The sequence below is a fragment of the Novosphingobium sp. UBA1939 genome (assembly GCF_002336885.1).
Taxonomy (GTDB): domain Bacteria; phylum Pseudomonadota; class Alphaproteobacteria; order Sphingomonadales; family Sphingomonadaceae; genus Novosphingobium.
The window spans coordinates 57,672-113,556 of record NZ_DDFB01000063.1 but is presented as its reverse complement, the minus strand read 5'-3'; the positions used below and the strand labels follow the sequence as shown (position 1 = coordinate 113,556).

At 64.5% G+C, this 55,885-nt stretch carries 51 protein-coding genes, 1 tRNA gene and 2 pseudogenes (2 of these 54 only partly in view); 31 read left to right on the top strand and 23 right to left on the bottom strand.

Annotated features, from left to right (window positions below; all coding sequences use genetic code 11):
- Together B3547_RS09635 and B3547_RS09630 are read right to left on the bottom strand one after the other, a co-directional pair.
- Positions 1-334, bottom strand: the 5' portion of a protein-coding gene (locus B3547_RS09635; protein ID WP_292962504.1) for an acetyltransferase. 104 nt of this gene lie to the left of the window's left edge; 334 of the gene's 438 nt are visible here — the first part of the coding sequence; the start codon lies at positions 332-334; its stop codon lies beyond the left edge, outside the window.
- 104 nt (positions 335-438) lie between these two features.
- Positions 439-1,104, bottom strand: a complete 666-nt coding sequence (locus B3547_RS09630) for an O-methyltransferase (protein WP_292962501.1) — start codon at positions 1,102-1,104, stop codon at positions 439-441.
- A gap of 88 nt (positions 1,105-1,192) precedes the next feature.
- Here B3547_RS09630 and B3547_RS09625 point away from each other — a divergent pair, with 88 nt between their 5' ends.
- Entirely contained in the window at positions 1,193-1,822 is a 630-nt protein-coding gene (locus B3547_RS09625; RefSeq protein ID WP_292962498.1) for a TetR family transcriptional regulator, read from the top strand.
- A gap of 169 nt (positions 1,823-1,991) precedes the next feature.
- Here B3547_RS09625 and B3547_RS09620 read toward each other — a convergent pair whose 3' ends face one another.
- Positions 1,992-2,291, bottom strand: a complete 300-nt coding sequence (locus B3547_RS09620) for a LysR substrate-binding domain-containing protein (RefSeq protein WP_292962495.1) — start codon at positions 2,289-2,291, stop codon at positions 1,992-1,994.
- Between the two features lie 25 nt (positions 2,292-2,316).
- A pseudogene (locus B3547_RS09615) lies at positions 2,317-2,481 on the bottom strand (transposase); the annotation flags it as partial.
- A gap of 104 nt (positions 2,482-2,585) precedes the next feature.
- On the opposite strand from B3547_RS09615, the gene B3547_RS09610 reads away from it, so the two are divergent.
- Entirely contained in the window at positions 2,586-3,512 is a 927-nt protein-coding gene (locus tag B3547_RS09610) for a TonB-dependent receptor domain-containing protein (RefSeq protein WP_292962493.1), read from the top strand.
- A gap of 100 nt (positions 3,513-3,612) precedes the next feature.
- On the opposite strand, the gene B3547_RS09605 is transcribed toward B3547_RS09610, so the two are convergent.
- Positions 3,613-4,083: an Lrp/AsnC family transcriptional regulator gene (locus tag B3547_RS09605; protein WP_292962491.1), complete on the bottom strand. Its 471-nt coding sequence runs from the start codon at positions 4,081-4,083 to the stop codon at positions 3,613-3,615.
- A 448-nt stretch (positions 4,084-4,531) separates the two neighbouring features.
- Here B3547_RS09605 and phhA point away from each other — a divergent pair, with 448 nt between their 5' ends.
- From phhA to B3547_RS09580, 5 genes and pseudogenes are all read left to right on the top strand, one after another.
- On the top strand, positions 4,532-5,392 hold the full coding sequence (gene phhA, locus B3547_RS09600) for a phenylalanine 4-monooxygenase (protein WP_292962515.1): 861 nt from the start codon (positions 4,532-4,534) through the stop codon (positions 5,390-5,392).
- Entirely contained in the window at positions 5,389-6,627 is a 1,239-nt protein-coding gene (locus B3547_RS09595; RefSeq protein ID WP_292962489.1) for an amino acid aminotransferase, read from the top strand. Before phhA ends, B3547_RS09595 begins: the two co-directional genes overlap by 4 nt.
- A complete protein-coding gene (locus B3547_RS09590) occupies positions 6,624-7,286 on the top strand; it encodes an SDR family oxidoreductase (protein ID WP_292962487.1) in 663 nt (220 codons plus the stop codon). Before B3547_RS09595 ends, B3547_RS09590 begins: the two co-directional genes overlap by 4 nt.
- 43 nt (positions 7,287-7,329) lie before the next feature.
- Positions 7,330-7,467, top strand: a pseudogene (locus B3547_RS09585) (4-hydroxyphenylpyruvate dioxygenase); the annotation flags it as partial.
- Between the two features lie 144 nt (positions 7,468-7,611).
- On the top strand, positions 7,612-7,911 hold the full coding sequence (locus B3547_RS09580; RefSeq protein WP_292962485.1) for a 4a-hydroxytetrahydrobiopterin dehydratase: 300 nt from the start codon (positions 7,612-7,614) through the stop codon (positions 7,909-7,911).
- Between the two features lie 3 nt (positions 7,912-7,914).
- Here B3547_RS09580 and B3547_RS09575 read toward each other — a convergent pair whose 3' ends face one another.
- The 6 genes from B3547_RS09575 to B3547_RS09550 all read right to left on the bottom strand — a co-directional run bounded on the left by B3547_RS09575 (position 7,915) and on the right by B3547_RS09550 (position 12,031).
- On the bottom strand, positions 7,915-8,409 hold the full coding sequence (locus tag B3547_RS09575; RefSeq protein ID WP_292962483.1) for a hypothetical protein: 495 nt from the start codon (positions 8,407-8,409) through the stop codon (positions 7,915-7,917).
- A gap of 23 nt (positions 8,410-8,432) precedes the next feature.
- Positions 8,433-8,867 carry a c-type cytochrome gene (locus B3547_RS09570; protein ID WP_292962481.1) on the bottom strand — a complete coding sequence of 145 codons (435 nt, stop codon included), beginning with the start codon at positions 8,865-8,867 and terminating at the stop codon, positions 8,433-8,435.
- Positions 8,867-10,420, bottom strand: coding sequence for an FAD-binding oxidoreductase (locus tag B3547_RS09565; RefSeq protein WP_292962479.1), 1,554 nt, complete (start codon positions 10,418-10,420; stop codon positions 8,867-8,869). The genes B3547_RS09570 and B3547_RS09565 overlap by 1 nt, the downstream gene beginning before the upstream one ends.
- Positions 10,421-10,585: 165 nt before the next feature.
- Positions 10,586-11,095, bottom strand: coding sequence for a nuclear transport factor 2 family protein (locus tag B3547_RS09560; protein ID WP_292962477.1), 510 nt, complete (start codon positions 11,093-11,095; stop codon positions 10,586-10,588).
- A complete protein-coding gene (locus B3547_RS09555) occupies positions 11,092-11,508 on the bottom strand; it encodes a nuclear transport factor 2 family protein (RefSeq protein WP_124810249.1) in 417 nt (138 codons plus the stop codon). Before B3547_RS09555 ends, B3547_RS09560 begins: the two co-directional genes overlap by 4 nt.
- 7 nt (positions 11,509-11,515) lie before the next feature.
- A complete protein-coding gene (locus B3547_RS09550; RefSeq protein WP_124810250.1) occupies positions 11,516-12,031 on the bottom strand; it encodes a DUF3237 domain-containing protein in 516 nt (171 codons plus the stop codon).
- 457 nt (positions 12,032-12,488) lie between these two features.
- On the opposite strand from B3547_RS09550, the gene B3547_RS09545 reads away from it, so the two are divergent.
- The gene (locus tag B3547_RS09545) at positions 12,489-12,923 is read left to right on the top strand and encodes a MarR family winged helix-turn-helix transcriptional regulator (protein ID WP_292962473.1); all 435 of its coding nucleotides are present in this window, start codon (positions 12,489-12,491) and stop codon (positions 12,921-12,923) included.
- Between the two features lie 102 nt (positions 12,924-13,025).
- On the opposite strand, the gene B3547_RS09540 is transcribed toward B3547_RS09545, so the two are convergent.
- Positions 13,026-13,454: a nuclear transport factor 2 family protein gene (locus B3547_RS09540; protein ID WP_124810252.1), complete on the bottom strand. Its 429-nt coding sequence runs from the start codon at positions 13,452-13,454 to the stop codon at positions 13,026-13,028.
- A 376-nt stretch (positions 13,455-13,830) separates the two neighbouring features.
- Between B3547_RS09540 and B3547_RS09535 the strand changes: the two genes are divergently transcribed.
- From B3547_RS09535 to B3547_RS09525, 3 genes are all read left to right on the top strand, one after another.
- Positions 13,831-16,194 carry a TonB-dependent receptor gene (locus B3547_RS09535; RefSeq protein WP_194918185.1) on the top strand — a complete coding sequence of 788 codons (2,364 nt, stop codon included), beginning with the start codon at positions 13,831-13,833 and terminating at the stop codon, positions 16,192-16,194.
- A gap of 31 nt (positions 16,195-16,225) precedes the next feature.
- The gene (locus B3547_RS09530; protein WP_292962469.1) at positions 16,226-16,831 is read left to right on the top strand and encodes a nuclear transport factor 2 family protein; all 606 of its coding nucleotides are present in this window, start codon (positions 16,226-16,228) and stop codon (positions 16,829-16,831) included.
- Between the two features lie 81 nt (positions 16,832-16,912).
- The gene (locus tag B3547_RS09525; RefSeq protein ID WP_292962466.1) at positions 16,913-18,328 is read left to right on the top strand and encodes an aldehyde dehydrogenase family protein; all 1,416 of its coding nucleotides are present in this window, start codon (positions 16,913-16,915) and stop codon (positions 18,326-18,328) included.
- Between the two features lie 100 nt (positions 18,329-18,428).
- Here B3547_RS09525 and B3547_RS09520 read toward each other — a convergent pair whose 3' ends face one another.
- Positions 18,429-19,898: an aldehyde dehydrogenase gene (locus tag B3547_RS09520; protein WP_292962464.1), complete on the bottom strand. Its 1,470-nt coding sequence runs from the start codon at positions 19,896-19,898 to the stop codon at positions 18,429-18,431.
- Positions 19,899-20,013: 115 nt separating this feature from the next.
- Between B3547_RS09520 and B3547_RS09515 the strand changes: the two genes are divergently transcribed.
- From B3547_RS09515 to B3547_RS09500, 4 genes are read left to right on the top strand one after another with little or no spacing between them, the layout of a single operon-like run.
- Complete coding sequence (locus B3547_RS09515) at positions 20,014-20,652, top strand: nuclear transport factor 2 family protein (RefSeq protein WP_124810256.1); 639 nt, start codon at positions 20,014-20,016, stop codon at positions 20,650-20,652.
- A 5-nt stretch (positions 20,653-20,657) separates the two neighbouring features.
- Positions 20,658-21,527 carry a hypothetical protein gene (locus B3547_RS09510; protein ID WP_233497883.1) on the top strand — a complete coding sequence of 290 codons (870 nt, stop codon included), beginning with the start codon at positions 20,658-20,660 and terminating at the stop codon, positions 21,525-21,527.
- Positions 21,524-22,315 (top strand): SDR family NAD(P)-dependent oxidoreductase, encoded by a 792-nt coding sequence (locus tag B3547_RS09505; protein WP_158454030.1) that lies wholly within the window; start codon positions 21,524-21,526, stop codon positions 22,313-22,315. The genes B3547_RS09510 and B3547_RS09505 overlap by 4 nt, the downstream gene beginning before the upstream one ends.
- Positions 22,315-23,565 carry an MFS transporter gene (locus B3547_RS09500; RefSeq protein ID WP_292962456.1) on the top strand — a complete coding sequence of 417 codons (1,251 nt, stop codon included), beginning with the start codon at positions 22,315-22,317 and terminating at the stop codon, positions 23,563-23,565. Before B3547_RS09505 ends, B3547_RS09500 begins: the two co-directional genes overlap by 1 nt.
- A 109-nt stretch (positions 23,566-23,674) precedes the next feature.
- Here B3547_RS09500 and B3547_RS09495 read toward each other — a convergent pair whose 3' ends face one another.
- Positions 23,675-25,153, bottom strand: a complete 1,479-nt coding sequence (locus tag B3547_RS09495; protein ID WP_292962454.1) for a carotenoid oxygenase family protein — start codon at positions 25,151-25,153, stop codon at positions 23,675-23,677.
- A 33-nt stretch (positions 25,154-25,186) separates the two neighbouring features.
- Entirely contained in the window at positions 25,187-26,902 is a 1,716-nt protein-coding gene (locus tag B3547_RS09490) for a GMC family oxidoreductase (RefSeq protein ID WP_292962452.1), read from the bottom strand.
- A 105-nt stretch (positions 26,903-27,007) separates the two neighbouring features.
- Here B3547_RS09490 and B3547_RS09485 point away from each other — a divergent pair, with 105 nt between their 5' ends.
- Positions 27,008-27,502, top strand: a complete 495-nt coding sequence (locus tag B3547_RS09485) for a nuclear transport factor 2 family protein (RefSeq protein ID WP_292962449.1) — start codon at positions 27,008-27,010, stop codon at positions 27,500-27,502.
- A 149-nt stretch (positions 27,503-27,651) separates the two neighbouring features.
- Here the strand turns inward: B3547_RS09485 and B3547_RS09480 are convergent, their stop codons facing one another.
- Positions 27,652-28,452, bottom strand: a complete 801-nt coding sequence (locus B3547_RS09480; RefSeq protein WP_292962447.1) for a mechanosensitive ion channel family protein — start codon at positions 28,450-28,452, stop codon at positions 27,652-27,654.
- Positions 28,453-28,628: 176 nt separating this feature from the next.
- On the opposite strand from B3547_RS09480, the gene B3547_RS09475 reads away from it, so the two are divergent.
- Positions 28,629-29,501 (top strand): Ku protein, encoded by an 873-nt coding sequence (locus B3547_RS09475; protein ID WP_292962445.1) that lies wholly within the window; start codon positions 28,629-28,631, stop codon positions 29,499-29,501.
- A 4-nt stretch (positions 29,502-29,505) separates the two neighbouring features.
- A complete protein-coding gene (gene ligD, locus B3547_RS09470; RefSeq protein ID WP_292962443.1) occupies positions 29,506-32,046 on the top strand; it encodes a DNA ligase D in 2,541 nt (846 codons plus the stop codon).
- Positions 32,047-32,050: 4 nt separating this feature from the next.
- Here the strand turns inward: ligD and B3547_RS09465 are convergent, their stop codons facing one another.
- Complete coding sequence (locus B3547_RS09465; protein ID WP_292962441.1) at positions 32,051-33,091, bottom strand: DNA topoisomerase IB; 1,041 nt, start codon at positions 33,089-33,091, stop codon at positions 32,051-32,053.
- A 207-nt stretch (positions 33,092-33,298) separates the two neighbouring features.
- Between B3547_RS09465 and B3547_RS09460 the strand changes: the two genes are divergently transcribed.
- Positions 33,299-33,586, top strand: coding sequence for a hypothetical protein (locus B3547_RS09460; RefSeq protein ID WP_292962439.1), 288 nt, complete (start codon positions 33,299-33,301; stop codon positions 33,584-33,586).
- Positions 33,587-33,720: 134 nt separating this feature from the next.
- Here the strand turns inward: B3547_RS09460 and B3547_RS09455 are convergent, their stop codons facing one another.
- Complete coding sequence (locus B3547_RS09455; protein WP_125956935.1) at positions 33,721-34,092, bottom strand: response regulator; 372 nt, start codon at positions 34,090-34,092, stop codon at positions 33,721-33,723.
- 423 nt (positions 34,093-34,515) lie between these two features.
- Here B3547_RS09455 and B3547_RS09450 point away from each other — a divergent pair, with 423 nt between their 5' ends.
- A complete protein-coding gene (locus B3547_RS09450; protein ID WP_292962437.1) occupies positions 34,516-35,646 on the top strand; it encodes a pyridoxal phosphate-dependent aminotransferase in 1,131 nt (376 codons plus the stop codon).
- Here the strand turns inward: B3547_RS09450 and B3547_RS09445 are convergent.
- The 4 genes from B3547_RS09445 to B3547_RS09430 form a co-directional block, all read right to left on the bottom strand.
- Positions 35,636-36,883 carry an MFS transporter gene (locus tag B3547_RS09445; RefSeq protein WP_292962435.1) on the bottom strand — a complete coding sequence of 416 codons (1,248 nt, stop codon included), beginning with the start codon at positions 36,881-36,883 and terminating at the stop codon, positions 35,636-35,638. The two genes, B3547_RS09450 and B3547_RS09445, sit on opposite strands and share 11 nt — an antisense overlap.
- Positions 36,880-38,145, bottom strand: coding sequence for an ergothioneine biosynthesis protein EgtB (egtB, locus tag B3547_RS09440; protein ID WP_292962433.1), 1,266 nt, complete (start codon positions 38,143-38,145; stop codon positions 36,880-36,882). The genes B3547_RS09445 and egtB overlap by 4 nt, the downstream gene beginning before the upstream one ends.
- A gap of 140 nt (positions 38,146-38,285) precedes the next feature.
- On the bottom strand, positions 38,286-39,287 hold the full coding sequence (egtD, locus tag B3547_RS09435) for an L-histidine N(alpha)-methyltransferase (RefSeq protein WP_292962430.1): 1,002 nt from the start codon (positions 39,285-39,287) through the stop codon (positions 38,286-38,288).
- A 230-nt stretch (positions 39,288-39,517) separates the two neighbouring features.
- A complete protein-coding gene (locus tag B3547_RS09430; protein WP_292962428.1) occupies positions 39,518-41,884 on the bottom strand; it encodes a membrane-bound PQQ-dependent dehydrogenase, glucose/quinate/shikimate family in 2,367 nt (788 codons plus the stop codon).
- Positions 41,885-42,391: 507 nt separating this feature from the next.
- Here B3547_RS09430 and B3547_RS09425 point away from each other — a divergent pair.
- From B3547_RS09425 to B3547_RS09415, 3 genes are read left to right on the top strand one after another with little or no spacing between them, the layout of a single operon-like run.
- Positions 42,392-43,093: a response regulator transcription factor gene (locus B3547_RS09425; protein ID WP_223806718.1), complete on the top strand. Its 702-nt coding sequence runs from the start codon at positions 42,392-42,394 to the stop codon at positions 43,091-43,093.
- A gap of 46 nt (positions 43,094-43,139) precedes the next feature.
- On the top strand, positions 43,140-44,432 hold the full coding sequence (locus B3547_RS09420) for a FecR domain-containing protein (RefSeq protein WP_292962424.1): 1,293 nt from the start codon (positions 43,140-43,142) through the stop codon (positions 44,430-44,432).
- 12 nt (positions 44,433-44,444) lie between these two features.
- On the top strand, positions 44,445-46,616 hold the full coding sequence (locus B3547_RS09415; RefSeq protein ID WP_292962421.1) for a CHASE2 domain-containing protein: 2,172 nt from the start codon (positions 44,445-44,447) through the stop codon (positions 46,614-46,616).
- Between the two features lie 7 nt (positions 46,617-46,623).
- Here B3547_RS09415 and B3547_RS09410 read toward each other — a convergent pair whose 3' ends face one another.
- Positions 46,624-47,187: a hypothetical protein gene (locus B3547_RS09410; RefSeq protein WP_124810272.1), complete on the bottom strand. Its 564-nt coding sequence runs from the start codon at positions 47,185-47,187 to the stop codon at positions 46,624-46,626.
- 314 nt (positions 47,188-47,501) lie between these two features.
- Here B3547_RS09410 and B3547_RS09405 point away from each other — a divergent pair, with 314 nt between their 5' ends.
- The 8 genes from B3547_RS09405 to B3547_RS09370 form a co-directional block, all read left to right on the top strand.
- Complete coding sequence (locus B3547_RS09405; protein WP_233497871.1) at positions 47,502-48,002, top strand: helix-turn-helix domain-containing protein; 501 nt, start codon at positions 47,502-47,504, stop codon at positions 48,000-48,002.
- Between the two features lie 120 nt (positions 48,003-48,122).
- Complete coding sequence (locus tag B3547_RS09400) at positions 48,123-50,903, top strand: bifunctional diguanylate cyclase/phosphodiesterase (RefSeq protein WP_292962417.1); 2,781 nt, start codon at positions 48,123-48,125, stop codon at positions 50,901-50,903.
- A 182-nt stretch (positions 50,904-51,085) separates the two neighbouring features.
- Positions 51,086-51,159 (top strand) — tRNA-Gly (locus B3547_RS09395).
- Between the two features lie 247 nt (positions 51,160-51,406).
- Positions 51,407-52,906, top strand: coding sequence for a CoA-acylating methylmalonate-semialdehyde dehydrogenase (locus B3547_RS09390; protein WP_292962415.1), 1,500 nt, complete (start codon positions 51,407-51,409; stop codon positions 52,904-52,906).
- Positions 52,907-53,036: 130 nt separating this feature from the next.
- Positions 53,037-53,993, top strand: a complete 957-nt coding sequence (locus tag B3547_RS09385; protein WP_292962413.1) for a LysR substrate-binding domain-containing protein — start codon at positions 53,037-53,039, stop codon at positions 53,991-53,993.
- A gap of 180 nt (positions 53,994-54,173) precedes the next feature.
- On the top strand, positions 54,174-54,917 hold the full coding sequence (locus B3547_RS09380) for a substrate-binding periplasmic protein (protein ID WP_292962411.1): 744 nt from the start codon (positions 54,174-54,176) through the stop codon (positions 54,915-54,917).
- On the top strand, positions 54,914-55,567 hold the full coding sequence (locus B3547_RS09375; protein WP_292962409.1) for an amino acid ABC transporter permease: 654 nt from the start codon (positions 54,914-54,916) through the stop codon (positions 55,565-55,567). Before B3547_RS09380 ends, B3547_RS09375 begins: the two co-directional genes overlap by 4 nt.
- Positions 55,564-55,885, top strand: the start of a protein-coding gene (locus B3547_RS09370) for an amino acid ABC transporter ATP-binding protein (protein ID WP_292962407.1). It continues 404 nt past the right edge of the window; 322 of the gene's 726 nt are visible here — the first part of the coding sequence; its start codon is at positions 55,564-55,566; the stop codon falls past the right edge of the window. Before B3547_RS09375 ends, B3547_RS09370 begins: the two co-directional genes overlap by 4 nt.

The window sequence follows — 55,885 nt, the reverse complement described above, 5'->3', positions numbered from 1 at the left end:
CCTGACCGTTCTGTTCGTTGACGTCGGTCGTCATAGTTGATTGAAGCGACAGCCCATGGCGCACCAAGGCTGCGCCAACGCCCTGTCCTCGAACCTCGGGATCGACGAAAAGGGCTTCCATATGCCCTTCGTCTATCAACATGAATGCAATAGGCCGATCGTTGGCATCGACAGCTAGCCACAATGGAGCTGCCGGTAAAAACCCGCATACCATCTCGTCGATGGCCATTCGATCGTTCGGTGCAAGGAAGTCATGCGTCGCATCGACCGCGTCCCGCCAGATTTCGACAACGCGCTCACCGTCATCAGGCTTGGAAGATCGGATCACTATCATGGGGCGGCTTTTGGCACGAAGTGCCAAGGTCCGCTATGGTGCCACAGCTGACTTCGGGTTCCGCCACGCCGCACCTGCGAAAAGACATGATTCCTTCCCCCTTCTCAATTCAGACGTATCGTGAGTTCGACGTCCTCCGTGAACGGCAGGGTGAGATAGCCGTTGGCGGGATCGCGGACGTATTCGAGATACTCGGGGCAGTGATCGGCGTTGTCGGCGATGATCACGGCACCGCGCCGCAAGCGGCTTTCCACGGTGGCCAGGACATCCCGGTACAGCGCCTTGGCGCCATCGAGCAGCAACAGATCGATCGCCTCGGGAAGATCGGATGCCAGCGTCTCCAGCGCATCGCCCTCGCGAATCTCGACAAGGTCGGAAAGCGTTCCGGCCGCCAGATTCGCGCGTGCCCGCGCGATCTTGGAAGGTTCGAACTCGGTAGTGATCAGCCGGCCGCCGCCGTTGTCCCTTAGCGCCGCCGCAAGGTGCAGGGTCGAGAGTCCGAACGACAAGCCGAACTCTACGATCGACCGCGCCCCAACGGCGCGCGCCAGCATGTAGAGCAGCCGGCCGGTATCTCGCGAAACCGGCAGCGCATAGTTTTTCAGCGCCGCATAGAAATCGTGATAGCCGGCCTTGTCGCGCATCATGTGCGCACGCTCCTCGTCCGAGATGGACGCGAAGGCCGGATCGTTCATGGGGTGGGCCGCTTCGGCCTCTGCAAAGAGGCGGGCGAGCAGCGGGCCGACGGGGGCAGTGGTGAGCGTGTTCATCAAGGTTCTCCTCGGCGTTTGCCTGTCGGGATAAATACGACTATTTCGTCAGGTTGGCCTATTCGCATTGGCGGGAAAGGAAGCGGGCATGGCGCGAAACGTCGGAGTTTCTTCGCGAAAGCACCCCAAGCAGGGCCGGTCGAACGACCTCGTTGCGGCGGTGCTCGATGCGGCTGTTCAGGTTTTGACGACCGAGGGCGAGCGGCGATTCACCACGGCGCGGGTGGCAGAGCGGGCGGGTGTCAGCGTCGGTTCGCTCTACCAGTACTTCCCCAACAAGGCGGCGATCCTTTTCCGTCTTCAGGCCGACGAATGGCGGCGCACCGTGACGCTGTTGACCAGCATCATGAAAGACGAGGCACAGCCACCGCTCGTCCGGCTGCGCAGGCTGGTCCACGCCTTCATCCTTTCGGAGTGCGAAGAGGCGGCGGTTCGCCGCGCGCTCGCCGATGCGGCCCCGCTCTACCGGGATGCGCCCGAAGCGATCGAGGCCAAGGCGGGGAGCGAGCGCCTGTTCCGGGATTTCCTGGCGGAGGCCCTTCCTCACGCCAGCGAGGAGCAGCGGCATCTATCCGGTGATCTGATCAAACGCACACTCAGCGACGTCGGCGCCAGCTTTTCGGAAACGCCGCGCGAACCGGCCGAGATCAATGCCTATGCCGAAGCCATGGCGGACATGCTGTGCGGCTATCTCGAAAGATTGCATGGCGCGCTGTAATAGAACCGCCTCTACACCGGACGTTTGGGCCCCTTGGTCAGGGCATCGGAACCGGCCATACATTGATCTGGCCGCTGTACTGCTGAAAGACCAGGGCTGGGACATGGTTGCCTTTGCTGCGCGCCGACCGCAACGGCAACTCGTACGCCAAATGTGTACGTTCGCGACATCATCGCATCGCCGCGCTTTCCACAATCAGGTCGACCAGGGCGCGCAGCCTCGGCAAGCGCTTCATGTCACGGTGGTAGCCCAGCCAGGTCTCTCGGCTTGGCGGCTCACTACCAATGTTGACCTCCACCAACCCCGGCGTCACGGCACCCAGCGGCTTGGGCAGGACCGCGAGCCCTGTCCCGAGGGCACACAACCGCGCCTGCATCTCGCGGCTGTTGCTTCGCGCCACAATGCGTGCACCGGGCAAACCCTGCATCAGCCAGCCCACGTCGGGCATGCCGCCAAAGCCGGTGTCCATCACCACCACCGGCACGTCTTCACGCAGCGGGCCGAACGCCCGCGACCAGCGCCTTCTCGACGGTTTTCTGCGGTTCCAGAAAGCCGGGAAAGTACGCGCCCATCCGCAGCTTGGGGATATTGAGGTTAAGCGTGCTGAGCCGGGTATCGAGGCTGCGGTCGCGGTAGCCATTGCGCCAGGTCGTGCGGTCGGCTGCTACCGGTGCGTTGTGACATAAATCGCCGCCATTGCGGACGTTCAGAGGCCCCCGCTACGGCGTCATAACCAGTTATTCGTTCACAGCCATCGCGGCGCATGGGAATACCGGGGACTGCGACAAATCTGCCTTCCCCTGCGGCACCTCTATATGGCGGCTTCCGGGGCAATTTCCGCCGTGCCTCCTACAAGGTCGGCATCGAATACGACCTAGGGCCGCAGAACATGGTCTACGTGACCTACGCGACAGGTCACAAGTCCGGCGGGTTCAATCCCTTCTCGCTGCCCGGCACCGTGAATACCGCGTCGTTCTACAACCCCGAGCAGGTCGGCGCGCTTGAGGTAGGCTCGCGCAACCGCTTCGCGGGCGGGCGCATCCAGCTGAATCTCGAAGGCTTCTACTGGAAGTACAAGGACGCGCAGGAGTTCATCACCACGCTCAACCGGGTGGGTGGTGCCGCCAATGCGCTGACCAATGCGGGCCGGGCGACCGTGTATGGGCTTGACGCGCAACTGGCCCTGAGGCCCACCAGCAACGACAGCCTGCAGACCGGCGGCGAATACCTCCACACCAAGTTCGACTCGTTCGTGTACCCGGCGGGCGGTGCGGTCGCCGGCCTGACCACCGCCTGCGGCGTGACGCCGGCAACGCCGTTCCCGATCATCGACTGCAGCGGCCGTCCCTTGCCGCGGGCGCCCAAATTCTCGGGCACTGCCAGCTACACTCACACCTTCCAGCTTGCCGGCGCAGGCCGGATCGATGCGACCGTAGCAACCCAGTTCTCGTCGTCGCGCTACCTCACCATCGATTTCACCGATGCCTCCCGGGCCAGGGGCTTCGCCACGCTCGACGCCAATCTGACCTGGGCCCCCAACGATACGTTCAAGGTCTATGCGTTCGGACGCAACATCACGAACCGCCTGGTCTATACGGGGGCCTTCACCCAGCCCCTGCTGCCCAGCCTGACGCTTGCCACGCTGGGCGCACCCCGCACCTATGGACTGGGCCTGTCCGCCAAGTTCTAGCACCGCCTGCAATACCCGCCCGTGGGTGGCCGGCGGGCGGTCCTGGCCGGACGCCTGACGAGCCCGACCACCGCCCGGCAAATCGCACCACGGCCGCTTCCTACAGGGGGACGGCCGTGGTGTACTTCACCTGGGCAAGGGCGAAGTGCGACGATCCCGTGGCGACCGAGGCATGTCTCAGCACCGTGCGCATGAGGAACCGGTTATAGTCCTCGACATCGGCGACGAGGATGCGAAGCATGTAGTCCCAATCGCCCGACATCGAATAGCACTCGATGATCTCGTCGCGCGATGCGATGAAGCTTTCGAAAGCCTCGGTAGTCTCGGCCGAGTGGTTCTTGATCTTGATGTGGCAGATGACGTTGACCCCGCGGCCTATGCGCGCGGCATCCACCAGGCGGACATGACGGCCGAGGATACCGTCTGCTTCCAGCGCACGCATCCTTCGCCAGCAGGACGCCGTAGAGGCACCAACCCGCTCCGCAAGCTCGGCGTGGCTGATCGACGCGTCGCGCTGAAGCTCGTGAAGCAACTTGCGGTCGATCGGATCGAGCGGCCGGCTGCTGGTCAAGCCACATCCCCATCGGCATCGGGCCGGTGCTCGGGCAAGGCCCGATCCAAGGCGTCCAGGTCCCTGCCGAGGCATCGGGCATTGGAGTTCTGCGGCACAAGACCACGCGAGGCGATCGTGCGGTGCCGTGGGCCGGACTGCTCGCCCTGACGCAGGTGCCATGCCCGCTGAACGAAATCCAAGCCTTTGAAATTAGGCACGATTCGTGCCCGGTATGAAGCGGGCGAGCGCCCGCTGCCGTGGAGCGCCGCGCTCATGACAGACGGCCCGCGCGGGCGGCGAATCGCGGTGGTGCGGAACCACCATCATCGTGGCCCGAGCCTCCCACGGAAGGGTTGTGATGGAGCGTCATCTGTATTCCTGCAAATATGATATAATTACATCAATATTGCTGACGTACTCGCAATATTTGAAACGTTTTTTCATGCGCGTACGCTACATTCTCATCATGGCAAATGCAAGTGAACTGCCGCCCGGCGCGGCTCCGGATTGGACCATCCCGCAGGGCTGGGAGACTTACACTCCGGCCGAGCACGCGATGTGGGATCGGCTTTTCGAGCGTCAGTCCGAAATGCTCCGGCCGCGCGTGGTACCGGCGTTCATGGAGGGGCTCGATGTGCTCAGGATGACGAAGCCGGGAATTCCGGACTTCGACGAGTTGAACGAGCGCCTTACCCGCGCGACCGGATGGCAGGTGGTGGCGGTGCCGGGCCTGGTGCCGGACGAGGTGTTCTTCGAGCATCTGGCCAACCGTCGCTTCGTTGCCGGACGCTTCATCCGCAAGCCTGACCAGTTCGACTACCTGCAGGAACCGGACATCTTTCACGACGTGTTCGGTCACGTCCCGCTGCTCGTCCATCCCGTGTTCGCCGATTACATGCAGGCCTACGGCGAAGGTGGGCTGCGGGCCGCCCGGCTGGGCATGATAGAGGCCCTGGCGCGGCTTTACTGGTACACGGTCGAATTCGGGCTGATCCGCGACGGCAGCGATCTCAAGCTCTACGGCGCGGGCATCGTCTCGTCTTACGGCGAAAGCGTGTTTGTTCTCGACGATCCGTCTCCCCACCGCATCGCCTTCGATCTCGAACGGGTCATGCGCTCGCAGTACCGGATCGATGATTACCAGCAGAACTACTTCGTCATCGAGAGCTTCGAAGACCTGCTGCAGCAAACGCGCGACGCCGATCTGGGGCCGATCTACGAGCGCTTGCGCGGGCATGAGCCAATCGCGGTCGGGACCCTGCTTCCGGCCGACCGGGTTTTCCACGCGGGCACGCAGGACTACGCACGCACCAGGGCCGGCGTATGACGCTTCGGAATCAGGCATTTGCGGGCCTTGAGCCGCAACAGCCGGACGGGCTGCTGGCCCTGATCGCGCAATGCCGCGCCGATCCACGGCCCGACAAGGTCGATGTGGGTGTGGGCGTCTACCGGGGCGAGGCTGGCGGCACGCCCGTGATGCGCGCGGTCAAGGCCGCGGAGGCGGCCCTTGTCGCCGGGCAGGCCAGCAAGTCTTACCTCGGGGCCGAAGGCGACGAGCGCTTCGCCCGGCTCGTGTGGCAATTGGTGTCCGGCGAGGAGTGGTCTGGCGAACGTCGCTTCGGCCTCCAGACCCCCGGCGGGACGGGTGCATTGCGCGTCGGGGCCGAACTGATGGCTTGCGCGCGCCCCGGCGCGCGCATCTGGCTCGGCGAGCCAACCTGGCCCAACCATGAACCGATCTTCAGCGGCGCCGGTCTGGAGGTGCGAACTCATCCTTACTTCGACGCCACCACCGGGGGCATCGCTTTCGACGCGATGATTTCCGCGCTGTCGGACGCGCGGCAGGATGACGTGCTGTTGCTTCACGGTTGTTGCCACAATCCAACCGGAACGCAGTTTTCGCGCGAGCAATGGCGGGCTCTTTCAGCGCTGTGCAATGAGCGCGGTATGGTCCCCTTCATTGACCTGGCCTATCAAGGGCTGGGTGACGGGATGGAGGAGGACGCTTGGGGCACCAGGCTGATCCTGGACACCGTGCCCGATGTCCTCCTGGCCTACAGCTGCGACAAAAACTTCGCGATGTATCGCGATCGGGTTGGCGCGTTGTTTGTACAGGCCGGGAGTGCGGCGATGCTGAACCTCGCGAAAGCCAACGCGCTGACCATTGCCCGAAGGCTGTGGTCAATGCCGCCTGACCATGGGGCAGCGGTGGTCGGAACGATCCTCGACGATCCGGATCTGCGGGCAGCCTGGCAAGACGAACTTACCGGGATGCGCCAGCGGCTTCAGACGGTGCGGGAGAAGCTGGCGGCGGCCCACCCCGTTCTGGCTCTTGTGGCCCAGCAGCGCGGCCTGTTTTCTCGACTTCCCATCGCCCCCGATGCGGTCGCCGCCGTGAGGCGCACGCACGGCATCTACATGCCGGATGACGGCCGGATCAACATCGCCGGGCTCAACCAGGCCAACCTCGATCATTTCGTGGAAGGGGTGCTTCCCCATCTGATCGCTGGCCGGGATTCCAGCAACCACAATTCGCGAAGATCACAGGAAATTCCCGCATGAAGCTCGTTGTAACCGGCGCTAACGGCTCCCTGGGATTGGCGGTGATTGCGCTGCTGGAGCGGCAGGGGCACGAGGTTGCGCGAATTGTCAGAGGGACAAGTGCCGATGAACCGCTCACGATCATCTGTGAGGACCTGGCGGACGCGACCGCTGCGGAACGCTCGATAGGCAAAGCGGTAGAAGCACTCGGCAGCCTTGATGGCGTCGTCCATCTTGCAGGGGCGTTCGAATGGCAGCCGGTCGTGGCAAGCGACGCGGCCTTGTGGCGGAAATTGTACCGCGCGAACCTCGAGACGACCCTTAATGTCGTTAATGCAACACTCCCACACCTGAAAGCCGGAGGGGCCATGGTCACGCTCGGCGCCGCTGCGGCGGAGCCGAGCGGGGCTGGTATGGCACCCTATGCTGCTTCGAAATCCGCGGTGGCGCGGCTGACACAGAGCCTTTCTGCCGAACTGGCCGGGAGTGGCATTCGCATCAACACTTTGCTGCCGTCCATCATCGACACGCCGGCCAACCGCGCCGCGATGCCCGATGCCGACCGATCGAGCTGGACGCATCCCGATGCCATAGCCGAGGTTGTTTCGTTCCTGGTGTCGCCTGCTGCCCGCGCAATTCACGGTGCTCTGATTCCGGTGACCAATCGCGTTGCCCACTAACGCAATTTGAGAGGAAGAAGACGTGAGCCTGTTCGAGAACCTCATCGGCCTTGACGGCTTCGAGTTCATCCAGCGCAAGATGGGCAAAGGCTTCGGCGAGGGCAATTTCACGGCCCTGTTTGAAAGCATCGAACGCGATCAGTTGCGGCGCGGGGCCTTGAACGTGGCGGAGCTGGCGTGACAACGTCAACCCCCGCACTCAAGCGCATCCATCCTGCGGCTATCGTTGCAATGAGCCGAAGCTGTGCGACACCATCCGCAGCGGGATGGAAGACGAAGCCGGACGTCACATTTTCGGTGCCATCAATCAGAAAGTCGGGATAGCATGATCAAGCGGCTTGCGGATCAGGAGCGCGTGGAAGCCTTGGCCGCGCTCCGTGGCTGGGCCCATGAGCCGGGGCGTGATGCGCTGGTCCAGACATTCGACTTCCCGGATTTCGTGACTGCCTTTGCGTTCATGACGGCCGTCGCGCTCGAAGCTGAAAAGGCAGACCACCATCCAGAATGGTCCAATGTTTATGGACGCGTTTCGATATTGCTCACAACGCACGATGCGAATGGGTTGTCTGAGCGGGACACGAAACTGGCAGCCAAGATTTCGGTTCTCGCAGCCGCCCTCACGTGAGGGTCAAGCGCCCCCAGCAAGCGTGAACGACCAACAGATCGTCGCGCGGTCCATTTCCTCGCGCTGGCTTGCCTCGCACAAGGAAGAGCGTCCCGCCGCCATCTCCGCAAAAGCGGTCGGCCATTGATCCGAAGCGACGCGGCTCATTGCCGCCGCCATCCGGCTCGCCTGACCGCATCCGGGCGTGATCGGCTGATAGCCCTGATGGCGCAGGGCCAACTGCGCACGATAGCCGTGTTCGCGCATGATCCCGTTCGCGAGCAACTGATCCGCATGACGCGAGACGCCCCATAGCGAGACCGGCCTGCCGGCCAAAATCCTCCGGAGCAGCCTGACCCGGTCCTGCTCCAGCGGGATCGCCACCAAGCCCAGTTCGCGCGCGCGGATGGCAAACTGGCTGCCTGCGGCAAGCGTCGGGTCGTAAAGCGCGATCCTGGCGGCGGTCGCCGCATGGACGCGGCAGGCGCCCAGAAGCGGGACTGCGGCCGCGGCGGCCATGAACGTGCGTCGGCTAAGGTCGATCATCGCCCACCCCGCGCCTTCGGAGTGGTGAGGTAAGCCGCGATCTGCTTGATATCCGCGTCGCTGACTTCGCCTCTGGGGATGGGGGGCATGTTGCCGATGCCCGTCCGCGCCGCCTGGATCACGTAGTCGACCGTCAGGTCGTTCCGCTCTTCAAGCAGCGGGCGATCGGTGCGGCGCGCAAGCAGGCCGGTGCCCATCCCGCCCTTGCCATGGCACATCCCGCAGTATTGCACATAGAGCCGCTCACCGCCTTTCGCGTTTGGCCGGGCGGAAAGCGTCAGCGGCGGTGGCGGTGAGGGCGGGCCCGGGCGCGCTGCGGGAGCCGCGGCCGCAACCGGATCCTTTTGCTCTGCCGGCTGCGCAGGCGCGGCGGACAGCACGGCGAGAAGGGCGAGGAAGCCGCCGCGCGTAACAGTGGCGAGGCCGTTCATCAGCGATCCCCCGATTGGCCTGCGGCAGTTCCTATCCCGCTCTTGCCCGGCGCGATGATGCCGAAGGGGTCCAGAGCGGCCTTGACCTTGGCGTTCAGCTTGCCAAGGGCGCCACCGTTGAAATCATAGGTCGATGCGACAAGGTCCATATAGTCAAGGTGCGTGCGGTATTCCCCGTAACCATGCGCCTTCGCATCCGCCACCAGCGTGCGGATGAAAGGATCGACGCGGCGCATCATGTCCGGATCGTCCTTGTCCAGCAGGATGGCGTTGACGTTGATCAGGTGGCGTTCGCCGAACGCAAAGCTTGCCTGATAATCCATGCCGAATTCCTGGTAGCGCTGGTAGGTCCTGCGGAATTGCTCCATCGCCGCGCTGCCCGATTGCGGTAGCACCGGCGAGAAGCCGATATGCCCGCCCAGGCCACCGTGCCAGTTCGCGTTCTGCATCGGGAAGGTGAGCGGCGTACCGGTCCAGCCGGTCATTTCCAGCGGATCGCCACGTTTCCAGCTCGTGCGCTTCATGCTGAGCGGCTTGAGCTTGTTCATCTCGCTTTCGAGGATGGAATAGGCTTCGCGGTTGATCGTCTCGCGTCCGTAGAGGCGCAGGCTGACGCCCCACCAGCCCATCTGGAATTTCTTGCGGATCGCGGCGATCACCGTGTCGGAGAGTGCGCCTTTCTGGTCCGTCCATTCCGCGCGCGTGGTCAGGATGGCGGCGGCCCTCAACCAGTTGCCGATCGTGGGCGATTGCTGCAGCACGCCCTCCCGCCGGAGCGGCGCGATGGCATCGATCAGCGGCCCCAGATCTTCCGGCCGGTCGAACTCGAGGTCCATGCCCATGAGCGATTCGGGTTCCGGCATGAGCCACAGGCCGGCCTTGGTGACGATGCCCAGGTTGGACTGGACGAACATCTGGTCCCACGCCGGACCGAAACCGAAGCGATAGAGCTGCCAGGTGGGCGAGCCGGTGAGCGCGCCCATGCCGGTGCGCACCAGCGTGCCGTCGGCAAGCACCACTTCCATCCCGCACAGCTTGGTCGTGTGTTCGCCATAGGGCGTGTAGCCGACCCCGCGATCCAGCGCGTTGCCGATGACCGAGCCCCAGCTGTTTCCGGGCGTCGAAAGCCAGTGCTTGAGCCCGCGCGCCTTCAGGAAATCATACAGATCGTAGAAGCCGACACCCGGCTCCAGCAGCACGGTGCCGTTTTCCTCGTCGTATTCGATCTTCTTCATGCGGGACAGATCGAGGATGACCGAACCTTCCAGCACCGGTGCGGAGCCGCCGTAGCCGAGGTTCTTGCCCCGGCTGATCGGCCAGAGCGGAATCCTGTGCTCGGCCGCGACGCGGACGATCGCTTGGATCTGCTCCACAGTGTCCGGGGCGATCGCGCCTGCGGGGCGGTGCCGGCTGTCATCGACCGCGAACGCGTCGGAATAGGAATCCTGGTCTTCGGCATCGAAGAACAGGTTTTGCGCGCCGACGATGGCGGCGAAGCTGCGGCGCGCGGCGGCCAGTCGTTCCGGCGGAATGCTGTAGGACGAAAGTGGCATGGTTTGATCCGGTCTTTGCTCCGCTTTCCGACGCATGGGCCGGGCGCCCATCCTTCATGGCGGCGTGGTCGGGAAGAAGAGGGAAAGGTTCTGGCGGTTGTCTCTTTATGCTTTGTCTCGGGATAATGCTGCGCCAGGATTTGCGCAGCATCGCTAGCTTTGTCGCTACGTCGCGAGCCGGCGCTGATTGGGATCGAGCTTGAGCATCTCGGCGCTTTTCAATGCTGGATCCCAGTGCTCCACAATCTTGCCGTCCTCGATGCGGAAAAGATCGAACCAGCTGGTGTGGTAAGGAGCGTCGTCGGCATCCCGTTCCGGACGGACGAATGTGAACTGGACCATGTCGCGTTCGGCCACGATCGCGATCAGGGGCAGACGGATCGCCGGCTCGATCTCGCGCTCCGGCCGGGACGAACGGATGAAGGCTGCGAGCGCGTCGCGGCCGCTGACGACGTTGGGATTATGCTGGATATAGTCCGGCCCGATAAAATCGCTGACGCGGTCCGCGCGGCCAGCCTGCAGCACGATGCGGTACATGTCATAGCACAGCCGCTTGTTGCGCTCGATATCGGGATCGGTGCTGCGCAGCATCGCTTCGTGGTCCGCCGCGATGACCGGCGTGGTCTGCCCCGCAACCGGCTCTCCCGCCGCGATCAGTTCCGTCCTGCCGCTCAAGATGGCTGCTCCTCGTTCCAGGGGCGCGGCCATTTGCGGGTATCGTCCCAATGTTCGACGATCAGACCGTCCTCCAGACGGAACATGTCGAAGGCGTGGCCCAGATAGGTTTCGCCGGGGCGCGTGGGGTCTGGCTGCTCCTGCTCCCAGATGGCGACCACATAGTCGCCCTGCGCCACCGTCCGCAGCAGTTCCTTGCGTGCGGGCGGCGTGAACCCTTCGGGCAGATTCCGGATGATCTTGACCAGGTGCAGAATGTGCTCGCGGCCGGACGGCATGTTCACATTGTGCTGGATGTAGTCCGGGTGGATATATTTGAAGACGGCCTCGTCCTGGCCTTCATAGATCACGCCCTTCCACATCGCGATCACGATTTCGGCGTTGCGCTCTTCCAGCGTGCGTTGGTCGGTCATGCCAGCCTCACGTCAGCGCGTAGTAACGCAGGACGTTGCCCGAGACGAGGCGTTCGCCCACGCCCACGAACACGTGCTTGGTCAGCCAGTCGTGCTTGCCGACCGGAGTCTCGAAACTCGGCTGCCCGCGCAGGTAATATTCCTCGTGTTCCACGGGTTGGCCGCCACGGAAGGCCCAGTCGCGGATGCGTTCCATCGTGTCGGGCTTGCGGCCCCACAAAAAGCCCTTGTTGTTGAGGAGAATGAGCGTTCCGTCCTCTTCTTCGAGCATGTACCGCGCATCGAACACGGCGACATCGTCCGGCCGGAAATAGGCATAGTCGCCTCCCGAACCCGGCACGGCCTTGCCGCGAAGCCGCGGTCCCTCGAACGTTCCGCTTTCCACGTAAACGGCCCCCCGGTTGCCACCCCAGGGCGTGTTGTTGATCATCTGCACGCGCGGAAAGGAAAGGCGCACTTCCATCACGAATTCCAGCCGGGGGTTTTCCAGCGTGGAGAAGGGCGGGGAGAAGGCGTCAGTCATGAACCTTTCCTCCGGCCGGAACGGCAAGGCCGGTGGCGGCGTTGCCTGGGTGGAGCGCCGGTTTTGTATTTGCGAACAGGGATTTACCCGGGCACGGTGACGGGAAAACCATAGGTGGGGCGCTCCTCTCTTCCTTTAATCGTTCGACGGTAATCGTAACGATCGTTAGATATTCTTGCAAGTGTGGATATGGCGGGCGCCGGCCGATTGCATTCGCCGACCACAGTCTGGAATGCGCGCGACAGATGGCTTTGCGCGCGCTGCCTGCAGTATTCCTGGCGTTGTGCCGATGCCGGTTTCCCTTCGATCATGGGTCTTGACGAAGACGGGCGCAGCGCCACAGTGAGCCGCTATGTCAAATCCATCCGATCCGTCTGAACCGCCACAGGCGTTACAATCCGACTTGAGCCCGGAAGCGGAAATGCTTCACAACATTCTCAAGCTCGCGAACCGTCTCATGGCTCCGTTTTCGACTTTCCTTGCTCACGAGCATCGGATCAGCCTGAACGAATTCCGGGTGCTGATGCAGATCGGCTTCTATCGATCCGCCGCGAGCCACGAGCTTGTCGAACTGACCGGCGTCAATCCCATGAGCATTTCGCGGGCTGTCGCCACGCTCGAAAAGAACGGTCGCGTCGTGACGGTGACCGATCCGGCGAATCGGCGGCGAAAGCGGCTGACGCTGACGGCGGAGGGCGAGCGGCTGTTCCGTGCGATGCGCCCGGCGACAAACCTTGTCGCGGAGTTCCTGCTTTCCCGGTTGAAGCCCCACGAACGGGCGACGCTGGATCATATTCTGCGCACGCTGATCGCCACGCTGGAAGCGAAGGATGAGCAGGGCCGGTCCCTGTTTCTGGAGAATACCCGGCTGGACCATCAGCCCGAGGAGTGAACCCGGCCAATGGCGATGGCTTGCCGCATCGCCATTGAGGGAAGGGGGTGGTGTGGCCGGGTGGGCACTCCAGCGCGTGAGTCCCGGTAGGGCGTTCGCCGCTTAACCCATGCCGCGGCCGCTGGCCGTGGTGGCGGGAACGGGCTGCGCCACATCCCAGTGCTCTACGATGAGCCCGTCCGCGAATCGGAAGATGTTCATCAGCGCATGCCCGGGATCTTCCGGCCCCTGGCGGCCAATCAAATGGACGAATCCATAATCGCCATCCACCAGGATGCGGCGGACGTCCATGCTGACCGTCGGCCGTGCGAGCAGTCCTTCCAGGTGCGCGATCGCGGCTTCCCGCCCGTCGGTGACGGCGGGGTTGTGCTGCATATAGTCAGGATGAACGTAACGTTCGAAGGCTTCGCGCACCTTCATTTCATCGTAGTAAAGCCGTACGAAATCCAGAAGGAGCGCGCGATTCCGCGCGGTGCGGGCGGCGTATTCCGGGCTTTGGGATTCAGTAATTCCGGCGGTTCTCGGCGGCATGGCGTGTTCTCTCCCTAGGGTTCCGGCACTTGGCGTGATTCACAAGTGCCAAGGATGCGATCAGAAATCTGGCACGTGCTCGATTGACCAATCGTAACGATCGTTATATCAATCTCGAACTGGCTTCAAACCACTTTCAAAGTGGAGGGCAAGGAGAGGGTGTGATGAGAGCGACACAGGTTCCTATCGGGCGCTTTTCTGAACGGTGCCGTTCGTTTCGCGCAAAATGCAGGGCGGCCGATGGCCGCGTGTCGCGTGATTTCGCAGGCGCCGGGGGCGCCTGACGGCCAGCGCGTTTCGGATTGACCGGGGCTTGCGGCCGCACCGCCGCCAGCCATCCGGCGAACAATCATCATGTGATATATGGGGAGGTAACATGAAAACTGAACTTTTGCGGGCGTGCGCCAGTGCCATGGTCATCGCCGCTGCTATTTCTGTTTCAAGTCAGGCATTTGCCGCAGCGGACGAAGCTTCTTCGCCGCAGGCTGACGAAGCAGAAGCAACGTCCGGCGACATCGTCGTCACCGCCCAGCGGCGCACGGAGCGCCTGCGGGACGTGCCGATTTCCGTGTCTGTGGTGGGTGGCGAGCAGCTGGCGCGGGATAACCTGACCAACCTGTCCGCGGTCGCCGATCGTCTGGCCAACGTCCGGATCACGCCCGGGCCGTTCGACCAGCTCAACATTCGCGGTATCGGCTCGTCCAACAATACCGGGTTCGAACAATCGGTGGCGACCTTCGTCGACGGCGTTTACCGCTCGCGTCCCCGCGCCATCCGTGCCGCGCTGTTCGATGTCGAGCGGGTGGAAGTGCTCAAGGGGCCGCAGACGACCTTCTTCGGCAACAACGCGATCGCCGGCGCGCTCAACATCACGACCCGCAAGCCGGGGAGGGAACTGGCCGCCAACGGATCGGCGCTGTATGGCAGCTATGGCGAATACAACGTCGAAGCCGGTGTGACGGTGCCGGTGGGCGACATGTTCAGCGTGCGTGCTGCCGGCCGCCTGTCCGGCATGGACGGTTATGTGAAGAATGCCTTCACGCGCAAAGACGCTCCGCACGAACGCAACCGTGTCGGCCGCATTTCGCTGGCCTTCACGCCTTCGTCCAACTTCCGGTCGGACTTGCGCTACGACACCGGCAAGACGACTTCGGACGATTTCCTGCCGTTCGAGCTGGAAAGCTGCCCGCCGCCCGCGCCGTTCCCGGTGGGTGGAAGCTGCGCGAACTACATTGCGGCGAACGGAACGGCCGTCGACGACAAGCTCAACTGGCGGAACTCCAGCCGTCCCGGCAAACTCGACTACGCGTTCAATGAAGTGGGCTGGACCAACGCGTTGAGCATGGGTGACTATACGCTCACGTCGATCACGGGTTTCTTCAACCACAATACCGAATATCTGCAGCAGCTTATTCCGTCGCCCGTGCCCGGCATCGGTGGCGGCAGCCTGCTGCCGGTGTTCCAGCGCGAAACGTTCCGCCAGTGGTCGCAGGAAATCCGCCTTGCATCGCCGACGGGTGGCTTCTTCGAGTGGCAGCTGGGCGGCTACTATTCGAGCAGCAAGATGCGCAACAATGGCGTGACCGGCTTCTTCTTTGCGCCGTTTGGTGCTTCGGCTCCGCCATACACCGCGCAGACCCCGGTTGCCGGGCGCCTGACCGTGCATGAAGACGCGACCACCAAGTCGGTTTTCGGCGCCGCCACGATCCGGCCGATCGATCGGGTCAAGCTGAACCTCGGCCTGCGCTATTCCGTGGTGGAGAAGGACGGCTTCCGCTTCCTGCGCAACGGAACGGCGGACCCGAATTATCCGACCCCGGAAAACTTCGTGCCGGCGAGCCAGCAGGTCAGCGATACGCTGAACACGATCCTGGGTTCGAACAACCAGAACTTCGCCAACCCGCACCGCAAGGATGACAAGCTCATGCCGTCGGTGAGCTTGCAGTTCGAAGCGACGCCGGATGTCACCGCTTATGCAAGCTATACCAAGGGCTTCAAGGCCGGTGGCTATAGCGGCGGTTCGGCCGGTGGCGATTTCGGCCCGGAAACGGTCAACGCCTACGAAGTCGGTATCAAGGGCAATCTGTTCGATCGCCGCGTTACCTTCTCGCTAAGCGCGTTCCGGGGCGATTATTCCGGCTTGCAGGAATCGGTTTCGGAAACGTTGCCCAGCGGCACCGTGCGCGTCAGCGTCGCCAATGCCGCGTCCGCCCGCTCGCAGGGTGTCGAGCTTTCGGCCAGCTGGCGCATGACGAGCTGGCTGACCGCCAGCACCGATCTTGCCTATCTGGATGCGATCTACCGCAACTATAACGGTGCGCCGTGTTCGTCGATCCAGACGCTGCTGGGTGCCTCTTCGGGCTGTATTGGCCGGCGGCAGGACCTTTCGGGCAAGCGGCGCGGCTTTGCCCCGGAATGGACCGGCAATTTCCGCCTCGACGCGACGATCCCGGCGGGCGACATGAACGTGCGGGTATCGCCGCTGCTCTACTTCAGCTCGTGGTACTTCCAGTCGTCGACGGCCGACGATCTGATCCGGCAGAAGGGTTATGCGAAAGTCGACCTTCGCGTCAGCGTCGGTCCGAAGGACGATCGCTGGGGCCTGGCGGTTATCGGCCAGAACCTGACCAACAAGGCCACGGCCGGCTTCCGGCAGACGGTCAGCGGTGCCAACGGATCGGTTTCGGCCCTGGCTGAACGTCCTCGCACGGTCGCAGTTCAGCTCACCGCGCGGTACTGAGGGGGCATTACTGAAAAGTGGCGGCGGGGCTTTGGCCTCGCCGCGCTGCGTCGCGCATGAGGTGCTGCCCATGAAGTTCTACCCGATCCTGGCGCTGCTTGCCTGTGCCGCAGTGCCGTCAAGCCAGGCGCAGTCCATCCAGGCAGAGGATGCGCAAGCCGCGTTGCTGGCCAGCCCCGATCCTGTGCTCGCGTCCAACAAGAAGCTTGTTTACGACATGTATCGCGAAGTCCTGCTTGGCGGGCGCGCGGATCTGGTCGACCGCTATTTCACCGTGGAATACCTGCAGCATAACCCGAACGTCGCATCGGGGCGTGATGCGCTGGCGCGTTTCATCCGGGGGTCACGGCCCGAGCGCCCCGTGAAGCCGACGATCACTCTGCCGCTGATCACGATGATCGCCGAGCGGGATTTTGTTCTGGTTGTCACCCAGCGCCCGATGCGCGATGACAAGGACGAAGGGTACGTGACGAGCTGGTTCGATCTCTTCCGGATTGCCCGCGGGAAAATCGCCGAGCATTGGGACCCGGCGCTAAAATCGTCCGCCATGCTGAAATTTGATCCCAACAGCGTGTCTGACGCGCTATCAAGGATCGAATCCGAGAAGGCCGGAGCGAGGGAACCGGCACGGCCCTAACCCCGTCGGGACCACTAAGCCTGAATGGGCATCGACCTGCCCACGCTTTGGTTCCGTTGCGGCACCAACTGGAGAGCGAATATGAAGCACGAATTCAAACTGCTGATCGACGGCCAATCCAGGGACGGGGTAACGACCTTCGACGTCGTCAACCCCGCGACCGGCGAGACTTTCGCGCAATGCCCGAAGGCCGATGCAGCCCAGCTTGAGGAAGCGGTCGCGGCTGCCAGGCGCGCTTTCCCGGCCTGGGCCGCGACGCCCGTTGAAGCGCGCGCCGCGCTGGTCGTGGCGCTGGCCGATGCGCTCGAGGCGCGGGCAGCCGAGTTCGCCAGCCTGCTGACGAGCGAGCAGGGCAAGCCGCTCGACCAGGCGATGTACGAGATCATGGGCAGCGTGTTCACGTTGCGCGCCTTCGCGGCCATGCGGGTCGAACCGAAAGTTCTGCGCGAAGAAGGCGGGAACAGCGTTGTCGAACACCGCACGCCGCTGGGCGTGGTGGGCGCGATCACGCCGTGGAATTTCCCGGTGATCCTGCTGATGAACAAGCTCGGGCCGGCGCTGGTGACAGGCAACTGCGTAGTGGCGAAGCCCGCGCCCACGACGCCGCTGACCACGCTTCTGTTCGGTGAACTGGCCAAGGACATCCTGCCGGCCGGCGTGTTCAACGTGTTGTGCGACCAGAACGAGCTGGGCCCCCTTCTGACCGGGCATCCCGATATTGCCAAGATCGCTTTCACCGGTTCCACCGCGACCGGCAAGAAGGTGATGGCGGCCGCTGCGGACAGCGTGAAGCGCGTCACGCTGGAACTCGGTGGCAACGATGCCGCGATCGTGCTGGATGACGTCAATCCGCAGGCCGTGGCACGCAAGGTCTATCAGGGCGCGATGGCGAATGCCGGGCAGATCTGCGTCGCGATCAAGCGGGCCTATGTGCCGTCTTCCATGTACGACGAGTTCTGCGACGAATTGGCGCGGCTTGCCAACGAAGCCGTGGTCGATGACGGATCGAAGCAGGGCGCCACGATCGGACCGGTCCAGAACAGGATGCAGTTCGAAAAGGTGGTCTCGCTGCTGGACAGCGCCCGTGCCGAGGGCACCGTGCTTGCCGGCGGCGCGCCGCTGGACCGGCCGGGCTATTTCATCCCTCCCACGATCGTCCGCGATCTCGGCGACGATGCCGCGCTGGTGCGCGAGGAACAGTTCGGCCCGGTGCTGCCGGTGCTGCAATACGATGATATCGAAGACGTGATCGCCCGCGCCAACGACAGCGACTATGGCCTTGGCGGCACCGTATGGGGCAGGGACGTCGCCCGCGCGACGGAAGTGGCCAAGCGCATCGACACGGGCACGGTGTGGGTGAACCAGCACCTTGCGATCGATGCCAACATCCCGTTCCGTGGATCGAAGCAATCGGGCATCGGCGGCGAACTCGGCGAAGCCGGGCTGCTCGAATATACGCAGGCGCACATCATCAACGCCGTGCCGCTGGAAGATTGAAGACCCGGCCCGTCCTGTCCGGTAACGCGAGGACGGGCCATTCTTCCGTGAATGCAGATGAGGGCGGGTGACTTGGGTCGTCCGCCCTCACTGCGTTTGATCAGAGGCTCGCAGGCGCGGCATCCAGCAGGATGGACTTGGTTTCCAGATAGGGCTGGAGCCCTTCCACGCCGCCTTCGCGCCCGATCCCCGATTGCTTGAAGCCGCCAAACGGCATCCCGAATTCCAGGCGCATGCCGTTCTGGCCGATGCCGCCGGTCCGCATCTGACGCGCGATGCGATAGGCCGCATCGGCATCATGGGTCAGGACCGAGCCGTTCAGGCCGTAGCTGCTTTCGTTGGCGATGCGGATCGCATCTTCCTCGTCTTCCGCCGGGATCAAGGCGAGGACTGGGCCGAAGATCTCTTCCTGCGCGATGCGGCTGCGGTTGTCGACGTTCGCAAACAGCGTCGGTTCGATGAAGTAGCCCTTGTTGAAGCTGGAGGGACGGCCGCCGCCCGTCACGAGATCGGCGCTCTCGCGGCCCAGCGCGATATATTCCTCCACCCGGTCGAGCTGGCGCTTCATGGCGAGCGGGCCAAGCTGCGTATCGGGCGCGTCGCTGTGCCCGATCTTGATGCCCTGCATCACACGCGCGATGGCATCGGCCAGTTCGTCATGGCGCTTCCGGGGTACGATCGCGCGGCTCAGCATGGCGCAGACCTGGCCCGACATCACAGTGATCGTGTTGCCCAGGATCGCGGCGGCAACCTCGATCGGGAAGTCATCGCGCACGATGGCCGCCGACTTGCCGCCTAGCTCGAGGGTGCAGCGCGCGACACGGCTGGCGCAAACCTGGCCGATGCGCTTGCCGGCGGCGGTGGAGCCGGTGAAGCTGACCTTGTCCACGTCCGGATTGTTGACGAGATGGTCGGACGCATCGCGATCACCACACACGAGGTTGAGGACGCCCGCCGGCAGCCCGGCGGCTTCCGCGGCTTCCGCCATGATGTAGGCTTCGAGCGGCGTTTCCGGCGACGGTTTCATAACGACCGTGCAACCCGCGACGAGGGCGTAGGCCACCTTGCTCGACATCGTGCTGAACGGTGCGTTCCACGGCGCGATGCACGCGGTGACACCCACGGGCTCGCGCACGACGATCGCGGTGTCGACTTGCGAACTCGGCCGCCGTTCGACGAACGGGTAGCTTTCGCCGAGCGAGGCTATGAAATCGAGCGTCGCCACGCCCCCGCCGTGCATGATCGGGGCGAAGCTGGCCAAGCCACCGACCTGCGCCGTCCACGCGGCCGAGAGTTCGCCCACGCGCTCGCCCAGAATCGCGGCCCAGCGGCGGACAAACGCGCCGCGTTCGGCAGGAGTCAGACCGGTCCAACCGCCGTTGTCGAACGCACGCCGGGCGGCGGCCACGGCGGCGTCCATGTCTTCGCTGGAGGCTTCCGCCACGCGCGCGATAACCTTCTCGCTGTTGGGCGAGGTGATTTCGATCGCGCCGCCCCGTGCCGGACGAACCCATTGTCCGTCGATGAAAAGCTTGTCGGGGTGCGTTATCCGGATGCCATCAGGGGTCATTTCTCATTCTCTCCTGCCTCTCGATAAAGTCATCGAGGTTCTTGCAATAATCATAACGAACGTTACGATGAGGCGCAACGAGATTGTCGCCCAAGCGACCAGCAGGAGAGTTCGGATGTCTGATGAAATCGCAGCGCTGCGCGAGTCGATCGATGCCTTGAGGGACGAGGTTGGCGCGCTGAAGCGGAAGGCCTCGATCGCGGAATCCCATCTGGCGATCTGCAATCTGCAGGCGGCCTACGGCTATTATGTCGACAAGGGGCTGTGGGACGAGGCGGCCGACATGTTCGCGCCGGACGGCACGCTCGAAATCGCGGGCCGCGGCGTCTATACAGGGCAGGACCGGGTGCGGCAGTATCTTCACGCGCTGCCGCGTTACGAACGCGGCGTCCTGTTCAACCACATGCAGTTGCAGCCGGTGATTCACATCGATTCCGACGGCCAGCGGGCGCAGGGCCGGTGGCGCGCGTTCATCCTCATCGCCTGGCTGGGCGGAGAGGCCCGCTGGGGCGAAGCGGTCTACGAAAACGGCTATCGCCTGATCGATGGCGTCTGGCGCATCCAGTCGTTGCACGCCTTCATCACGTTCTACTGCGAATTCGATCGCGGCCCCAACCACGGCGGCGTGCCCATGGTGCGCAACATCGATGGCCTTCAACCGGATCGCCCGGCGACCCACGATTACGAAGCGTTCCCGGAGGTTTTCGTCCCGCCCTTCCACTATGCCAATCCGGTGAGTGGCAAGGCATGGTAAGCGCGGTGCCTTTCATCCACGAACGGGCGGCGCTCTATGCCGTCATGGACCAGTTCATGGAGGCGATCGTCGCGCGCGATCCGGGCCGGCTGCGCTGGGCCGACGATGTGCGCTCCACGGAAAACAACGTTGCCCTGATGATCGGCGACGGCCTTTGGGGAACCGCCACGGGGCGGGGCGACTACGACCTGCGGTTCGCCGACGTCCGTACCGGGCACGTCGGCCTGTTCACGACCGTGATCGAAACGGTCGAGGAATCGGCCGTCACGTTCCGGCTGGGGGTGGACCCGTCCGGCGCGATCAACGAGGTGGAAGTGCTGGTCGTGCGCGACAGCGACGAAGCGCTGAAGTTTCCCAACCCAAGGTTCGAGCGCAAGCCCATCATGGAAGCCTTCGTACCGGAGGCGGAACGGATGAGCCGGGAGCGGTTGCTGACCATCGCCGATGGCTATTTCAACACGCTGGAACAGAACGACGGGCAGATTTTCACGCGCTTTCATCCCGATTGCAATCGCGTGGAAAACGGTGTGCAGACCACCAACAACCCCGATTTCATCCTGCCGATAGCGGGCCTCCCCTGCGAGGAGCAATTCAAGCTCGGCTGGTATCGCTATGACGATCGCCTGCGTGGGCGGCGCTATCCGCTGATCGACGAGGAGCGAGGGCTGGTGATGGCCTATGGCTTTATCGACCATTGCGGCCGGCTGGCGGAATACACGCTGACCAATGGCGAGCATGTCTCGTCGCTGATCCGGCGTCCGCACACGTTCTATCTCGCCGAACTGTTCAAGATCGAGGACGGCGCGCTGCGCCAGATCGAGGCGAACTTCATCACGGTTCCCTACCACATGCCTTCGCCCTGGGATCGGCCGTGAGCGCACGGCTGGCGAACACGGTCGCCTTCGTGACTGGCGGAGGGCGTGGGCTGGGTGCCGGCATCGCCACCGCGCTGGCGGACGCTGGCGCGGCGGTGGCCGTGGCGGCGCGTACGATGGCGCAGGTCGAGGAAACGGTCGCGTCCATCGGCGCTGCCGGGGGGCGGGCCTTGGCGGTCCGCTGCGACGTCACAGATCGCGAGAGTGTGGCCGCCGCCTATGCGGAGGCGAAGGCCGCTTTTGGCGTGCCCAACCTGCTGGTCAACAATGCCGGCGTGCAGGGGCCGCTTGGCCCCGCCGGGTTGGTCGATACGCAGGCCTGGTGGGATACGCAGAGCGTTCACGTGCTGGGCGCGCTGTTGTGCATCTCGGCCGCCTTGCCCGACATGATCGCGAACGGCGGCGGACGGATACTGAACATCGCTTCGCAGGCCGGTACGTTCGTGGCGCCGTTCGCCTCGGCCTATGCCGTGGCGAAGGCCAGCCTCATTCGCCTGACCGAGCATATCGATGTCGAGCAGCAGGATGCTGGCGTCCGCGCCTTTGCCATCCAGCCGGGCACGATCATGACGGCGATGGCGGAAGAAACGCTGCGCTCTGAGCAGGCGCGCGCCTTCGCGAAGCCGCTAGTCTCCTTGCTGGAAGCGACGACCGAAGAGGAAAGCGCGGAAGGCATGGCGCGGCTGCGCCTGTTCGCCGTGGCATTGGCCGCTGGCGAACACGATGCGCTGGCAGGGCGCTACGTGGATATCGAAAAGGATATCCCCGGCAACGTTACGGGGAATTGATGATCGTGAAATCGGAAACACCTTCCGCCGGGGCGCGGGCATTCCTGCCGCTGCTGCTGTGCGCGCTCGTCATGTGCATCGATGGCTATGACCTTTATGCCTTGCCACTGGTCGTGCCGCATTTGTCAGCCCAACTGGGCGTGCCGCCGCAGTCGTTCGGCGTGGCGCTGTCGGCGGTGTTGCTCGGGCTGGGGCTGGGCGCCGTGCTGATCGCGCCAATCGGCGATCGCGTGGGGCGCAGGCCTGTCATTCTTACCGCGTCCGCCCTGATGGCGTTCACATCGCTGGGGACGGCGGCCGGGGGGACGGTTACGGGATTCGCGCTCTGGCGTCTGGCGACGGGATTGTCGCTGGGGGCATGCCTTCCCAACGTCACGGCGCTCGTGGCCGAATTGGCGCCGCCCGGCAAAAGCGCGCGGACGTTGACCGTCGTCTCCATGGGCATTTCGGCCGGCGGCATCGTGGCGGGACTGCTTGCCCCGCCGCTCATCGCTGCGGGGGGGTGGCAGGCCTTGTTCATGGCGGGCGGCGCGGCGACGCTTGCCCTGCTGGGCGTGCTGGCCTGGCAATTGCCGGAATCGCCCACGTTCAGAAACCGCGCGCAGCAACCGCGTGAGAAGAAGAACTCCATCGCGTTCGTTCAGCTGCTGAGCCCGCCGCTGCTCTTTTCGACGGTCCTGTTCGCCGGTCTTTATGCGGTGAATGCGCTGGTGCTGTATTACGTGACGAGCTGGGTGCCCACGATCCTGCCGCTTGCGGGATTCAGCATGGATACCGCATCGCGCTTCCTTTCCCTGATCCAGTTCGGCGGCCTGACGATCGGGTTGGGGCTTTCCCTGCTGCTCGATCGCGGCTGGGCGGTTCCGGCGATCGTCGGGACCTACTCGAGCGCGGTCGTGGCGCTGCTGCTGCTGGGCGTGGTCGCGCCCGGGCTGTGGAGCTGGGGCGTCCTGCTGCTGGTCGCGGGGGGTGGCATCTCGGCCGCGCACCTTGTCGTCATGGCGGTGGCGGTCGGCTTCTTTCCGCCGCACTTGCGCTCCTCCGCTATCGGCATCGCGGTTGCCGTCGCGCGGCTTGGCGCGATCGGCGGGCCGATGCTGGGAGGCCTTGTTATCGGCGCTGGTGCAAGCACGTCGCTGTTTTTCGTGCTGGCCGTGGCGCCGGCCTGTCTGTGCATCGTCGGGGCACTGCTGATCTCCCGCGCCCTGCGCATCGCGAAAGCGATGACCGAAGCGGACGCCTTCGCTTAGCGGAATCGCGCGCGCCCGGAAACAAGAAGCGCCCGGCGGGAACGTTCCGCCGGGCGCTTCTTGTTTCGTCCGGGGAAAGGGGAAACGCAACCGCGCTTCCCCTTTCGCTTCAGGCTGCCTGCGCGTGGGCCTGTGCCTCAGCGAGCCGCTCGCTCGAAACCCAGGCGCCGTGGACCTGCGCGCGCAAGGGAACAGGAACCGTTACCCGCGCGACCGGTCCGGCTGCGATGTTGCCCGCGTCCACAATCCAAAGCTCGGATGTGAAGCGATTGGGTTCGACCTGGCGATCGACCACCGCCAGTAGCCAGCCTTCGTGATCGCCCTGTGACGAGGGGACATGCACAGGCTCGCTGATGGCCATGCCGAACTCCAGCGGCATCATGTCCAGCCGGCCATTGCCGGGCTCCACGCGCAGCATCGCGTTGAAAGCGGCGCCGACCGGACCGCCGGGGAGCGGTGGTCCGCCTTGCGGATTGATGGTCAGATACCATGCCGCGCGATAGGCGCGGCCCTGATCCGCATCGCGCAGCCGCGGCATGTCGCCCGGCGGGCCGATAAGGCGGGATTCGAAGCCCTCGCCCTCGCTGGCGAGATCGAAAGTCCAGCGGGTCAACCCGCCGCCCAGTTCGTTCTGCGCGCGGTGGACGCCGCCCGCCTCGCGCATGAAGGCGAACGCGTTGGTGTCGGACAGGCAGATGTCGAGGTGGACCTTGTCGCCGTCATCGTAGGCATTTACGAAATGGAACGCGGAAACGCCCTTCGGCCCCTTGAACCAGCGCATTTCCTCGACTTTGCCATAGCGCGGCATGATGCCGACCCAGCTTTCCAGGTCCTGCTGGTGTGCCCAGTGCGGGCCGCCGGCTTTCACGCGGTCGAGGTCCGTCGTGGTCGGAAAGATCGGGAAGACGGCGTATTTCTCGGTGATCGTGAAATCATGGATCGTCGAACAATAGGGTTGCTGGAACCACTGCTCCGAAACGAGGTTGCCGTCCTTGTCGGCGATGCAATAGGCCACGTCCGCCGTGCACAGGCCGCCGGCCTCGTAGCCGAAGAAGAACATCTCCCCCGTTTCGGCGTCGACGCGGGGATGCGCGGTGAAGGTCTTGGATTTCAGCGCGCCGTGATAGTCCCAGCGCCCGATCGTTGCGAGCGTTTCGGGATCGATCTCGTAGGCAAGGCCGTCCTCCTTGGTCATGAACAGGCGGCCGGCATGCCAGACGGGCGTGGTGTTCGACACCGTGCCCTCGACCCCCTGGACTTCCGCGTCGTCGGTAAACGGGTTGCGATATTTGCCGAACAAAGCGCGCCCCGCGGCCTTCTCGGCCTTGTAGCGCGCGGTTTCGACGTAGCGGATCGCGAAATTCACCTTGCCGTCGCGGATGGCGAATTTGGAGACCATGCCATCGCCCGAAAGGACGATCTCGTCCTCGAACTTGGGCGGGTAGGCCGGGTCGGGCACGGCCCGGAAAAAGGCGCCGTCGATTTCCCGCGGGATCTCGCCGACCACGTCCAGATCGTGCGCCGACCATTCCAGGCGGACCGGGGTGTTCAGGCCAGTGAAGTGAATTGTCTCGGGGAAACTCGCCATGGGCTTGATCCTCTCATGCAGGGGAATGCTGTTTCAAGTGTTGCGCCGCAGGGTCTTGAGGACGTGGTCGGCGCCCTTGTCGCCCACCATGATCGCGGTGGCGTTGGTGTTGCCGGCAGGCAGGGACGGAAAGATCGACGCGTCCGCGACCCACAGCCCGCTTACGCCGATGACTTGCAGGTCCGGGTCCACCACCGCCATGGGATCCGTGGGGGCACCGATCTTGGCGGTGCCGACGGGATGGAACATCGGGATGGCCGCCGCCCGGACGTAGCTCCGCAACTCTTCCTTGCCGGTGAGGGCGGGGCCTGGGCGCAGCTCTTCGGTGATGAACGGCGCGATCGGCGTTTGCGCCAGGATGTTCCTGGCCATGGCAATGCCTTCGACAATCTGGTCGACGTCGTCCTCGGTCGAAAGCTGCTGGTGATGGATCACCGGCGGCGCCATGGGATCGGCGGACTTCAGCGTGATCCGTCCGCGATAGCTGGGGCGCATCAGACCGACCAGGGTCGAGACCGACGCGTTTTTCCGCAGCATCAGCCTGCCTTGGTCGTCGAAGTCGAACGCGAAGGCGGCGAAGGACAACTGGAGGTTGGGGGCCGGCAAGCCAGGGCGGCTCTTCACGAACGCCTGGGCGTGGCCGATGGACGTGCTGAGCGCACCCTGCCGCGACAGCGCGTAGCGGAATACGGACAGCGCGCCACGCAGTCCTCGCGCATCGTCGTTCAAGGTATGCGCGCTCACGGCGTTGACGATGTGCGTGCCGACGTGATCCTGCAGGTTGCGGCCCACGCCCTCGCGGTTGCACACCAGCGGCACGCCGACTTCGGCAAGATGGCCGGCGGGGCCGACGCCGGACAACATCAGCAGCCGCGGCGTGTTCATGGCGCCGGCACTCAGGACAACGCCGTGCCGGGCGAGCAGCTTCTTTTCCTCGCCGTCCTGAAGATAGGCAATACCCACGGCGCGCCCATGTTCGATCAGGACGCGAAGAACCTGCGCGCCCAGCAATGTCCGCGGCGGGGTCGATCCCTTGAAGTCATGAAGATAACCGCGCGCCGACGAACAGCGCGTTCCGTCCCGCTGCGACACTTGCACGTAGTCGACGCCTTCGGCCTTTTCGCCGTTCAGGTCGCGTCTTTCGATGCCGGTCTGCTCGGCGGCGGCGATCCATGCATCGGTAATGGGATAGCGCGCGCGCCCTTCGGAGACGGCGATGGGGCCGCCCGTCCCGCGCCAGGCATCCGCGCCGCGCTCGTTGTCCTCCATGCGCCGGAAGTAGGGCAGGACGGACTCGTAGTCCCAGCCGGCGGCGCCAAGCGCGCGCCAGTTATCGTAGTCCCACCGATGTCCGCGGATGAACATCATCCCGTTCAATGCGCTGCCGCCGCCCAGCAGCTTGCCTGCCGGCCAGATGTCCGCGCGGCCGCCCAGGGATTCGTCGGGTTCGACCTGGTAGCACCAGTCGAACGCGGGGTTCTGGACAATCGAGCTGGTCAGGGCCGGGATACGGGAGCGGAAATGTTGATCGGACACACCCGCTTCAACGAGCGTTACATTCAATCCGGCCGAGGCAAGGCGGCCGGTCATTGCCGCGCCGGCCGATCCGCCGCCAATCACGATTATATCGGTTTCGCTCACGCGCTGCGTCTTTCTGTATCGGTTTGCTGGAATTTCTCGAATAGAGGCGTAGCGCGGAGCGACTTTTTCACGCCACATACGGCTGCTTTCGCCGACGATGCCGTGCATCCCGTGCGGCTTCGCACCTTGGAACTCCTTTGCGATTTCAGGCTACCTCTTGCATTTGAAAATAACGATCGTTACGGTTGTGTCAACAGAATGGAGAGGAATACGATGGCTCTTTCGGTTGAGGATCGCTTCGCACTGGAGGACCTGCTGGCTGCCTATGCGTGGGCTCTGGATACAGGGGATGTCGAAGGCCTGGTGGCCTGCTTCACGTCCGACGCCCGCATGGTCGAAGAGGTTTTCGAGGAGCCCGACATCTGGGAAGGCCATGACGGCATTCGCGGAATCGCCGAGCACTACCGCAACGCCGAAGGCTTTCCCGGCCGCCAGCACCATGTGTCGCAGGTGCAGTACATGCCGCAGGAAGACGGCACGGTGAAAATGCGATCGTTCGCGTTCGTGACCGAGTGCGCCGGCGATACGCCGTTCGACCTGCGCTTTGTGGGCTATTACGAGGATCACGCGATGAAGGGCGAAGACGGCCGCTGGCGTTTGCACCGCCGCGTGGCCCGGTTGTGGGACGGCGAAATCCTCAAGAATTTCCCGGGCCGTGGGCAGTGGACGCCACGCAAGCGTCCCGCTTCGCTGATTATAAAGCGGTGAGCCGGGATGCCGGCTTCACGCACCGGTTCATGTGGTGCTGTTGAGCCGAAGCAAGGCCGCTGGATAGCCCGCAACCGGCTCCGTCTCAGCGGAGCGGCGTTGCATGACGGCTGCGTTCTGTCGGCTTCCTGGTAACGGGCGGTATCGCGTCACTTTACGATCCCGATAACGGCATTGACCACCGCGGAATGCGTATCCTGGCGCCGCTCTCCCTTGGTAGCCGTCCACCACCGGATCACGAGTTGCACGTCCGGTCCCGCCACGCCCTCGCAAATCACCTGGGGGGCGGGCTGGTCAAGCACGCCCGTCAGGCCTTTCAGCCGTTGCCGAAGCGTGGCGATAAGCGTGCCCAGATCCTTGCCGCCTGGCGCGGTGACGGAAATCTGATCGCGGCGGGGCCCGTCGACCGGATCGATCGTCAATGGCGAGGTATAGATCGTGGCATTGGGCATGGCGACGAGGCGGCCGTCGGCCGTGCGAATGATCGTGGCCCGCGCCTCCACCCGTTCGACCTCGCCCTCCGCCCCGGCCACGGCGATGATGTCGCCCCGCGCAAAGGGCTGGTTGATAACGGTCAGGATGCCGGCGAACAGGTTCTGTAGAATGTCGCGGAACGCGAAACCGATGGCGACCGATCCGATGCCCAGCGTGGACAGGATGCCCGAGGGCGAGACGCTGGGAAACACGATCGCCATCGCGACGAGCACAGCAAGCGTCATCATCGAAATGGTCGCGATCGACGATAGCAGGCCGCCGAGATCGGAACGGTTGCGGCGCGCGGTCAACGAACAGATCCAGCGGCGGATCAACCGGGTAATGCCCCAGCACACCAGCAGGAAGACCAGCCCGCCGACGATGTTGGGCAGGATGCTGAAAAACGAGTTCCAGATGCCGGCAAGCGTGTTTTCGACCAGTCTGTAGGGGCTGACGAGTACGGACCGGGCGGGCATGGTTCCCTCTTTCGCGGTTGCTGGATGACGGAACTGGAAACAATGCGTCCGCCAAGGGGGATTTCCGCTTTCCTGTCACAGGTTAGGATCGGCGCGCATTTGGCAAGAGGCCGCGGTCGGCCGGAACCTGAGCATTGCTGGGGCATTGTTTGGCGACGGCAACGGAAGGCCAGAACATGCCTGCAAGACCATACTGGCAGGGCCAGATCAGGCTGGCGCTCGTTTCGATCCCGGTCGAAATCTATCCCGCGACCGAAAGCGGCGCGCAGATCGCGTTTCACCAGATTCACGAGCCTACGGGCAAGCGCATCCGCTATGAAAAGGTCGTGCCCGGTCTTGGCCCGGTCGACGCCGATGACATCGTGAAGGGATATGAACTCGAGAAGGGCGATTACGTCCTGCTGGAGCCCGAGGAAATCGAGGGCGTGAAACTCGAGAGCAAGAAGACGCTGGACCTGATTCAGTTCGTGCGCGCGGATGAGGTCGACGCTCTGTATTTCGAGCGGCCCTATTACGTCGTGCCGGCGGATGAATTGGCCGGGGAGGCGTTCGTGGTGATGCGCGAGGCGCTGCGGCGCACGCGGCGCGTGGGCATCGGGCAGCTCGCCATGCGCGGGCGGGAATACCTGGTGGCATTGAAGCCCTGCGGGCGCGGCATGATGCTTGAAACGCTGCGCTATGCCGATGAAGTGCGCCGGGCGCAGGGCTATTTCCGCGATGTCCCTGACGGCAAGCCCGATCCCGAACTGCTCGACCTTGCCGAAACCCTGATCGACCGGAAGACCGCTCCCTTCGATGCGGACCGCTTTCACGACCGCTACGAAGACGCGCTGCTGCGCCTGATCGAAAAGAAGAAGGCCCAGGGCGGACGGATCATCGAGGAGGCCAGCGAAGACAAGCCCGCGCGCCGTGGCGGCAACGTGCTAGACTTGATGGCCGCGCTCAAGAAATCGGTAGGGAAAGAAGGCCAGGACGATGCGCCGCCGAAACCGGCGCGAAAACGGACGCCGAAGGCTCGCTCCGCTCCTCGCCCGCGCAAACGGGCCTGACCCGATGCCGAAGCCCGATCCGCTCGAAGCTTACAACAGCCGGCGCGACTTTTCGCGGACGCGGGAACCCGAGGGGAAAGCTGCCCGAAGGGCAAGCGGCAAGACGTCCGGCCATCGCTTCGTCGTGCAGAAGCATGCGGCATCGCGGCTGCATTTCGATTTCCGGCTGGAGATGGACGGCGTGCTGAAAAGCTGGGCCGTCACGCGCGGCCCCAGCGCCGATCCCGCGGACAAGCGGCTGGCGGTGCGGACGGAGGATCACCCCGTCTCGTACGCCGGCTTCGAAGGCGTCATTCCGCAGGGCGAATACGGCGGCGGCACCGTGATGCTGTGGGACGAAGGCACATGGGAGCCGATTGCGGGCAAGTCAGCCGCCAAGGGGCTGAAGGAAGGCCACCTCCATTTTGTCCTTCACGGCGCGCGGATGAGGGGCGAATGGATCCTCATCCGGCTGAAGCCGCGCGGCAAGGACAAGCGCGAGAACTGGCTGTTGCGCAAGGTCGAGGATGCCTATGCCGGCGGCGCAGAAGATCTGACCGGGCAGGAACTCACCAGCATCCACAGCGGCCGCACCATGGCCGCGATCGCCGATGGCGCGACTCCGGTCTCGCTGAAGGGGAAAAAAGGCGCGGCCTTCGACGTGGCGATGCGGAAAGCGGAGCGCATCGCCAGACCGGCTCCGCGCGAACGGGCAAAAAGCGTCCGAAAGAAAGGCAGTACCGGCAAACTGCCCGCTTTCCGCGCCCTGCAGCTCGCCACCGCCGTCGATGCGGTGCCCAAGGGCGCGGGCTGGATGCACGAGATCAAGTACGATGGGTATCGCTGCCTGATCGCGGTGGCGGGACCGGACGTCAAAATCCATTCGCGCAGCGGATTGGACTGGACGCACCGGTTCGGCGGCATTGCCAGCGAGCTAGCCGGATTGAACCTGCCGCCCGCGCTGATCGATGGCGAGATCGTCGCGCTCGACAGCGATGGAAATCCCGACTTCTCGCTGCTCCAACAACGGCTGGACGCGGATGAGGGCGGCGCGCTCGACCTGTTCGCCTTCGACCTGCTCGAAGTGGATCGCGAGGATCTGACCGACATCCCCAACATCGCGCGCAAGGACCGGCTTGCGGCGTTGTTGCACGATGCCATCGATGCCGGGCACGTCCATGTCGCCGATCACTTGACCGGGGCGGGGGCCACGCTGTTCGGCACCATCTGCAACATGGAGCAGGAAGGCATTCTCTCCAAGCGCGCCGATGCGCCCTATCGGGCCGGGCGGACGCACAACTGGCTCAAGGTGAAATGCGTCAACCGGCAGGAATTCGTCGTCGTCGGCTGGACGCGCAGCACGGCGGCCGGGCGGGGAGTCCGCAACCTGCTGCTGGCGCAGCACGATGCGGAGGACCGCCTGGTATATGCCGGCAAGGTTGGAACCGGCTTCAATGCGGGGAATACCGATAGCCTGATGGACGCGCTGGCGCGGTTACAAGCGAAGCGGCCGGCGACCGAGGTGCCGCGTGCTGAAGCGCGGGACGCGGAATGGGTTACGCCTTCGCTCGTCGCCGAAGTGGCCTTCGCTGAACGCACCGCTGGCGGACGGGTGCGGCACGCGCGCTTTCTCGGTCTGCGACAGGACAAGCCCGCCCGTGAAGTGAGGCCGGAGACGAACATGCCAAGCACGGAGACCGGGCAACCGCAATTCGAGATCAGCCACCGCGACAGGGTGATCTTTCCCGAAGCGAACGTTACCAAGGGCGCGCTGGCGGATTACTACGCCACGATGGGCGCGGCGATGCTGCGCTGGCTCGCGCGGCGGCCGGTCAGCCTGGTACGCTGCCCACAGGGCACATCGCGCCACTGCTTCTTCCAGAAGCACGACAAGGGCGGCTTCAGTTCCGCGGTGCATCATGTCCCCATCCGCGAGAAAGACGGCGGCGAGTCCGACTATCTCTATGTCGAGGACCTGGAAGGCATCGAAGCCTGCGTGCAGATGGGAACGATCGAATTCCACGGCTGGGGCTCCACCATCGACGATCTCGAACGCCCCGACCGCATGGTGTTCGATCTCGATCCGGATGAAGGCCTCGATTTCGCGGACGTGCGCCGCGCCGCAATCGACCTGCGGGACAATCTTGCCGACATCGGGCTGACCAGCTTCGCCATGCTGTCCGGCGGCAAGGGCGTGCATGTGGTCGTGCCCCTGCGACCGGTGGCGGAATGGCCGGAGGTAAAGGACTTCGCCAGCCGCTTCGCCCATGCCCTGAGCGAGAATGCCCCCGACCGCTATACCGCGACCATGAGCAAGGCGAAGCGGAAAGGCCGCATCTTCATCGACTGGCTGCGCAACCAGCGCGGATCGACCTCGGTCCTGCCTTATGTGGTCCGTGCCCGCCCCGGCGCACCGGTGGCCACCCCGGTCAGCTGGCGGGAACTGGAAGAGGCGCCATCGGCGCAGATGTTCACCATCGCCGACGAACAGGAACTGGCGAAACGCGCCACGGGGAAGAAGCTCCGCGATTGGGGCAAGGCAGAACAGGATCTGCCCAAAGTCTGAACCGTCAACGGCGAAGCAGGCGCAGGACGGATCGCTCCAGCGTGCTGAGCGCCGGTTTGATCTGCGGCTCCCGTCGCGTGGAAACGTCTTGGTGCCTTGCGCCGTGCAACGGCGTGAGGCTGTGGTCCATCCAGGCATCGATTACCGCCGGGTGAATATAGCATTTCCGGCAAACAGCCGGCGTGTTCCCAAGCGCCGATGCCACCGCCGTCACGGCATCGCGGACGGCACGAGTGGCCGCCGCCGTGCTTTCGCACGGTTCGGCCAGCGCCAGGATGCGGGCGGCCATCATCGTTCCCGCCCATGTGCGAAAATCCTTCGCGGTAGCATCGATGCCGGCAATTTCGCGCAGGTAAACATTGACGTCCTCCGACGACACCGCGCGGATGTGTCCTTCTCCATCCTCGTATTCGAACAGGTGCTGTCCCGGCAGTTCCTGGCACTGCCGCACGATGCGCGCGACGCGTCGGTCGTGAAGGCGCAGGTTCCATTGCCTGCCGCTCTTGCCCCGGAAGCGGAACCGCAGTTCCCCGCCTTCGACCCGCACATGGCGCCTGCCCAGCGTAGTCAGTCCGAAGCTGCGGTTGGTGCGCGCATATTCGGCATTGCCGACCCGGATCAGGGTTTTTTCAAGCAGGTAGACCACGGTGGCCAGAACCTTCTCGCGCGGGAGACCGGCCAGGCGCATATGCGCGTCGACAGCGGCACGAATTCTGGGAAGCCGCCGCGCGAAGTCCAGCATGTGCGCGTACTTCGCCTCATCGCGCCACGCCCGGAAATCCTGGTGATAGATGTACTGCTTGCGACCGCGGGCATCCCGTCCCGTTGCCTGGATATGCCCATTGCTCCGCGGACATATCCAAACTTCGGTCCACGCCGGCGGTATGGCGAGCGCCCGGACCCGCCGGAGCGTTGAACCTTCCGGGATGGCTTGGCCTTTCGGGTCGCGATAGCTCCAACCCTTGCCCCGGCGACGGCGCGTGATCCCGGCTGCGGTATCGGCACTGTAGACCAGGCCCGCTTCGTCGATGCTCCCGGCCACCATCGGGTCCCTGCTATCCATGCGGGAAAAGCGAAGAACGCACCATCCGGTTCCGCCGATACCACGCAAAAGGAACACACAAACATGCGTTAGCAATGGCTGGCCGAATGGATCGCAGGGCGTTCCGCCCTGTTGATGGCTTGCACAAGCGGCACATTCCCCGGGGGCAGATCCTGGGAACGATACCCGTCTTTAGTTTGGAGATCACCGATGACGGACGACCCGAAAGACGCCAGAAAGCATCAGGACCAGCATACTGACCAAGATGAGCAAAGCCACCCGATCGTCGTTCACAACCACGCCGGGGAAGCCGAGGCAACAGGGGCAGAGCGTGCCCGCGTGCGGCCCAGAAATGCTCCGCTGGTAGCGGAGGATACGCCTGACACGGTCGATCGCATGAACGAAATGCTTCGCTCCGGGCGCCTTGACTACACGGCTTACGAGGGCGAGCCCGCGCATGATGACGAGGCAGACCGGTTCGGCCTCCGCGACGATTGATGCCTTCAATCTTGCTGGGTTATCTGCCGTTCTGTCTATCGCGCGCGGGTCATTTCTCTGCGGCGATCGGCATCGGGATCGAAGGACGGATCACCGCCTTTTTGCCTAGCCAGCCCGAGAAGAGCTTTCGTCCTTTACGCATCGATCAGATCGCCAATCCCCCGCAGCAATGCCGCCATTCGTATCGGCTTCTGGAAGTTCCCTATCCCGCCGAACCGGTCGGGAATTGCCGCGGGGGAATATCCGGTTGTGAACAGATAGGGGATGGAGTGTTCGTCGAGATATTCGGCGACGGCATACGTCATGCCGCCCTCCAGCCCAATATCGACCAAGGCGCAGGCAATGTCCTGTTCCGATCCGGCAAGGTTCAGGGCATCCTCGAGCACACCGACTGGGCCGATCACGTCCGCCCCCGCTTCAAGCAGACAGATCCGTAGCTCCTCCGCGATCAAGCATTCATCTTCAACGACAAGGATTTTCGGTCGATTCAATAAGGTCGTGGACATGCATTTATTCCACATCGCCGTGGAATGGGAATCCGGCGGATGCACAAGGCGATGACATGCAACGGGGATTGGGGGAGGGCGACACCACGCGAAAGCTCCCGGCAACGGGTATCGGCTTTGCCCGCTATTCCGTCAATTGACGAAGTACTGATCTATGTTGGTCCGCCGGAACCGGGGCATCGTTTGACTGAGGCACTCAAGATCCGCGCGCAGTAGATGTGAAGCCGGGTGACCGGAGTGCTGACGAGAAAACGCCCTTGGGGCGCTGGAGTAACCGGCAGAGCCATGTTGGCAAGCGGCTTGCCGTTCGGTCGCCGCTTGCATACCAATCTCTCGCGGTTCGCCGTCAGCGCATATGACCGGCGCTTTTGCAGCCGCCCTCAGGCGTGCGTGACAGGCTTTCGCAGGAGGGATGATCAAGCGTTGCGCTATCTGGATTGGGTCTATCACGTTTCGGGCAGGGGCGGACTGTCGCTGTATGACAGTTCCGTCAGCGCGCCCGATGCGTTGCTGGCCGAGGCCGCGCGCAAGACGTTCGGCAGCTCCGGGCAGGCATCCCTCCCGCCGGTGTTCGGCGGCGGCAGCATGGCGATGCGGAGTCATCTGGCAGATGCCTATGGCATCAGCAATGATCGCGTAGTTGCCACCTCTGGCGTTTCGTCGGGCCTCGCGCTTGTATTCGCCGCGCTGGCGCGCCGGGATGACCATGTGCTGGTCGAGCGGCCGGGTTATCAGCCGTTCGAGGACATGGCCCGGGCCGCCGGATTGCAGGCCGAATGCTTCGTGCGCAGCGGCCCGCAAATGCGACCCGATCTGGCCGATCTACGCAAGCGCCTGCGCCCGGAAACGCGGATGATCGTGCTGTCTCACCTGCATAATCCCACCGGGCTGCCATTGCTGGATAGCGATCTGGCGGCGCTGGCCGAGTTGTGCGAGGCGGCCGGAATCCGGCTGGTGCTGGACGAGATCTATGGCGCGTTTGCCGATGATCGAGGTCTCGCCGCGCTGCGATCGCCCGCGGTCATCAGCCTGTCGGGTCTGTCGAAGATTTTCGGCCTGGGGGCGCTGCGCTGCGGTTGGATCGTGGCTTCCGCTCCCGTGGCGCAAAGGCTGCGCCATGCCAGCGTGCATCACGATACCGGGCTTTCGGCGGTGTCCCACGCGATCGGCCTTGCGGTGTTGCGGGACTGGCGCCGGTTTCGGGCGCGCACGCAGGACATCCTGGATGCCAACCGTCCGATCATGGAGGACTGGCTGACCCGGATGGCGGGGGAAGGCCTGGTATCAGGCGGTCTATCGCCCTGGGGATGCCTAGCCTTTCCCGGCCTTGAGGGCATGGCGCGCACCGATGGGTTTGCCGCCTGGCTGCTGGCGACGCGCGGCGTGATCGTGGCGCCGGGGCACTATTGGGGAGCGCCCGCCCACATTCGCCTGGGTTTCGGCATGGCGCAGGACAACCTGGTGCGGGGGCTGGCGGAACTGGAGCAGTCCTTGCGCGCCTATGCCACCATGGAGGAACCGCAGCGGCGCGAGGTTGATGCCTTCAGCCTGTGACCGTGCGCCTGGGCAACAATACCATCAGCGCGAGCCCCGAACCCAGCGCCACAGCCGCGATCATGATCCCGGGCACTTCCGTCAGGCCGGTCGCCTGTTGCAGGTGGTGCGCCAGATAGGGCGTCAGCCCGCCGAACAGGGCGGTGGCGCTGGTGGCGCCCAGGGCGAGGCCGCTCAGCCGCGCCCGCGCCGAAAATTGCTCGGCGGTAGCCACGGTGCCCACTGCGCTGACCCCGCCCGCCAGCGCCGCCAGCGTCGCGATCGCTCCCAGCGCGGCCGTGGCCGATCCGCCGGCGATAAGCCGGAACAGTGCCATGGGCAGCAGGGCACAGCCCGCGCACAGGCACAGCAGCACCCAGCGGCGACCGGCGAGGTCCGACAGCCAGCCCACCAGCGGGGTCACCGCAATCACCACCAGCGCGGCCAGGGTGGAATATTCCAGCGCCAACCCTTCGTTGTGCCAGCCGACCGAGGCCATGTAGGACGGGACATAGGTGATGCCGACATAATAGGAGATCGAGCCCAGCGCGGAAATCGCGAAGCCGGTGGCGATCCCCTTGCGTTCGTGGCGCAGGGCATAGGCCAGCGGCGAAGGCTGGCCTGCCGTGGGCTGGTGAAAGGCCGGCGTTTCCGCAATCATCCCCCGCGCCAGCCAGATCGCGCCGGCCAGCACCGCGCCGAACAGGAACGGCACCCGCCAGCCCCAGCCATCGAGGCTGGCCGCGTCCAGCGTGCTTGTCAGCACGGCGCACAGGCCCACCGCCAGCAAGCCGCCGATCTCGCTGGCCGCCGCGGCCAGCGAGGTTATCAGTCCGCGCCGGTGGGCTGGCGCGGTTTCGTACAGGTAGGTCACGACCGAGGTATATTCGCCCCCCACGCTGAACCCCATCAGGCAGCGCATCACGATCAGGCCCCAGCCCGCCCATGCGCCCGCCTGCCGATAGGTGGGCAGCAGGGCGATGCACAGCATGGCCAGCGTCATCGCCGCCATCGAAAGCAGCAGCGCGGGCTTGCGGCCCTTGCGATCACCCAGCACCCCCAGCAGCACCGCGCCGAAGGGGCGCATCAGATAGGCGATGGCAAAGCCCGCCAGCGTATTGCCCAGGGCATCCTTGCCCGGCCCGAAGAACACCCGCGACAGGGTGGGCGCGAAATAGAGGCACAGCGTGAAATCATACCATTCCACCACGGTGGAGCCGCCCACCGCCAGCATGGCCAGCTTGCGACGGGGCGTCATGCCGGAGCCGTGCCCCCGTCCCTGGTCGCGTCTTTAGCAAGGCGCAGCCCCATGAATTGCCAGCGCTGGTGGGGGTAGAAGAAGTTGCGATAGGTGGCGCGGGCGTGGCCGCGCGGCGTGGCACAACTGCTGCCGCGCAGCACGAACTGGCTGCTCATGAACTTGCCGTTGTATTCGCCGATCGCGCCGTCGGCGATCCGAAAACCGGGATAGGGCCGATAGGCGCTGCCGGTCCATTCCCACACGTCGCCAAAGAAGGACGCACCACCCGCGCGGGGGCGGATGTCGCCGCCTGCGTCCAACTGGTTGCCTCCGGACGGATCGTGGGCCGCCGCAGCGCTTTCCCATTCCGCTTCGGTGGGCAACCGGGCGCCGGCCCAGGTGGCGAAGGCATCGGCCTCGTACAGGCTGATGTGGCAGACGGGCGCAGACGGGTCTACGGCGTGCCGTCCGCTCAGGCCAAAGCTGGAAAAGGCGCCATCGTCCTCGCGCCAATAGAGCGGCGCGGTGATCGCCTGGGCCTGCACCCATGCCCAGCCATCGGCCAGCCACAGGCGCGGATCGCGATAGCCGCCATCGCGGATGAATTCGATCCATTCGCCATTGGTGACGCGCCGGTCCGCCAGCGTGTGTGGCGCCAGCATGGTCTGGTGGCGGGGACCCTCGCAATCAAACGCGAAGCCCTGGGCATCATGGCCGATCTCCACGATGCCGCCGGCGTTTTGGATCCAGCCGATGGGCGCGGGTGCTGTGCCGGGTGTTTCTGCGTGTGGCCAGATCGCCCATTCCAGCGGGTTCTGGGCGAACGCGTGGAGAATGTCGGTCAGCAGCAGTTCCTGATGCTGTTGCTCGTGGTGGCAGCCCAGTTCGACCAGCGCCAGCACATCGGGCGGCAGATCGCCGATTGCAGCCAGCAACGCCTCGTCAACCGCATGGCGATAGGCCTGTATCTCCGGCAACGAAGGGCGCGAGAGCATGCCGCGTGCCGCGCGCATCATGCGCTGGCCTTCGGCTTCGTAGTAGCTGTTGAACAGAAAGGGCCACTCGGCGCGATAGGGGCGATAGTCCGCCACATGATCGCGCAGGACGAAGGTTTCAAAGAACCAGGTGGTATGCGCCAGATGCCATTTGGCGGGCGATGCGTCGGGCATGGACTGAATGGTGGCATCGGCATCCGAAAGCGGCGCGGCCAGCTGCTCGGTCAGGGCACGCACCGCGCGGTAGTGTCGCGCCAGCGCGACCGGATCCTGCGAAACATTCATGCCAACACCACGTCCTGTCCACCGTCCGATTGCCTGGTCAGCATCGCATGGAGCCTTGCGGTGCGTGACGGCAGGGACCTTTGTCTGCCTGCGCTCAGGCTCGATAGCACGATTTTGCGGCATTGCGTGGGCACAGCCGCCTAACGCCCTTCCAGCAGATAGGTGCAGAACGTGCCCGCGTGACCCGGCAAAAAGGGCGCGGGATCGCTTTCCTGCCACACCTGCCGGACGGCCCAGCCAGCGCGGCGGGCCAGGGCGCTGAGGAAATCGGGCTGATACTTGTAGCTGTTCTCGGTGTGGATCGTCTCGTGCGGGGCAAACTGCAATTGCGCGTCCGCGATTCTCACCTCTTGCCCGGCAAGGCTGACGAGATGCATTTCGATGCGGCTCTCGCCCGCGTTCCACACGGCGCGATGCTCGAACCGGCCAAGGTCGAAATCGGCGCCGCATTCGCGGTTGAGGCGGGTCAGCAGATTCAGGTTGAAAGCGGCTGTAACACCGCTCCTGTCATCATAGGCGGGGCCCAGCACGGCCGGATCGTTGGTGGAATCCGCGCCCAGCATCAGGCAGGCGCCGGCGCCCAGCAAGCGGCGGACGTTGGCAAGGAAGGTTTCCGCTTCGTCCGGCATGAAATTACCGATGGTCGATCCGGGAAAGAAGCCGACCAGCGGCCTGGCCCCGAACCTTTCGGGCAGCGTGATATCGGCGGTGAAGTCCGCCCGGATGGGCGCCACCTCCAGCGCGGGATAGCTGGCGCGAAGGCGGGCGGCGGCATGTGCAAGCGCGGCCTCGCTGATGTCGATGGGGAGATAGGCGGACAGTTGAGGGCTTGCGTCCAGGATGCGGCGCGTCTTCACGCTGGCACCACTGCCGAATTCAACAAGCGCCGCGCCCGGCGGAATGGCGCGGGACAGGGTGGTCGCGATCTTGCGCAACTGGGCTTCTTCGGTGCGCGTGACGTAATATTCGTCCAGCAGGCAGATTTCCTCGAACAGATCGGATCCGTGCGCGTCGTAAAAGTGCTTGCTGGGCAATGTCTTGGGAGTGCGCGACAGCCCGGTCAACGCATCGCGGCAGAGCAAATCGGGACCGGGCAGCTCGTCTTCCGCCGTGCTGGCCATGCACTGGATCAGGTCTGTCACGCGGTTCTCCTTGATCGTTCACGGGGCATCGGCGGCTGACGCCATTATCGATAAAGTGGCATCAAGACGGGTCTTTGAACATCGGTCTCAGGTATGGGGCGCACGCTCTCGCGCTACTCCTAAACCGATGGTCGCATGTTTCGGGATTTTTACCATCCGGTGAGACGACATGCCGCATGGCGGCGTTGCGAAGGGTTTACGGCTACTTCGTCCGCACGCCCCTGGCAACGTCAACCCGGCAGCGCATAGGCAATCACGCTGTCGCCTGCGGGCGTCTCCATGAAATGGTGCCCGCCGGCAAAGATGACGAGGTATTCCCGGCCCCCCTGCTGGTAGATGATCGGTGTCGCCTGGCCGCCTGCTGGCAGACTGGCCGACCACACTGTCTTCCCCGTCCGCAGATCGATCGCCCTTATCAGGTCGTCGGTGGCGGCGGCGATGAATACCAGGCCACTGGCGGTTGTCACCGCGCCGCCGTTGTTGGGCGTGCCGATCGTGAGCGGCAGCATCGTCGGCACGCCGAACGGACCGTTGCGGCGCGCCGTGCCAAGGGGGCGGTCCCACAGCGTCCTGCCGGTGGCGTTGTCGATGGCGCGAATGCCGCCATATGGGGGGCGTTTGCACATCAGCCCGGTGAACGGCATGCGCCACCCCGCGTTCACCTCGATCGCGTAGGGCGCACCCCATTGCGGATCGACCGAATGAGACTTGGTGGAAATGTCCTTTGCCGCGAAACGCGGCTTGATGTCGCGCCGATCCGCTTCCGCCCGGGTTATCAGCCGTACATAGTTGGGCATGTCGTTGTAGTTGGCGACGATCACCCCGCGCAGCGGATCAATCGACACGCCGCCCCAATCGCTGCCACCGTTGTAACCGGGATATTCCACACTGCTCCGATCGACGCTGGGCGGCGTGAAGTAACCGCGGTAGTCCGCTTCGCGGAACTGGATGCGGCAGATCATCTGGTCGATCGGCGACATGCCCCACATGTCGGATTCGTGAAGCGGCGCCTTGCGCAGCGTGTTCCACAGCGAAACGATCTGCTGTGCCGCGCGCTGGGCAGGTTCCGCGCCGCCTTGCGGGGCGGCGATCGTGCCGATCGGCGTCAAAGGCCGGCCGGTGGCGCGATCCAGGATGTATAAGTCCCCCTGTTTCGACGGGACGAGCACCGCCGCTATGCCCTTGTAGTCGATCAGGGATGGCTGACTGCCGAAGTCATAGTCCCACACGTCCTTCTTGACGGCCTGGAAGCTCCAGCGCGGCTTGCCCGTGGCGACGTCGAGCGCCACGAGCGAGCTCGAATAGGCATTCTCGAGCGGGGTGCGGCCACTTGACCAGTAGTCGTTCGCCGCATTGCCGAGCGGGACATAGACGAGGCCAAGCCGTTCGTCGCCCGCGGCGCTGGTCCACATGTTCGGTGTTCCCCGCGCCCAGGTCTGGCCGGCCGGCGGATAGCCGCTCCAATCGGGGTGAGCCATGTCCCAGGCCCACACGAGCTTGCCCGTCCGCGCATCGAACCCCTGAACCACGCCGGAAGGCGCCCGGCTGTATTGCCCGTCGAGGATCTGGTGCCCCACAACGATCACCCCGCGCACGATGGTTGGCGCCGAGTTGATGGAGGCGAGGCCCGGATAGACCGGCCCCATGCCGATCTTGGTATCCTGTTCCCCCGTGCCGTTGAACTCGCGGCATGGCTCGCCCGATAGGGCGTCCAGGGCGATCAGGCGCGAATCCAGGGTGCCCTCGATCACGCGGGTGGCGCAAGGCGCGGCTCTGTCTGCGCCGGGAACCGCATAGACCACAACTCCGCGGCAAGCGGTGGTATAGGGAATCCATGCGTCGGGCACTTTGGGATCGTGACGCCAAGCTTCGCGCCCGGTGGCCGCATCGAGCGCGACCACCACATTCTTGGCGGTGCAGGTATAGAGCAGGTTGCCCACTTTTATCGGCGTGTTTTCGGTGCCGTAGAGCTTCTGGAACTTCGCGGATTGCGGCGTGCCGCCGGTATGCGTCTCCCAAACTTTGTGCAGGCTTCCGACATTGCCGCGATCGATCTGCGTTAGGGGAGAATAGCGCCAGTTCGCGTAAGTTCCGCCATAGGTAGGCCAGTCGCGCCCAGTCGCCAGGCCAGAGGGATCACCCAGCGCCTGCGAGCTCTGCGGAGGCAACGCGAGCACAGGCGACGACAAGCCCGAACCGGGCAAGGCAAAGCAGGCGATAACGGCGAGCAGCCCCGCCGCGATGCCGCCGCCCGACCACTTCCAGCGGTGCGGGCTGTCCACCAGCGTGGGCATGACCAGCAGCATGGCGACCAGCAGCACGAAGGGCGCGATCAGCCAGGGGATCATCGCCCAGGCGTTTCCTTGCGCTTCCGAGAGGCCCCAAACCATGCTCAGCAGGAACAGAGCGGCATACAGCCAAACCGCAAGCGGGCGCCGGCGAAATAGCAACCAGGCCGTGCCGAGCAGCCCAAGACCGGCCAGCAAATAGTAGATCGATCCGCCGAGCTCGACGAGGTAGGCGCCCCCGCCAGTCATAATGACGCCCGCCAAGGCAATTACAACGCCCAGTACAAGGGCTGGCCAAGCGCCTCTCATGCCGTTTTCCTCGTTTGGCCGAGGGGACGACCCGGCCTTCAGCTTTAGACAGCCAACGGCATTGCGTTCTTGTCGTTCCCCGAATGCATCGTGGGTTAGCGCCACGCGGAGGAGATCGGGCTCGGCGTGACCCCTTAAATAGTCCGAAACGGAGCAACTTGTGCGAACGCGCCACTTATTCTGATGACGGGACGGGACTGGCGCGCGTGTTGGCCTGGCAAGGTTCTGTTTTCCTGCGTACTTTTGCCATCCGCCTGGGGCCATGGCGGCAATTGCGTATGACCCCAGGCTTCAGGCGACCCGACAAGGCCCCCGTTGAGGGTTGGTCCAGAAGCAGATACGTAATGACACCGTGATCGTTGCGTATGCGCTTAGTCGGTTATCCAGACATCCGCGTTATAAGCGTCCTGTAAACGTGATCGGTGTAAAAGGTTGTAACACCTGCTTCCCGGGAACGACGTGTTGCCCGATGGGGTGGGGTATGCGCGATGACGGTAAAGGACTTGCATGATGCATATCGCCATCGTTGATGATGATGAAACAGTGCAGGCTTTCGTTGCGGAAACCTTGCGTGGGGAAGGGCACTCGTGTTCGTGCTATCGCAGTGGTCTGGATCTGCTCGCTGCCGCGCAGCGCGAAACTTTTGATCTGCTGATAGTAGACTGGAACATGCCGGGGATGAGCGGCATCCATCTTATGGAACTGGCCAAGTCGCGGATCGCGGCGTGCCCGCCGGTCATCATGCTGACCAACCGCTCGGACAAGGATGATATCGCGCTGGCGCTCAATACCGGGGCGGACGATTTCATCATCAAGCCGGAAAGCCCTGTGGTGATCCTGGCCCGTGTGAACGCCCTGTTGCGGCGCAGCGCCGTCGGGGGAACGGCGGTGCAGGGGCCGTTGCAGTTCGGCGCCTATCTGTTCGATGCGCAACGTAATGTCGTGAAGTTCGGTGGAGAGGACATTGCGTTGACAGCGAAGGAATTTGCGCTGGCCATGCTCTTTTTCGCCAACCAGAACAGGCCGCTTTCGCGCGCCTATATCATGGAAGCGGTCTGGAAGAGCGTGGCCGAGCTTTCCACGCGCACGCTCGACATGCACGTTTCGCGCATTCGCACGAAGCTTTCGTTACGGCTGGAAAACGGCTTTTCGCTGCGAACGGTGTTCGGCTACGGCTACAGACTGGAGACCGACCATGCGCAAGACTAACCGGATCGCTCGCCCGTTTGCGGCCCTCGCCCTTGTCCTGCCCGCAATGACGGGTCAGCAAGGCCATGCCGCATCCGCGCCGGTTGTGGCGGTGGCGCAGGATCAGATCGAATATACCGTGCGCGCGGGCGACAATCTCTATCAGATCGCGTCGCGCTACCTTGTCCGGCAGGCCGATTATCGCGAGGTCCAGCGTATCAACCGCGTGGCCGATCCCTTGCGCCTGCCCGTGGGATCGCGGCTGCGCGTGCCGTTGCGCCTGCTGAGAACAGAGCCGTTGCAGGCCCGCATCCTGGCGGCGCGCGGCACCGTGACGCTGGAAAGCGGCGGCGCGCCGATCCGGCCGACCGCCGGTCTCGCCGTGATGCCGGGTGCCGTGCTGGAGACGGGAGCCGATGGTTTCATCGGGCTCGCCCTGTCCAACGGCTCGCAAGTGTCGTTGCCTACCCGCACGCGTGTGCGGCTGGTGGCGATGCGGCGCATCCTGCTGACGGGCAGCGTCGATTTCGATGTCGCGGTGGAACGCGGCAAGATCGAGACGCAAGCTACCCCACTGCAAGCGGACGGCAGCCGTTTTCGCCTGCGCACGCCGCGCGCGGTTTCCGCCATTCGCGGCACCGTCCTGCGTGTCGCTTATGACGATGCCGGCGCTTCGGCCACGGAAGTGGTCGAGGGCAAGGTTGCGGTGCAGGGCGATCCCTCGGCTGCCGAAACCATGCTGGCGCAAGGGTTCGGCGCGCAGGTCTCTCCCGGTGGCGCGGTGAAGGTGGAAGCGCTGTTGCCGGCGCCCGAACTGGTGGACGCGGGCAAGGTGCTGGTCGATCCCGTGGTAGCCTTGCAGGCGCGCCAGGAGGCGGGAGCAAAGGGGTATCACGTCCAGGTCGCGGCCGATTCCAGCTTTGCCGATCTGGTGACCGAGGCCAGCGCCGACGGCGATACGGTGACGTTGCCGGCTTTGGCCGACGGGCGTTGGTTCGTGCGCCTTACCGCTCTGTCGGCCACCGGGATCGAGGGCTTGCCGCAGGTCTATTCCCTGCGCCGCTCGCTGACCGGGCTGAGTGCCAGCGCTGCGCAGGATGGCGACCGGATCACGATCAAGTGGCTGGGGCAGGGGGCAAGCGACGCGCGCCGGCTCTATCGCTTCCAGTTGGTGCGTGGTGACGCCAAGGCGGCGCCGATGATCGACGAGCCTGGATTGCGGGACGCGCAGGTGGGCGTGGCGGGTCTGGCCGATGGAGTCTATTTCTGGCGCGTCGGCGTGCAGCAATATGCCGCTGGCGATGTTACTGAAAACTGGACTCCTTTCCAGAAGTTCACGGTCACGGGTGCGGGCCGATAGGCGCCGCGCGCGATGCTCTATCGCCGGCTGCTGATCGAATGGCTGGTCGTGGTGATCGCGGCCAGCCTGCTGGTAACGGCATCGGTACGCGGACGCTGGACCGCGCCGCTCGATAATATCCTGCTGGATTCGATGACGTTGATCCGTCCCGCCAATGCGGATGATCGGATCATGTTGGTCGAAATCGACGAAGGCAGCCTGGCGCGGATCGGCAACTGGCCTTGGCCCCGCTCCGTCCACGCGAGCGCGCTCGAAATGGCGGCGAAGGCACGGCCCGCCGCGATCGGTTACGACGTCCTGTTCATCGAGCCGACGGCCGAGGACGGGCGTTTCGCGGAAGGGTTGCGCGCGGCGGCGCCGGTCTATCTTCCCATGCTGCCGGGCTTGCCGGATGCCGATGGCCGCGCGGCGACCACGGCGGATCAAAAGCCACCCCCGCCGATCAGCGCGGCGGCGGCTGGGTTGGGATCGGTGGACGTCAACTTCGATGACGATGGCGTTGTGCGCCGCTTCGAACCCCGGCTCAACGGGGCGGTCCCGCATCTGACGGAATTGCTTGTCCGGCGCATAGATCCGCAAGCCTACCAGGCCCATCCGCCCGCGATCACACAGATCATCCCGTTCCAGCGGCCCGGCGCGTTCCGGCGCGTGTCGTTCGATGATCTGCAGGCTGGGCGGGTGCCCGCTGCGCTGATCCACGGCAAGGTGCTGCTGTTCGGCGGGATCGCATCCGGCTTCGGCGATCGTTTCCTCGTGCCGTTTTCAGCCGGCACGCTGATGTCGGGCGTGGAACTGCAGGCCAACATGCTCAATGCCCTGCTGCATGGCGATTTCTACCACGATGTGGGCACGCCATGGGTGCTTGCGTTCAGCCTGCTTCCGGTGTTGCTGCTGTTGCTTGCCTTCCTGCATTTCGGGCCGATGACGAACCTGCGCCTGTCGCTGGCGGGGCTGGTCGTGGTGTCGGCCGCGTCGGTGGCCTTGCTGCTGACGACCGGCTGGTGGATTCCGCCGGGCTCGGCCCTGCTGGGGCTGGTGGTGGTCTATTCGCTGTGGGGCTGGCGGCGGCTGGCGGCGGTGAGCGAGTTCCTGACCGCCGAAGTGGTCCAGCTCCAGAAGGAGCCCGACCTTGTCCCCGCAGCGGTGCCCGCGTCCGGGCGTGGCGACCTCGTCAACGTGGAGACCAACCGCCTGCATGACGTGATCGCGCAGCTGCGTGCCTTGCGCGCCTTCATCGCGGAAATTCTGGCCCGGTTGCCCGATGCGGTCTGCGTGGTCGACGATGATGGCGCGGTGGTGATGGGGAACATCGCGGCCGACCGCCTGTTCGGGCGCGCGGTGCGTGACCAGCCCTTGCTGCCTCTGCTGGCCGGGATCGGGCTGGGCGGGGCCGTGCGCGAAGGCGAGGTGACGTTGCCCGATGGGCGGACGCTGGTGTTGTCGCGCGCGGCGATCGACGGGATCGGCACGATCATCCGCTTTGCCGATATTACCGAGCTGAAAGCCGCCTCCCGCGCACGGGAAGAGGCGCTGCAGTTCCTGAGCCACGACATGCGCGCGCCGTTCTCCGCCGTTATCGCGCTGCTGCAGGATCGGACATCGGGCGATAGCGGAGCGGTAACCGCCGATACCGCCTTGCGCATACGCCAGCATGCCGGGCGCGGGTTGCAGCTGGCGGACGATTTCGTGCAACTCGCCCGCCTTGAGAATGCGCGCGTGGTGGCGGAACCGGTCGATCTCGCGGGCGCTCTGGCGGAAGCGACGGACCTGGTCTGGCAGCGCGCGCGCCAGCGCAGCGTGGCGATCCGCGAGCGTATCGACGATGACGATCTGTGGGTGATGGGGGACCCGGCCCTGGTCCAGCGCGCACTGCTCAACTTGCTGGGGAATGCAGTGAAGTTCGCGCCGGAAGGTGGAACCGTCGAATGTCGCATCGTGCGCGAGGGCGCGCTGGCCGCCTGCTCGATCACGGGACAGGGGCCGCCGATGCCGCAGGAGCGCGCGCGCGATCCGTTTATCCCCTTCGCGCCCGGCACCGATGCGGCGGGCGAGGCCAGCCGGGGGCTGGGGCTGGCGTTCGTGAGAATGGCGGCGGAACGGCAGAACGGGAGCGTAGGCTATCGCGAGATGCCGGATGGCATGAAGGAGTTCACCATCCGCCTGCCTCTCGTCACTGACGATTGAGTGGGCTTCAGTCGCGCGTCCACGACAGCTCCGATCCTTCGGGCACGGGATGGACCAGCATGTCCGCAGCGCGGGCGGCGAGCGAGGCCAGCACGGGCTTGCCCGTGCCGTGGCAGTGATCTTCCTCGGCCCAGCCGCGCCCGAGCAGAGTGCCGGTGGCGTGGTCCACGACCGTCAGGACGAGGCGATACCGGGTGTCGTGGCAGGATTGCAGGAAGCGCTGCTTCTTGGCTCCAGAAAGCGGCGGGGCCGCGTTGTCGACCAGCACGGCCACGTTCGACGGGCGCTGGGTATAGGCCGCGGTCAACTCGTTCCGGCTGTCATCGGCGATGCCGATGCCGGTGGTGCGCAGCGCGTTGACGATGACCGTCCGGTCGCCGTTGTCTTCGGGCATGGCGGTTGGCTTCACGGTATAGGGCGTGGCCGGCGTCTCCGGCGCGGCCATTCCACCGAAGCGGGTTCGCACCGGACCGGCGCAGCCGGAGGCAAGGCAGGCCAAAACGACCAGCGTGGTCAGGCGGCGCGACACAGGCAGGTGATGAAAGGTTTTGGCGCGCGGCGCTTCGGGCATGTTGGCGGTCTCGTCTCGGGATGTCGGGCGGAGCTATGGTATCCATCGCCAATATCGATCGCCCGCGCAATCGGGAAGATTGCGGACTCGACGGGATAGGGCGGTGGGCGCGCTCAGCCTTGGCGCCCACGCGGCGCCTTGCAAATTTACATCATTTTACACCGAAATGCCCGAAATTCTGGCACTTATCATCGCATGTGCGTGGTTCTTCATGCGCTTTCCGCAAGCCGCTCGCGGCCCCCCGCGTGATGCCGGGCCAGGGTGTGAACTGCGGGATGCGTGACCGGAACCACGGGGTCAGGATGGGTTGCGACATGAAGGCTTTCGAAATCGGAGGAATTGCCCTCGAACCTGCCAGGATGGGTATCCCGCTGCTGGCCTGTGAAGGGGACATCATCGTTTCGCCCCCGCTGCCCGAACGCACGGCGCGCGCGCATCTGGCTCTGGCACGCGAGCTCTATTCGGCGCGTCGGCGGCGCGAGCGCTTCTTTCCCGCCGACTTGTTTGGCGAGGCGGCGTGGGACATCCTGCTGGATCTCTATATCGCCCGCCACGAAAAGCGCGAAGTCGCCACCACCAGCGCCTGTATCGGTGCCTATGTTCCGCCGACCACGGCCCTGCGCTGGCTGCGCCATCTGATGGAGCATGACTACGTCCATCGTGAAGACGACGGCAAGGATCGGCGCCGGACGTTCGTGCGGCTTTCCGCCAAGGGCAACGCGGCGATGGACGCCTTCCTGGCGAACATGCTGAAGACGATGGCCCGCAACCTTGGCGCGGTGCTGATGGCCGAAATGGAAGGCGACTGCCAGTAAAGGGGGGGCGCTATCCCGCATCCCTGACCTGGTTGCCCCAAAGGGCGATACTGCCAGATTGGCACGATCTTAACGATTGATAGGCCAAGTTCCACTGTCCGACCGGAAAGTGGATCCTTGATGTTCGATATCCTGTTTTGCATTCGCGATCAGCATGATTTCAGCCTCGTGCTGCTCGCTGCTGGCGTGTGCCTCCTGTCGACCGTAACGGCCGTCCTCCTGCTGCGCCAATCGCGCGTGGCAAAGGGACGCGGCGCCCGGAACTGGGCGGTGATCGGCGGAGCGGTAACCGGGTTCGGTATCTGGTCCACGCACTTCATCGCGATGCTCGGCTACGATCCCGGCGTGGTGATGGGGTACAAGGCGGGGCTGACGGTCGGTTCGCTCGGCATTGTCGTCGTCAGCATGGCGCTCGCGTTCCTGTTCGCGATGAGAGCAAGCACGCGAACCGGCTGCTTTGGCGCAAGCGTGCTGGCGGGCGCAGGTTTCGCGACGATGCACTATGTCGGCATGGCGGCAGTAGAGATGCCGGCCGTCATCCAATGGCGGTTGCCTTATGTCGCACTTTCGGTCGTGTTCGCGATTGTGCCGTTTTTCGCCGGGCTGGACAGGGCGGTGCGGCATGGTGGACGAGGGCAGGGTTTTGCCGCGGCGCTGATGATGACTGTCGCGGTGGTTGGCCTGCACTTTTCCGGGATGGCCGCGATCCGGCTGATCCCCGCCCGTCTGCATACCGAAGCGATGCTGCTTTCCCCCAGCATGATGGCCGTCCTGGTCGGCAGCGTTTCGGTGCTGCTGCTGGCGCTGTGCATCGGGAGCTGGGCAATCACACGCCGGGCTACGGCCGCGATCGAGGTTAGCGAACGGCAGTTCAGCATCCTGGTCAAGGGCATCTCCGACTGCGCGCTCTACATGCTCGATCTCGAAGGGCGGGTGGCCAGCTGGAATGCCGGAGCGCAGCGTCTGAAGGGGTATCAGGCCAGCGAGGTTCTTGGCCTTCCGCTTGGGCGTTTCTATTCGCCGGAAGACCGCGCGGCCGGTGCGCCGCAACGGGCACTGGCGCAGGCGCTGGCCGAAGGCAAGTTTACCGGCGAGGGCTGGCGCATGCGCCGCGATGGTTCGCGCTTCTGGGCGCATGTCACCATCGAGCGGATCGTCGATGCCGCGGGCGAACACATCGGCTTCGCCAAGATCACGCGCGACATGACGCGCTTCAAGGAAGACCAGGACCGGATCAAGGAGGCGCACCATCGTCTCGATGCCGCGCTGGAGCACATGCACCAGGGTCTTTGCCTGTTCGATGCCAGCCAGCGGCTGGTGCTGCGCAATCGCCGGTTCGCCGAACTCTGGCAGTTGCCCGACGACAGCTGCCAACCGGGCTGGACGCTGGAGGACGTGGCGCGGGCTGCGCTGGAGGCGCGAACGGGTGGCCGGGTTTCCGACGAACGGCTGGAAAACATGAAGCTTCTGCTCCAGCGCTCGTTCGCATCGCCGGAACTGCCGCCCGTGATTTCCGAATTCGGCGAGGATTTCGTGGTCTCGATTTCCAGCCGACCCATGCCGAACGGCGGATGGGTGACGACCTTTGAGGACATTACCGAGCGCAGCCGTTCGGAGGCTCGAATCGCGCACATGGCCATGCACGACGATCTCACCGGGCTTCCCAATCGCGCCAGCTTCAACCACTGGCTGGATCGGGAACTGGAACTGGCGGAACTGCGCGACGAGCAGGTCGCTCTGGCGATCATCGACCTCGATCGCTTCAAGGAAATCAACGATACGCAAGGCCATGTCGCCGGTGACATGCTGCTGCAGCGGATCGCGGATGCGATGTCGGCCGTGCTGGGTGACGGGGAGACGGTGGCGCGGATCGGGGGTGATGAATTCGCGGCCGCCAAGCACTTTTCCTCGCCCGCCGAACTGTCGGATTTCGTGGCCCGGCTGAGCCGTTGCTTCGACATTCCCTTCGGCGCGCAGGACGGCATTGCCGTGGGCGCCAGTCTCGGCATCGCGATATACCCCACCGATGCGACGGGCCGTGAGGCGCTGCTCAACAATGCCGATCTCGCGATGTATCGGGCCAAGGGCAATCTGGGCGAGCGCATCTGCTATTACGAACAGGGTATGGACGAAAGCGCCCGTCATCGTCGCCAACTGGCAAACGACCTGCGGCACGCTGTGGCGCGGGGAGAGCTTGCTGTCCTGTATCAGCCGCAACACTCGCTCAAGAACGGGGAAATCAGCGGCTACGAAGCGCTGTTGCGCTGGCACCATCCCCGCTTCGGCATTGTGTCGCCCGTGGAGTTCATCCCGATCGCCGAGGAAAACGGCGAGATCATGAAGCTGGGCGAATGGGTCTTGCGCATGGCTTGTGCGGAAGCGGTCTTCTGGCCGCAGAAGCATAAGATCGCCGTAAATCTCTCGCCCGTGCAGTTGTTGCAGGCCGATCTGCCGGAAATCGTCACGCGCGTACTGGTGGAAACAGGCCTTTCGCCTCAGCGCCTCGAACTGGAGATCACCGAGACGGCGCTGATTGCCGACAAGGTGCGGTCGCTGCACACGCTGCGCCGCATCAAGGCGCTGGGCGTCAGCGTTGCTATGGACGATTTCGGCACGGGCTATTCCTCGCTGGACACGCTGCATTCGTTCCCGTTCGACAAGATCAAGATCGACAAGTCGTTCCTGCTTGAATCCGAACACAACGAACAGGCCCGCGCGATCATCCGGGCCGTGCTGGCGCTGGGCAAGAGCCTGCAGATCCCGGTGCTGGCGGAAGGCGTGGAAACGATCGGCCAGCTCGAACTGCTCGTCTCCGCAGGTTGCGAGGAAGCCCAGGGGTATTACTTCGGCAAGCCGGCCGTGGCTCCCAGCGTGCCCCTGCAAGGTGCAAAGGCGGGATAGCGCCTGGGGGCACCGGGAGCGCGATGGCAGGGACGGGCGCGGGAACGGACAGGTCGGACTTGCGCGGCACGCCACTTCCGCCTAAGGCCCCCCTCCATCGTTCCATGTTGGCTTCCAACTTGAAACGAAGGTGGAAAGGTTTCAGCTCGACCTGATATTTTTCCAGTAAAATCAGCGCCTTTGCGGGTGTAGCTCAATGGTAGAGCAGAAGCTTCCCAAGCTTACGACGAGGGTTCGATTCCCTTCACCCGCTCCAGCCCTGCCTTTCGAGCTGGTTGACGCAGGTCGTTGATTCCGCAAGCGCGATCGCACAGTTGCCGCTTCGCATCCGCGAGCCCCCAATCGTGACATCACCGCCAGGCTCTGCAATCTACCGATGCCGACCGTGAGACCGCATGGTGATCGTGTCACACCACATGGGCCTCGATTCGCAACTCTGATTTAACCGGTGCGCTGTGCCAGTCGCTCCAGCGGAACCTGCGAGCCGCATAGAGGAGCGACAGATGCGCGAAATTCAAGCCTTGTTGACCGGCGGTGTGCCCGCGATCCCCAATCCGCGCAGCGGTGACGTTTTCGATCCCAATTCCGGAGACATTCAGGCTCGCGTCCTGTTCGGCGACGACGCAACCCTCCGCGCCGCCGTTACCGTTGCCGAGGCTGCGCAGCCGGCCTGGGCGGCGGTCAATCCGCAGCGGCGGGCGCGCGTGTTCTTTCGCTTCAAGGAACTGATCGAACGCGAACGCGACGCGCTTGCGCGCCTGCTGGCTTCAGAACATGGCAAGACCGTTCCGGACGCGCTCGGCGATATCCAGCGCGGGCTTGACGTCGTGGAGTTCGTCTGCGGCATCCCGCACTTGCTCAAGGGAGAGTTCACGGAAGGCGCCGGGCCGGGGATCGACGTCTATTCGATGCGTCAGCCGCTGGGCGTTGTCGCGGGCATTACCCCCTTCAACTTTCCCGCCATGATCCCGCTGTGGATGCTGGCGCCGGCGATCGCTTGCGGCAATGCCTTCATTCTCAAGCCGTCCGAACGCGCGCCTTCGGTTCCGGTTCGGCTGGCTGAACTGCTTCGCGAAGCGGGGCTGCCGGACGGGATCATCCAGGTGATCCATGGCGACAAGCAGATGGTCGACGCGATCCTGGACGAGCCGCGTATCAAGGCGGTGAGTTTCGTGGGCTCGTCCGACGTGGCGCAGTACGTCTACGCCAGGGGCACCGCGACGGGCAAGCGCATGCAGTGCATGGGGGGGGCCAAGAATCATGGCATCGTCATGCCTGATGCCGATCTCGATCAGGCCGTCGAGGAAATCGTCGGCGCGGCCTATGGATCGGCCGGCGAACGGTGCATGGCCTTGCCCGTCGTCGTTCCGGTGGGGGATGCCACTGCGGACCGGCTGCGCGAACGGCTGGTCGCCGCCATTGGCGGCTTGCGCGTTGGCATATCGACCGATCCCGATGCGGACTACGGCCCGGTCGTTTCCGCTGCGCACAAGGCGCGGATCGAAGGCTATGTGGGCCTGGCGATCGCGGAAGGTTCGGAAGTGGTTGTCGATGGCCGTGGTTTCACCCTTCAGGGCCACGAGCGCGGCTTTTTCGTCGGTCCGACCCTGCTGGATCGCGTGACGGCCGATATGCGCAGCTATCAGGAGGAAATCTTCGGGCCGGTCTTGCAGATGGTCCGGGTCGATGACGCGCAGGCAGCCATGCATCTCGCAACGCGGCATCCCTATGGCAACGGCGTCGCTATCTTCACCCGCGATGGTGGGGCCGCGCGAAACTTCGCGGCGCAGGTCGAAGTCGGCATGGTCGGCATCAACGTGCCCATCCCGGTGCCGGTTTCGTACCACAGCTTCGGCGGCTGGAAGCGTTCCGGCTTTGGCGATCACAACCAGTATGGGATGGAAGGCATACGCTTCTTCACGCGCGTCAAGACCGTGACGCAGCGCTGGCCCGCTTCCGGCGAACGCCAGGGATCTTCGTTCACCATTCCCACGATGGCCTGAGCCTGCGTCTCGCCCGGTTGCGCGGCGGCGGATTATAGCCCGGATTTGCGGTGATTTGCGCACACGCGCGGGTGACCGCCAGCACAGAGGATAACGTTGACAAATGCGCAGGCGTGCCAAAGATCACGCCATGTCCAGCCCCGATCCGACCGACCGCGCCCGCATCATCCGCGCGCAGCGCGCAGCGACTCCGCCGTTTGCGGCGTTGCGCGCGTTCGAGGCGGTGGGATCGTGCGGTGGCATTCGGCGGGCCGCAGCGGCGCTTTCGATCGATCACGCCGCCGTCAGCCGGCATCTCCACGCGCTGGAACAATGGACCGGCATGTCGCTGATCGACCGCAGCGGCGCGGGCCACGGCAATCTGACCGAGCAAGGCCGCGCCTATCACACCCGGATCAGCGCCGCGCTGGCCGAAATTGCCCTGGCCACGCAGGACCTGATGCGGCGCGAGGACGACGTGCGGCTGCGGTTGTGGGTAGCGCCGGGGCTGGCGTCGGAATGGCTCTCGGGCCGGGTCGGCGAATTCATGCGCGATCATCCGACCGTGGAACTGGAACTGCAGCCGTCGGATACTCCGCCCGCGTTCGCGGCGAACGAAGCCGACGCGTATCTGCATTACATTATCGACGCGCACCGCGAGGCACCGCCAGCCACGCTGCGATCGATCGAGGTCGCGCGCCCCGCCGTGCTTGCGCTTGCGAGTCCGGCGTTCATCGCAAATACGCCCCCCGTTTCCACCCCGGCCGACCTGCTGGACCGCACGCTGCTGCATGAAGCGAGCAACGACCAATGGCGGCGCTGGTTCGATCAGCATGGCGTCACCGATGTCGGGGAAATTCCGGGTCCGAAGTTCTGGCAGGGGCATCTGACGCTGGCCGCGGCGCGGCAAGGGCAGGGGATAGCGCTGGCCAACGCCCTGCTGGCCAGCGAAGACCTGGCCAGCGGTCGCCTGGCGCCGGTGGCATCGTTTCCTGATGTCTTTCTGGGCAGCTACAATTTCACGGCCAGACGAGACAACTGGCGCGCAACGGCGATTGCCGCATTCCGCCGCTGGCTGGAAAAGGCGATCGCCCAGTGCTCCGGGTAAAGTGCTCCCGGTGACTGGCTGACACCGGTCCCAAGATTTTATCAACTTGGGCGCGGCCAGCGCAACCCATAGCCTGCGGCCTTTCGGAAGGGGTGGTCATGGCACTGCTGAAAAGAGCAATGCGGCTGAACGGAAGCGGGATATGGCGCCAATGGCAACGACATGATTAGCCGAAGGACGATGCTGGCCGCTTCTCTCGGCAGCGTGCTTGCCTCCGCGTGCCATGGCCGGGGCCGCGCGCCCGACGAACTGGTGATCGGGTCCTCGCCGACGGGGGTTCCATTCAGCTTTGTGGATCCCGCGACAAACGCGTTGACCGGCGCGATCGTCGATATCGCCACCTCGGTCACACGCTCGCTCTCGCTCGCTCCCGACCTTCGGATCACGCCCTTTGCCGCTTTGATCCCCTCGCTTGTCGCGGGCAAGATCGACCTGATCGCGGCGGCCCTGCTGCGCACGCCGGAGCGTGAGAAGATCGTGGCGTTCAGCCGTCCGGTCTATGCCTATGAAGGCGCGCTGGTCGTGCGGGACAGCGATCGGCGCGCCTATCCCGATCTTGCGGCGGCGCGTTCGCTGCGGGTCGGCGGGCAGATCGGCACCCGCTTCATCGACCAGTTGCACGCGGCCGGGGTGGCCGATGTCTCCACGTACGAAAACCTGTCCGATCTCCTGAGGGATCTCGATCACGGGCGGATCGACGCCGGCTATGGCGACGCGCCGATACTGCGTTACCAGTTGCGGGTTGGCCCACGGCGTGCAGTGCGGATTGTCAGCGGCTTCAGCGCCCCCGCACGCGAGGAGCTTTGCCTCGTCATGCGCAAGGGCGATACCCTGTTGCCCCAGATCAACCGGGCAATCGAGCGGCTGCTGCCCCGGCGCATTCCCGAGATCGCTCGACACTGGCAACTCGAAGAGGCGGCATGAGCGAGTTTCTGACCGACACGATCCAGTTCATGCCCGTGCTGTTGCGCGGGCTGGGCATAACAATCGTTTTGACCCTATGCGCGCTGGCGACCAGCATTGCGTTGGGTATTTGCTGGGCGATAATGGGCATGAGCCGCAATGCGGCGCTCCGTGGCATCAGCCTGGCGATCATCCATACCGTGCGCGGTATCCCGATCATCGTACAACTGTTCTGCGTCTATTTCGTGCTGCCGGACCTCGGCATCGATCTGCCGCCGTTCCTGGCGGGCGTGATCGGCCTCGGCCTGGCCTATTCCGTGTATCAGGCGGAGAATTTCCGCGGCGGCTTCGGTGCGGTCGACAGGCAATTGGTGGAAGCTGGGCTGTCGGTCGGGATGAGCGACGGAATGGCGTTCCGGCGGATTGTGCTGCCGCTGGGGCTGCGTGCCGCGTTGCCTTCTTTCGGCAATACCACTGTCATGCTGCTCAAGGATTCCTCGATCGCCTCGACCATCACCATCGCAGAGCTCACCCGCGCGGGACAGCTGCTTGCCATTTCAACTTTCAAGAACGGGACGGTCTACGTGCTCATTGCGCTGCTCTATCTGGCGGCCAGCCTTCCGTTGGCGGCCTTCGTGCGCACCCTCGAACGACGGCTGGCGCGGCGATGATCCGGCTGGACGGGGTTACCAAGCGGTTCGGCGACAAGGTGATCTTGCGCGGCATCGATTTCACGGTGCCGCAAGGCCAGGTCGCATGTCTGATCGGCCCGTCTGGGTCCGGAAAATCCACGGTCTTGCGCGCGATCAACGGGCTGGAACGGCATGACGGGGGCGTGATCGAGGTCGAGGGGTTGCCGGTTACGGATGCCAATCTTTCGGCGATCCGGCGCAAGGTCGCGATGGTGTTCCAGCGGTTCAACCTGCTGCCGCACCGCACCGTGCTGGAAAACGTGATCGAGGGACCGGTGCATGTGTTGCGCGAACCCC

What these genes read in the sequence shown, in the direction of transcription:
- B3547_RS09630 (WP_292962501.1), bottom strand. Translation starts at nt 1,104, where the DNA reads ATGAACACGCTCACCACTGCCCCCGTCGGCCCGCTGCTCGCCCGCCTC.
- B3547_RS09625 (WP_292962498.1), top strand. Translation starts at nt 1,193, where the DNA reads ATGGCGCGAAACGTCGGAGTTTCTTCGCGAAAGCACCCCAAGCAGGGC.
- B3547_RS09620 (WP_292962495.1), bottom strand. Translation starts at nt 2,291, where the DNA reads ATGGACACCGGCTTTGGCGGCATGCCCGACGTGGGCTGGCTGATGCAG.
- B3547_RS09610 (WP_292962493.1), top strand. Translation starts at nt 2,586, where the DNA reads ATGGGAATACCGGGGACTGCGACAAATCTGCCTTCCCCTGCGGCACCT.
- phhA (WP_292962515.1), top strand. Translation starts at nt 4,532, where the DNA reads ATGGCAAATGCAAGTGAACTGCCGCCCGGCGCGGCTCCGGATTGGACC.
- B3547_RS09595 (WP_292962489.1), top strand. Translation starts at nt 5,389, where the DNA reads ATGACGCTTCGGAATCAGGCATTTGCGGGCCTTGAGCCGCAACAGCCG.
- B3547_RS09590 (WP_292962487.1), top strand. Translation starts at nt 6,624, where the DNA reads ATGAAGCTCGTTGTAACCGGCGCTAACGGCTCCCTGGGATTGGCGGTG.
- B3547_RS09580 (WP_292962485.1), top strand. Translation starts at nt 7,612, where the DNA reads ATGATCAAGCGGCTTGCGGATCAGGAGCGCGTGGAAGCCTTGGCCGCG.
- B3547_RS09575 (WP_292962483.1), bottom strand. Translation starts at nt 8,409, where the DNA reads ATGGCCGCCGCGGCCGCAGTCCCGCTTCTGGGCGCCTGCCGCGTCCAT.
- B3547_RS09570 (WP_292962481.1), bottom strand. Translation starts at nt 8,867, where the DNA reads ATGAACGGCCTCGCCACTGTTACGCGCGGCGGCTTCCTCGCCCTTCTC.
- B3547_RS09565 (WP_292962479.1), bottom strand. Translation starts at nt 10,420, where the DNA reads ATGCCACTTTCGTCCTACAGCATTCCGCCGGAACGACTGGCCGCCGCG.
- B3547_RS09555 (WP_124810249.1), bottom strand. Translation starts at nt 11,508, where the DNA reads ATGACCGACCAACGCACGCTGGAAGAGCGCAACGCCGAAATCGTGATC.
- B3547_RS09550 (WP_124810250.1), bottom strand. Translation starts at nt 12,031, where the DNA reads ATGACTGACGCCTTCTCCCCGCCCTTCTCCACGCTGGAAAACCCCCGG.
- B3547_RS09545 (WP_292962473.1), top strand. Translation starts at nt 12,489, where the DNA reads ATGGCTCCGTTTTCGACTTTCCTTGCTCACGAGCATCGGATCAGCCTG.
- B3547_RS09540 (WP_124810252.1), bottom strand. Translation starts at nt 13,454, where the DNA reads ATGCCGCCGAGAACCGCCGGAATTACTGAATCCCAAAGCCCGGAATAC.
- B3547_RS09535 (WP_194918185.1), top strand. Translation starts at nt 13,831, where the DNA reads ATGAAAACTGAACTTTTGCGGGCGTGCGCCAGTGCCATGGTCATCGCC.
- B3547_RS09525 (WP_292962466.1), top strand. Translation starts at nt 16,913, where the DNA reads ATGAAGCACGAATTCAAACTGCTGATCGACGGCCAATCCAGGGACGGG.
- B3547_RS09520 (WP_292962464.1), bottom strand. Translation starts at nt 19,898, where the DNA reads ATGACCCCTGATGGCATCCGGATAACGCACCCCGACAAGCTTTTCATC.
- B3547_RS09515 (WP_124810256.1), top strand. Translation starts at nt 20,014, where the DNA reads ATGTCTGATGAAATCGCAGCGCTGCGCGAGTCGATCGATGCCTTGAGG.
- B3547_RS09500 (WP_292962456.1), top strand. Translation starts at nt 22,315, where the DNA reads ATGATCGTGAAATCGGAAACACCTTCCGCCGGGGCGCGGGCATTCCTG.
- B3547_RS09495 (WP_292962454.1), bottom strand. Translation starts at nt 25,153, where the DNA reads ATGGCGAGTTTCCCCGAGACAATTCACTTCACTGGCCTGAACACCCCG.
- B3547_RS09490 (WP_292962452.1), bottom strand. Translation starts at nt 26,902, where the DNA reads ATGCACGGCATCGTCGGCGAAAGCAGCCGTATGTGGCGTGAAAAAGTC.
- B3547_RS09485 (WP_292962449.1), top strand. Translation starts at nt 27,008, where the DNA reads ATGGCTCTTTCGGTTGAGGATCGCTTCGCACTGGAGGACCTGCTGGCT.
- B3547_RS09480 (WP_292962447.1), bottom strand. Translation starts at nt 28,452, where the DNA reads ATGCCCGCCCGGTCCGTACTCGTCAGCCCCTACAGACTGGTCGAAAAC.
- B3547_RS09475 (WP_292962445.1), top strand. Translation starts at nt 28,629, where the DNA reads ATGCCTGCAAGACCATACTGGCAGGGCCAGATCAGGCTGGCGCTCGTT.
- ligD (WP_292962443.1), top strand. Translation starts at nt 29,506, where the DNA reads ATGCCGAAGCCCGATCCGCTCGAAGCTTACAACAGCCGGCGCGACTTT.
- B3547_RS09465 (WP_292962441.1), bottom strand. Translation starts at nt 33,091, where the DNA reads ATGGTGGCCGGGAGCATCGACGAAGCGGGCCTGGTCTACAGTGCCGAT.
- B3547_RS09460 (WP_292962439.1), top strand. Translation starts at nt 33,299, where the DNA reads ATGACGGACGACCCGAAAGACGCCAGAAAGCATCAGGACCAGCATACT.
- B3547_RS09455 (WP_125956935.1), bottom strand. Translation starts at nt 34,092, where the DNA reads ATGTCCACGACCTTATTGAATCGACCGAAAATCCTTGTCGTTGAAGAT.
- B3547_RS09445 (WP_292962435.1), bottom strand. Translation starts at nt 36,883, where the DNA reads ATGACGCCCCGTCGCAAGCTGGCCATGCTGGCGGTGGGCGGCTCCACC.
- egtB (WP_292962433.1), bottom strand. Translation starts at nt 38,145, where the DNA reads ATGAATGTTTCGCAGGATCCGGTCGCGCTGGCGCGACACTACCGCGCG.
- B3547_RS09430 (WP_292962428.1), bottom strand. Translation starts at nt 41,884, where the DNA reads ATGAGAGGCGCTTGGCCAGCCCTTGTACTGGGCGTTGTAATTGCCTTG.
- B3547_RS09425 (WP_223806718.1), top strand. Translation starts at nt 42,392, where the DNA reads ATGATGCATATCGCCATCGTTGATGATGATGAAACAGTGCAGGCTTTC.
- B3547_RS09420 (WP_292962424.1), top strand. Translation starts at nt 43,140, where the DNA reads ATGACGGGTCAGCAAGGCCATGCCGCATCCGCGCCGGTTGTGGCGGTG.
- B3547_RS09415 (WP_292962421.1), top strand. Translation starts at nt 44,445, where the DNA reads ATGCTCTATCGCCGGCTGCTGATCGAATGGCTGGTCGTGGTGATCGCG.
- B3547_RS09410 (WP_124810272.1), bottom strand. Translation starts at nt 47,187, where the DNA reads ATGCCCGAAGCGCCGCGCGCCAAAACCTTTCATCACCTGCCTGTGTCG.
- B3547_RS09405 (WP_233497871.1), top strand. Translation starts at nt 47,502, where the DNA reads ATGAAGGCTTTCGAAATCGGAGGAATTGCCCTCGAACCTGCCAGGATG.
- B3547_RS09400 (WP_292962417.1), top strand. Translation starts at nt 48,123, where the DNA reads ATGTTCGATATCCTGTTTTGCATTCGCGATCAGCATGATTTCAGCCTC.
- B3547_RS09390 (WP_292962415.1), top strand. Translation starts at nt 51,407, where the DNA reads ATGCGCGAAATTCAAGCCTTGTTGACCGGCGGTGTGCCCGCGATCCCC.
- B3547_RS09385 (WP_292962413.1), top strand. Translation starts at nt 53,037, where the DNA reads ATGTCCAGCCCCGATCCGACCGACCGCGCCCGCATCATCCGCGCGCAG.
- B3547_RS09380 (WP_292962411.1), top strand. Translation starts at nt 54,174, where the DNA reads ATGCTGGCCGCTTCTCTCGGCAGCGTGCTTGCCTCCGCGTGCCATGGC.
- B3547_RS09375 (WP_292962409.1), top strand. Translation starts at nt 54,914, where the DNA reads ATGAGCGAGTTTCTGACCGACACGATCCAGTTCATGCCCGTGCTGTTG.